The organism is Alteromonas profundi, from assembly GCF_010500865.1.
GTDB classification, from domain to species: Bacteria; Pseudomonadota; Gammaproteobacteria; order Enterobacterales; family Alteromonadaceae; genus Alteromonas; species Alteromonas profundi.
In genome coordinates, this window is sequence record NZ_JAAAWN010000004.1 from 1 (window position 1) to 57,671 (window position 57,671).

Genomic DNA, 57,671 nt, shown 5'->3' on the forward strand with positions numbered 1-57,671 from the left:
CTTATTATCTTCAATTGGGTATATTTCACCAGCTCAATATGAAACAGACTACTATGATAATTTAAACGAGTCAGGTAAAGTGGCCTGACTTAAACAAACTGGTCTCCGATGAACTCGGGGCGATTCATTCTTTGAGATATTCAGGATCATTAGCATCATCAAACGCATAGCGATCTAGTCTAAGGCATACTAGTCCAGTATGAGATCCTGTTATAGTCTTTAAGCCTGCTCTGTATTCCTCATCATCCCACCTATCATAACCAATGACGGGAATGGGGTTTAATCCGTTGCTTTTCAAAGATTCATATAGATATGAAAGATGGTGTTCTCCAGTTTCCGTTCGGTCTCCAGGAGTTTGCCAATGATAAGAATCGAACATTAATGGCATACTGCTCCATACATCTTTTATAGCTACGCTTAACTCATCAAGAAAAGTTGCTTTGGGGTGTGGGCTACCCTGATATCGTTTTAATTCTGGATTAAACTTAGGGATATCAAACAAAGGAATCATTGTTTTTTTAACAATGTCTTTTGCTTCACTTAATGCTTTAAATTCAGCGTCCTTAGCTTTTAAGATTGGGAAGTATGCTGGTGTCATATCAGGCCTCAATTTTTTCGGATAAAACAAAGAGTTTTCTAACAAGATTCTGCCCGACCATATCGGCGAACTGGCTGTAGTTGCCAGTTTCCTTTCGAATCCTCCCTGACACAATTGCAGGATGTATTTTCAAATCTTTGGCAAATCTTTCAATTGTATCTTTACTAGGGTTATTAAAAGCATCGCTTCTACGCCAAAGAACTCGTGGTATCAAAGCTTCTGTTGCCAAACGATTCGCCTCAGCTTCCTTACGATCTTCTGAAGAAGAATCAAGGTCATCTAAAAAAGCTTCATTACTATCCACATGCTTCCATATATGAACCAACTCATGGAGCAATGTAAACCAAAAATGGTCAATTCTATCGTATCTAAGTGTTAGTCCAATAATTGGCGTACCGTCCAAATCCTTTAATGCTGCACCGTCCAATAACGTGCCTTTTAGGGCAGGTTCAATGATTACCACAATTCCCATTAGTTCAAGTTGCTCGATTGCTAACAGAGGACCTGATTCAAATCTGCTCAATCGCGCTAATTCTTTCAGAGCACTGGTGGATAAAGCCTCTGGCATAAATTTCCCAACGTTGCTCTTTTTCTTCCTAGCCCGTTGTATAACTCTTGCCACCCATGCGTAAAGTGCATATTTAGATGTTGGAGTCTCAGCCTCACCATAGAATGTCTTTCTGAAAGATGCTGAGCCAAATTCAATACCTGAATCAGAAATAAAGCCTTTGACAATTTCCTCTACACTTTCTTTTATATTTTTATTTATGCCTTGAACCCAACCTCTTTTTGACATTTCCTTGATTGGAAATTTAGACCAATCCAATTCGTTACTCTTAGCATTATCAACGGGTGACGATGCACCGACTAAAGTTTCTGCCGATATTCCAAGCCCGATAGTGAGTGCTCTGATCATTTGCACTGTCAATGGTCTTTTTCTATTTAGTACCTCTGAAACCCTACTGCTGGTACCAAAATAAGGTATGAGATCAGCACGTTTTAAACCTTTTTCTTCCATTCGGAATTTTATAGCCTCAATAGGATCTGGGCTTTCTATCGGATATTTTGAATTTTCATAAGCTTCTAAAAGTACAGTTAATAATTCCAATCGCTCACTTTGTATAGAATTGAGCTTTGGACATTCTGATATCAAAACCTGTACCTCATTTAGATAAGCTTCGTATTGTTCTTCTGTACGTATTACTTTAGCTTCCATAATATTTCTAATTCACTTTAAACCAGTAATAACAGCGATTCCTTGAGGGAATGCAATCTGCAAACTGACTTTTTTACTGGAGTCTTTAATTGGAAAAATAAAATGCCCCTGATCAAATTCTGTGGCATTAGGAAATTGTTCACAAACATCAGTAGGATGCTTCCAATTCGCGTCAGACAGCTCAGAAAGCCATGAACGAAGCCAGTTCCCGACAGAATCATCTGCTAGGATAGCTTTATGTAATGTATTTTTTCCTACAAGTCGCATAGCCAATAAAAACTCCCAATTTGGGAGGATAATACCACCTTAAGGATAAAGATCAAGCTCCCAAATTGGGAAATTCATTTATGAGAGGATATTTGGAATATACTTTAGAAATAAATAAGAACTTTAAATGCAAAAAAGCCCCGACCATTTCTGATCAGGGCTTCTGTATGAATGGTGCCTCGACCCGGGATCGAACCAGGGACACGCGGATTTTCAATCCGCTGCTCTACCAACTGAGCTATCGAGGCACATAAAACTGTGCAATGTAAGCTTTAATTTTTCTTTGCAAAACTTTGCAAGCCAAATCGAAGTGCTTACTAACTTTATATCTCTTATCCTAACAGCTTAGCTTGGTAAATTCGACCGATAAAGCTTGCACTTTTCAATCCGCTGCTCTACCAACTGAGCTATCGAGGCGAAACTCGTTGCGTTAAGGCGTTAACTGCCTGTCTCGCTGTGGGTGCGTATTAAACGGATTTCGGGCTAACAAGTCAACCGTTTTTATAGGTTTTTTTTCGCTTTCATTACCGTTTGCACATAGTTTAAACAAAAAAGCCGTTTTTGCTTACTTTTCAGGCGGCACATAGCCTTCTATTGTAGGTTCAACGCCATCAAATAAATAGGCCACCATTTTTTCTTCAAGAAAAGCGCGGGCAGTAGGCTCCATCATGTTTAACTTATTTTCATTAATTAGCATGGTTTGCTTTTTCTGCCAATCTGCCCATGCTTCTTTTGAAATATTGTCAAAAATACGTTTACCTATCTCACCGGGGTAAAGCTGAAAATCCAGTCCTTCGGCATCTTTTTGAAGCCGCTGACAAAATACTGTTCTACTCATAATTACGTCCATTACTTGTGCAACATGCTTATCTGCTGTGCTGCATACCATAATCTTACTAGAGCATATGCTCTAACCGTTGAATGATTTTCTTCGTTGGTGCCGCCAAACCTACTTCTATGGGTTCATCAAACACAAACCACTGAGCGTTTGTTTCTGCCACCTGTAACCTTTGTGCAGAGTTTACCACGGCTAACACAGGGGTTATATCTAAATGAAAGTGACTAAAGGTATGACGAAACTCTGCGTGTTTTGTGAACGTCCCTGCTGCAATACCCCGCTTAGCTAACTCAGATTTTGCCGCTTTTATATCACTCGCTTCAACAAAACCGTACAAGCCTCCCCATAACCCGCTTTGTGGGCGCTGTTCTAAATAAACTTGTTTGTTAAACACAGGTACGATTAGTAAGGTTTGTTTCTCAGGAAGTGTTTTTTTTGGTTTTTTACCCGGGTACTTACTCTGCTCGCCCTGCGCATACGCAATACAATCTTGTTGTAAGGGGCATTCATCACACTTTGGCTTAGTACGGGTACATATCATGGCCCCTAAGTCCATCATCACTTGCGTGTAGTGATGGCAGCGCTGCGCAGGGGTGTTTTTCTCTGCCACGGTCCATAACGCATTTTCCACCGTCTTTTTACCGGGCCAACCGTCAATAGCGTAATAGCGCGCCAATACACGTTTAACATTCCCGTCTAAGATGGCATGTTTTTGATGGCAAGCTATCGATAATATGGCGCCGGCCGTAGACCGTCCTATACCCGGCAGTGCTACAACATCTTCAATAGATGTGGGGAATTCTTTATTGTGAACACTGACAATCTGTTTCGCAGCTTTATGTAAATTTCGTGCGCGAGCGTAGTAGCCTAAGCCTGTCCAATGATGCAAAACCTCATCTTGAGGCGCATTTGCTAGTGCTTCTACGTTAGGGAACGACTGCATAAAACGTTCAAAATACGGAATTACCGTGGCCACTTGGGTTTGTTGTAGCATAATTTCAGACACCCATACTTTGTATGGAGTAATATCTTGTTGCCACGGAAGATGCTTACGGCCATGTTCGTCATACCATTGAAGAACACGCTGGGCGAATGTAGGTGGCGTCACTGAATTAGTCATAAATACTACGCATTAATATCACAAGGCTAGTGTATGCCTGCAAACCCCATGAGTTGGGTTATTAGGCTTTATTTTATCGTTAGCGCAATATGTTACCATGGCAACAATTTATTGTATTAATAGGATTGCCTGTGAGCGCTACGCACCCTGTTTTGTTTTTGCCCGGCACTTTATGTGACGAACGCGTGTTTCTTCCACTATGGCGACAGCTATCGATAGCTCAGCGTCGATATGTGCCTCTGCAGTGGGCATCTACGTTAGACGACATGATGGCACTTACCGGCGATCGTGTATTAGGTGATGAGAAAGTGCATCTTGTAGGGTACTCGATGGGCGGCTTTATTGCTGCCAAATGGGCCTGTGAGCACATACACAATGTCGCCTCTATTACGCTTATTGGCTATGATGCCAGTGGTTTGTCAAAAGACGAGCTTATACGGCGCAAACAATTGGTGTCTGCCCTTACTTCAGGTAAGTTTAATCTTTCTGATGAGCACTATCTCAACAGATTTATCCACCCTAACTATCGGCATGAAGACAGCGTTTCTAATACCGTGCAGGCCATGGCTAACGATTTAGGTAAAAATACCTTGCTAGCACACACGCAAGCCACTACGCCACGGGAAAACCTGCTCCCTGCCCTTGCCAAAAGTAAGGTGCCTATTAGTATTATTGCCGCTAGCGACGATAACATTGCTCCGCTTGCCAAGCTACGCGCAATGGCCACCGCGCTACCAAGCGCCTCGCTAAACGTCATAGAAGAGTCGGGACATATGCTACCTATAGAACAACCTTGCAAGGTTGCCGCTATTATCAGCAAAACCATTGGCGCTTAAAAAAACATCATTTTTATTCATTAGGGCGTTGCATATCAGGCCGCTAAGTGGATAATGCGCCACCAGTAAATTTGGGTTAGTAAGGCATTGCAAATGAGGCAATTCAAAAGTCAGGCGGAAGCAGAAGCCGCTGGTGTTTACGTAAGTAAGGTAAAAAGTTTTGTTAAGCGCGAAGGCAGGCTAACGAAAGCCCAAACCCGCGCCATAGAAACCTATTGGCCAACTATGGGGGTCGATTATCAAGATTCGCCGTTAGATTTAACCGCATGCTTTGGGCGTAGCGCCCCTGTGGTGCTTGAAATAGGCTTTGGCATGGGCAAATCTCTTGTAGAAATGGCTGCATCAGCGCCAGATAAGAACTTCTTTGGCATAGAAGTTCACCGTCCAGGCGTGGGTGCATGTTTAGCAGAAGCCGGCGAGCAATCGCTTTCTAACTTGCGTTTGATGGAACACGATGCGGTTGAAGTGCTAAAGAATATGATCCCTGACGCTAGCCTTTCTCGCCTTCAACTATTTTTCCCCGACCCTTGGCATAAAAAGCGTCATCACAAGCGTCGTATTGTGCAAACCGAATTTGCTGAACTGGTACGCAGCAAACTTGCCATTGGCGGGCATTTTCATATGGCAACCGATTGGGAGCCCTACGCTGAACATATGGCCGATGTGATGAATGGCATTGAAGGTTACACAAGTACTGCCGAAGAGGGCAGCTATGTACCTCGCCCTGATTACCGCCCTATTACTAAGTTTGAAACTCGCGGTCAAAAGCTTGGCCACGGTGTTTGGGATCTTATATTCGAGCGTACCCAATAATGATTTTAACGCCGCAAAGCCAATTACTTGAACGCAATATCGGACTTTTCGATAACGGCGACTGGGTATTTATTAACCCGTCAGACGCGTACTTTCTTGACGAATTAAAACATAAGCCTTTAACGGTAATGCACCAGTACTTCGACGTATTTGCTGAGTGTGTGAAAGTTGTTCCTGCGATTACGTTTGATAGTAGGGACATTACTGAAACTGGCTTTAGTGTTGAACAAAAAGCTGGGCTGCATACCCATTACTTCACGCCTTTTATTACCTCTGTAAAATCTCATACCGACGCTATGATTTATTTACCTAAGGCAAAAAATCACTTTTCTATGCTGCTTCGTATGGCTGCTGGATTAGTAGGTGAAGGGGGGCGAATTCATGTAGTAGGTGAAAACAAAGGTGGAATAAAAAGTGCGGCTAAGCTGATGCAACAATACGGCGCCACACAAAAAGTCGACTCTGCCCGTCATTGCAGCATTATCACTACCGAGGTATCGCAAGACCATATCGCATTTGAGCCGCACGCTTGGGTAGAGCAAGAGCGCTATGTGCTAAACGATGTCGATTGGCAAGTAGTATCTATGCCTGGCGTATTTAGCCACGGTGAACTTGATAAAGGGACGGCGCTACTTCTTGAAAAACACACCAACATATTAAGTGGAACGGTACTGGATTTTGCTTGCGGTGCAGGCGTTATCGCAAGTTATTTAACCAAACGTTATCCCCATCTTTCCATGCAGTTATCGGATGTTAGTGCGCTGGCAATTTATTGTAGCGCTATGACGCTGGCGGCCAACCAACAAGCCGCCACCTTGTTCGCGGCAAATGGCTTAGAAGGTATTAATAGTAAGGTTCAGCATATTGTCACCAATCCCCCTTTTCATACTGGGGTGAAAACCGACTACACGGTAACCAAACGGTTTATTCAAGATGCCAAGAAACTGCTTACTAAGCAGGGAACATTACACATGGTGGCGAACCGATTCCTTCCCTACCCGGGTTTGCTGGCCGAACATTTTCCCAGGGTGCTTACAACCGCACAAACAACTCAGTTTTCACTCTACCAAGCTGCTTTATGATGGTACTTTTTAACTAAAAAGTGCTAACGTAATACTCTGCTTTAAGCGTGTGGGTCATAGTTATGGCTCACCGCGTAATAATTCCCGCGTGACGTTTAAGGGCTAACATGCGCCTAAGTCACACACACGAGGTTTTTGGCGTGAAAATAGTATTTGCGATATCAGAAGTAGAAGAGCTGGTTAAAACAGGTGGATTGGCAGATGTAGGCAAGGCGCTTCCCCTAGCCTTAAACAAAGCGGGCGAAGACGTCGCGATTGTTATGCCCTATTACAAAGAGTTGGCCGAAACCTACAACCTTTCCACTGCGTGCGACACGCAAATATTGTTTTGTGAAGGGAAAGTGTACCACTTTGATATTCGCATGATGGACTGGCACAGTATAAATGTTTACTTCGTCGACTACCCTGATTACTTCATGCGCGATGGACTTTATTCTAACGCTTACGAAGCCTATGCCGATAACGGGGAACGATTTAGCTTTTTTAGCGGTGCGGTACTACAAACCTTAAAAGCGCTTTCTCTAGTGCCCGATGTTATTCACTGTCACGACTGGCATACTGCTGTACTGCCCTACTTGTTAAGCCATGATCAAGGCGGTTTCTTTGAACGTACTCGTTCAGTATTTACTATTCATAACGCTGCATTTCAAGGCGTGCACCAAATACAGCAAATTCCATTTTTACGCCACCATCCCAATATCCAGTCTCAGGTGCATGGCGGTTATATAAATATGCTGCAAATGGGTATTGAGTTTGCCACTAAAGTGACAACCGTAAGCCCCAATTATGCCCAAGAGTTACTTACCGACTTAGGTAGCCATGGATTGCACGAGCGTTTAGTTAAACGCCAAGCTGATTTATCGGGCATATTAAATGGGTGCGACTATACGCAATGGAACCCAGCTACCGATAGCTTCCTGCCCGCCAACTATGACGCAGACAATTTGCATGCTAAGCAAACTTGTAAACAAGGGTTGCAAAAAAAAGCGGGGCTTCCAGTAAATACCACCGTGCCATTAATTGGTATGGTGTGCCGCCTTACCGATCAAAAAGGGTTCGGCTATATATTGCCTATCCTTGATGATTTAGCTAAGCATAATGTTCAAATTGTTATTGTTGGTACGGGCGATCCTAAAGTGTGCATGGACTTAGACGAATTTGCCCAACAGCACCCCAACCAATTCAACTTTATTAATGGGTTTAGTACCGAATATGCCCATCTCGTAGAAGCTGGCGCCGATTTTTTCCTCATGCCCTCTCAGTTTGAGCCCTGTGGTCTTAATCAAATGTACAGCTTAGCCTACGGCACTATCCCAATTGTGCGCGCGGTAGGCGGCCTAAAAGATACCGTAGTAGATAACACCCATAGTGACGCCGCTACAGGCTTTATGTTTACATCTCCTACACCCGAAGCATTGCTTACTTGTATTCGTCGCGCCCTATTATTTTATTACGAGCACCCTAACGAATTTAGAGCAATGCAAAAGCGCGGTATGCACACCCGTTTTACTTGGCAAGCCGCTGCCGAGCAATATCTTTCCCTTTATCAGTCTGCCGTGTAGACATAGCCAGCCGTATTACTGCATTAAGCAGAATACGGCTGGCTAAAGTGGCTTTCTTTTTCTAAGAGAATAAGCCACTATTGATTAAAACAGGACGTAGAAAATAAATAAGAAAATGGCAGAACAAGCACACAAGCTTTCAATTAGAAGCTTATTTTTATGGGCGGTGATGTCAATTGCTACCCTTTCGCTTGTAATCTCCTCAGGCCTATCGATCTACAACCAAGTTAAAATCTACCGAGAAGATCTTGAGACAAATACTATTACCTTAGCAAAGCTAATTGGACAAACGTCTGCCGCCTATCTGTTAGCAAACCAACCGGATTATCTTGACCGGCAATTAGACAACCTATCTCATGCCCCGCGCATCTTAAATGTCCATATCTATAAAAACAGTTATTACCAACAGGCAACGCTCAACGCACCTGAACGGTTTGCTTCCTACAATAGAGAAGGCGAGTATTTGATTACAAGCAAGGTTAACCAACTCGATTCACTTGAAGCCAAGGTAAAGCTATCAGAAGACCGAGATTATCTTGAAATTGCAGAGCGTATCTATGATGTAGAGACGGGTTCGACCGTAGGGTGGGTATATCTGCGCATGTCCACAAAAAGCTTCAACGAACGTGTGGGCGCATCTTTACTTCTAAACGTTACAGTAATGCTGGTGCTGCTAACAATAAGCTTTCTATTAGCTATACGCTTTCAGCGGGTGGTTACAGCGCCAATTAAACATATTGCGGAATTTTTACAGCGCACGTCAAGGCAACGAGATTACTCGGCACGTAGCGATGGCTCTAATGTAAAAGAGCTCGACATATTGGCCGATGCCGTGAATGTGATGTTAATTCGCATTCAAGAATACATGCAAAAGCAAAAGCGCGCAGAAGAACAGCATAATAAGTTAAATACCTCATTAGAAGAAATTGTTAATCAGCGCACACTTGCGCTAAAAGGGGCGAACCAAGAACTAATTCAAACCCTTGAAAAACTTCACCAGTTTCAGCGTCAAATGGTACAAAACGAAAAAATGGCCGCCTTGGGTGATATGGTAGCTGGCGTTGCACATGAGGTAAATACGCCCATAGGGCTTGGCGTTACAGCTTCAACCATGATGCTCGACCGGCTGGCGGTTATTGAAAAAGATTTCAATAACAAAACACTAAAAGCGAGCGCATTGCAGCGGTTTTTAGATGAAAGCAAAGAAAACCTGAACATTATTTATCGTAATTTAAATCGCGCAGCCGAACTAATATCCAGCTTTAAACAGGTAGCCGTAGATCAAACCAGCGAAACTAGTCGATCTTTTTGCTTTGCACAGCTAGTTAATGAGATACTATTATCCTTACAGCCTCGTTTAAAAAAATTACAACACAATATCAACGTAAATTGCGACCCTACCTTATGCGTTGAGATGAAAGCTGGCCCTATTAATCAAATCTTGATTAACCTAATTATGAACTCGGTTATTCACGGATTTGAAAACATAGAAAAAGGCGATATTGAGATATCCGCCGAATTGGTAACTGCCAATAAATTTAAGTTAGTCTATCGCGATAACGGAAAAGGCATTCCAGACGATATTAAAAAACGAATTTTTGATCCGTTTGTAACCACAAAACGTGGCCAAGGCGGGTCTGGATTGGGAATGCACCTTGTCTATAACTTAGTGACTCAGGCGCTAAACGGTTCTATCGTTCTTTCCAATGAAGAGGGGCAAGGCGTAGAATTTGTTATAGTTTTTCCAATAGCTAGTGCGAAAAAAGTTTAAAAAGTGTATAACTTTTGAACTTTACTTGACTTTTGTTGGCTAACCCCAATACCTAAAACATAAAGAATATTATGTATTTGCTTGCAAATGCGCAGACGGATATTAAAATTTAACCAGTAATTGCTTAAACCGATTTTGAAAGAGTGTAGAACACCATGCAGACGCCAAATGTGTTAATTGTAGAAGATGAAGTGGTAACACGTACCACGCTAAAGAGTTTATTTGAAGCGGAAGGGTACAATGTATTTGAGGCTGAGAATGGTGATCAAATGCATGACTTTTTCGAGAATCATGCAATAAATCTCGTTATTATGGATATTAACTTACCAGGTAAGAATGGCCTTATCCTGGCACGTGAAGTACGCGACCGTAAAAATGTAGGGCTTATTTTCCTTACCGGCCGTGACAATGACGTAGATCGTATTCTTGGGCTTGAAATTGGTGCTGATGATTATCTTACTAAACCTTTCAACCCTCGCGAGCTAACTATTCGTGCGCGCAACTTGTTATCACGCACAACGAGTTCAGCAGAAGACGATGATCTGCCTAGTCGCGTTAACTTCAATGGTTGGATCCTTGATGGTGATAGCCGCTCACTTATTTCACCTACCGGTAAAGAGTTTCGCTTACCCCGCAGTGAATTCCGTGCGCTACACTTATTCTTAAGCAATCCAGGTAAGATCCTTACCCGTGAACAGCTAATCATGGAAATGACGGGCCGTGAACTACGTCCGAATGACCGTACAGTAGATGTAACAATTCGTCGTATTCGTAAGCACTTCGAATCCGATCCTTCAGATGAAGAGTTGATTGTTACTATTCACGGTGAAGGTTACCGTTTCTGTGGTTCGGTAGATAGCTAAGCAACGCTAAGCTACTAACTGTAGAAGCACGTTTATACGTGATATAAAAAAGCCGCTTCAAAAGCGGCTTTTTAGTTTTTTTGTTCCCCTTAAAAGCCCACTATTGCGCCTTCAAGGTAAGTTGATAGCGATAATACTTCTCTTCTAGCAAATATTCCTTATGGGTGCTCGGACTCCACGAATCATCGCCCCCAACCCCCATATGTGCATGGTCGATATATACAAAGGTACAATCTTGCGGTACAAGATCACACGTATGCTTAGCGTCATTTAACTGGGCTTGGCTGAACTGACTAATGGAAAAATGATAACGCCCCTGCACCACCAGCTGATTTACGCTTAACCTACAACAATTACTACGCAGCCCATTATCAGAAGGAAAAATATAGGGTGTGTACATATCATTTAGCGAAGCAGTATAGCTGCCAAAACGCGCGGCCGCTCGCCGGTCTGGATAGTTTTCAAACGGTCCTAAGCCCTGCCAGTTAACCTTATTGTTTTGAGGCTGCGGGATAGCAAACTGAACCCCAACGCGTGGCAAGGGCACAAGTGTATCAGCTAGTTTCACTTGTACATCTAAGTGCAGCTCTGCGTTTGGTAAGATGCGGTAACGCCAGTGGGTACTGGCCATAAGCGATCCCTGATATGCATACGTAAAATACGCATCAATTGTTACTTCACTAAGATTTTCACTTACCTCAAAGCCACTACAGGTTTTCTGCCACTGCCCCACTCCAGCGCGCCGCCATCGAGACTCCCATGCATTGGGGTCGGGATTATCTACTTCGCTTACACCAATATCATTATCAAGAGGGGCTCTGAAAAAGTTATCTTCTAGCGGGGCACTAAGCTGTTCTTGGCTATCAACAAGCCATGAAATGAGCGTCCCGGTTTGCGAGTGAAAACTAAACTCGCAACCTGATACTCGTACGGATACCGTTGCCTGTTCGCGGGTTAACACCACGTCGGCAGTTTCAGTTGCCGGGGCAAAGGGTAGCAAGTGCGCCTTGTTCGAGATACTAAACTGCTCAGTATCGGTAACATGTCCCTTTGGTGCCCATGGGCAATCGTGCTTTGTACTTACGTCAATATTAAGGTGGTATTGAGCATTTGCTGAAAAGGCGTGATTTGGCTGTATTGTAATGGCCACCTTGCTTTGTGGCGCTATTACAATATCTTCGCTACCGCTGGCTACACACTTTCCATCTTCAAGCAGCTGCCAGGTAAGTAATTCATTGTCTGTGGTACGAAATAGGTAATCGCTGGACACAGTAATATGATAACACTGCTGGTCTTCTTGTAGGCCAAACTGTAGGTGTTGTTGACAGTATTTAGCCTCATAAAGTGCAGGGTGAGGCGTACGGTCTGGAAAAAGTAACCCGTTGATACAGAACTGGCGATCATTGTCTGTATCGCCAAAGTCGCCGCCATACGCCCAGTAGGGTTCCCCACTATCAGTATGCTTTAACAGCCCTTGGTCTACCCAATCCCAGATAAACCCCCCTTGTAGGCGAGGATATGCCTTAAAGGCCTGCCAGTAATCAGCAAAACTACCAAGACTATTCCCCATGGCATGGGCATACTCACACAAAATTAACGGCCGGGTTTCGCCGGGCAGCGATAGCCATTTTTTTATCGCCCACTTAGGCACAGCGTCATCTTCAATATCGCTATCTACCCTTGCATACATAGGCGCAATAATATCGGTAGCGGTAGTAGCAGAGCCGCCCCCTTCATATTGGACAGGCCTTGAAGGGTCGAAGGATTTTGACCAGGCGTACATTGCATCGTGGGTGGGCCCATGACCACACTCATTGCCCAACGACCAAATAATAATACTGGGGTGGTTTTTGTCTCTTTCTACCATTTGCGTATAACGCGCTAAATACGCTCCTGTCCAGATAGGATCGCGAGACAACCGGCCCATGGGGAACATACCATGGGTTTCAATATTCGCTTCATCTACTAAATATAAACCATAGTGATCGCATAGCTCATACCAGCGGGGATGATTGGGATAGTGGGCGGTACGTACGGCATTGAAGTTATTCTGCTTAAGCAGTTTAATATCTTCAATCATATCCTGTTCGGTTACTGCATGGCCCCGGCTCTCGTGATGCTCATGGCGGTTTACACCACGAATAAGTAAAGGTTTACCATTTATGCATAGCTGCCCGTTAATTAAGCTAATATCTCTAAACCCGATATCGTAAGCTTCAGCATCTACGCACTGGTCGTTGCTATCTAATAAGCTCACCACTAAACGGTATAAGTAGGGTGTTTCTGCTGTCCATTTGTTTGGCGCTTGTACCTTCAGCGATTGAAAAACCACATCGTCCCAGCCGCCTTTTTCATCAATACGACGATTGTTCGGCGTCGAAACCTGAGGCTCGGTAACCGCGTTTTCACCATCGAAGAGTTGTATTGACACCCTGTAGTCGTCAGGGGCTGATAACGAGGTGCGAACGCTCAACGTAGCGTCACGATAGCAAGCATCAAGTTGCGGTGTAGCAAACACATCTTCAATACAATGGGTGGGCTTGCTTAGAAGCACTACATCGCGAAATATTCCACTTAGCCACCACATGTCCTGATCTTCGAGGTAACTGCCGTCAGACCAACGTATAACCATAACCGCCAAGCGATTTTCGCCTTCGTTAAGATAAGGCGTGAGATCAAACTCTGCAGGTAAACGACTGTCTTGCGAGTAACCTACATACCCCCCGTTACACCAAAGATGAAAAGCACTATTTACCCCTTCAAATATAATATGTTGGCGCCGTTTTAATGCTTCTTTGGTCAGGTTGAAGTGGGTACGGTAACAGCCAGTAGAATTGTCATCAGGGACTTTTGGCGGCGTAACAGGAAATGGGTATTTAACGTTGCAGTAAATAGGTTTATCGAAGCCCTCCATTTGCCAGTTCGATGGCACATCGATACCCTGCCATTGAGGCTTTTCCTCCTCTGATAGCGTTTTCGCTAATACGCTTTCAGGCACCTCAAAAGGCGAATCAAATAAACGAAAGTCCCATTTTCCGTTTAGGCTTCGCTTGTTTGCCTGCCTACCTGCTAAGGCGTCATCAACACTAGGGTAGCCGTGTAAAGGGCTGTGCCCGTTTATTCGATTTCGTTGATATACAACAGGGTTTTGCCAATCTTGTTGTGCTACTACGTGTGCAACTGTGTCCATCGCCCGACTCTCTTGTTTGTATTACTTATGTTAAAAGAAATATAGCGAAGATGCGTCAATTCGCTTATGCTTAAACCTCTCCTTTATTTATCCAAAACTATCAAAATTAATGAGAAACGCGATAACCCCTACCCGCTTTCAAGACATAGTCAATATTGGGCCTAACTGTGTAGAACGGTTTATAGATAGCAGTAATGCACCAGAAATAAAGGATCTATCTATAGAACTGGCGGGTTGTTCAAACTTATCAGCCCCTTACCAAGTAGGGCGAATAAATCCACCGAATCATACGCTTTTCTACTCGCTTAAAGGCAGTGGATATATTAATACGCCCCAGGGGCGTTTAGTGGTGGAACAAGGCGGCTTAGCTATTTTGCCTGCTATGCAAAGTTTCGAAGTTAATATACAAAGTAGCGCGTGGGATATTATTTGGCTTAACCTAGCAAACAACGATGTTTGGGCACATTTACGTGCTCAACAGCCAAAGTTAATAGAAGACATACAACTAGAGGGGCTACACCATGCTATGGAGTTGCTTTATTTATCTGATGATAGTGTACACCGCCAACGCTTAATACCAATAATTCAAGCTTATTTAGGGCGCATAGTTAAGCCCGAGACTCCCTCAATACCAAGTCGATTAATGGGGCTGTTTTCGCAGGTGGAGAGGCAGTTGCAGTTTAACTGGAGTGTAGAATTATTAAGTGAGCAGATACACTACTCGCCCCCACATTTGCATCGGCTTTGTTTAAGTCATTTTGGCAGAAGCCCCATGCAACAGGTTATTTTTCTTCGTATGCTACGGGCAAAAACCTTGCTCACTAATACGCAATGGCCGGTGTCATACATTGCTAACTATGTGGGTTACAGCAATGTTTTTACATTTTCTAAGCGATTTAAAAAATCCACGGGGGTGCCGCCCAGCGTTTACCGTGAACGGCAGCAACCCAAACCCAATGCTAATTAACTTCCAGCAATTTTCATCTTATCAATTAAGATAGAACCCGTTTGCACGCTACCGCGTTGGTCTTGCTCACTTCCAATCGCCGCTATTCCAGCAAACATATCGCGCAAGTTACCGGCAATTGTCACTTCGTGAACAGGGTATTGAATTTGGCCATTTTCTACCCAAAATCCTGCTGCACCTCGTGAGTAGTCGCCAGTTACAATGTTAACGCCCTGCCCCATAAGCTCAGTAACCAGTAGTCCCGTACCCATTTCTTTAAGCAGATCTGCATCGCTGTGGCCCGTATCACCAACCAACCAGTTGTGAATACCACCAGCATGGCCGTTCGATTGGGTATTTAACTTACGCGCTGAGTACGTAGTATAAAGATATGTGGCCAATTTACCGCTATCCACTATGGTCATATCTTGGGTAGCTACGCCCTCGTTATCGAAACTTGAACTGGCTAGACCGTTTTTAATAAAGGGGCGTTCTTCAATATTCAGCCACTCTGGAAATACCTGTTTACCAAGGCTATCGAGCAAGAACGACGAACGACGATATAAACTGCCACCACTAATGGCGCCCACATAATGGCCAAACAAGCTAGAGGCGATATCTTTATGGAGGATAATAGGCACATTTGCCGTATTTATTTTACGTGCGCCTAAACGCTCTACCGTAGCACGTGCAGCTTCTTCACCCACCGCTTTAGCGGAATTTAATAACGCAGCGTTGCGATTCACTGTATAGGCGTAGTCGCGCTGCATATCGTCGCTCTGGGAACCAATCACCATACAGCTTAAACTATACCGGCTGCTTGGATAACCCGCGTTAATGCCATGGGTATTGCCATATACGCGCATACCTAAGTTAGCATTATACGAAGCACCATCTGAATTAGTAATGCGCTCATCGTACTCCATTGCAGCAGTTTCAGCTTCAATTGCCGTTTTAATAGCTTGTTCTGTATCTAACGCTTGGGGATGATAAAGGTCAAGGTCAGGAAATTCGGTTGCCATTAAATCGGCGTCTGCAAGCCCAGTGCACGGGTCTTCACTGGTATAGCGGGCAATATCTACGGCTTTTTCAACCGCCAGAGTAAGCGCTACTTTACTTAAATCTGCGGTAGACGCGCTGCCTTTGCGTTTACCTACATAAACACTAATACCTAAGCCACCATCGTTGGTAAACTCAACGTTTTCTACTTCTTGCATACGTGAAGAAACAGCAATGCCCTGTACCTTCGACATGCTTGCTTCGGCTTGTGTAGCGCCTTTTTTTTGGGCTAACTTAAGTACATCATCTACGATATTTTGAATATCGACTAACTGCTGATCAATTTGCATAGTAAGTTTCGCTGTCTTAATCCGACTGTGATAGTTACAATTTAGCTAAAGTGTAACACTTATGGGATAGCAATGAGCGATAGAAAGCCTAATTCATCACAAGAATCTGCGTTTGAAGACGAAGATTTCATTAGTAAAAGCGAACTTAAGCGTCAGGCAAAAGAGCACCAAAAGCTAGGTGAGAGCCTTGTCAATCTAACGCCTGCCCATCTAGCCACTGTGCCGCTAGATGAAGAACTGGCTGATGCAGTTAACGTTGCGCGTAGTGTAAGTCGCAAAAAAGAAGGGTTCCGCCGCCAAATTCAATTTATTGGTAAACTGCTTAGACAACGAGATAATACCGCTATTGAGGAAGCAATGGCGAAGCTGGTTAATCAACACCAAGCAAGTAATGTGGCCTTCCACCGGCTAGAAAAAGCCCGTGAAGCGGTAATCGAACAGGGTGATAGTGCCATTCAAGCACTTATCGAGGAATACCCTGAACTTGATAGACAAAAGTTGCGCCAATTTCACCGCCAAATAAAGAAAGAGCGGGAAAAGAATGCACCGCCAAGAGCGTTTCGTGAACTCTTTCAGTACTTAAAAGATGTGATAAGTGAAGAGTAAGCCCATAAACAATATGGGTGGGGTATAAACGAAAAAAAGCACCGATAAGGTGCTTTTTTGTACGTAGAAATTAGGCTGTGCCGCCCACAGTAAGCTCGTCTATTTTAAGGGTAGGCTGCCCTACACCCACAGGGACGCTTTGGCCGTCTTTACCACACACCCCTACCCCTTTATCAAGGGCGACATCGTTACCAATCATTGAAATTTTTTGCATTACTTCAGGGCCATTGCCAATTAGCGTAGCCCCTTTTACCGGTGCCGTAATTTTGCCATCTTCAATCAAATAGGCTTCAGCACTGGAGAAAACAAATTTACCCGAGGTAATATCTACCTGGCCGCCGGCAAAATTAGGCGCATAAATGCCTTTCTTGATGGTGCTAATAATTTCATTTGGATGGTACTGACCCTCAAGCATATAAGTATTGGTCATACGCGGCATAGGTAAATGAGCATAAGACTCTCTTCGCCCGTTACCAGTAGGTGCAACACCCATTAAGCGCGCATTATGCTTATCTTGCATATAACCTTTAAGTATACCGTCTTCAATCAGTACATTATGCTGCGTTGGCGTACCTTCATCATCTACCGACAATGAACCACGGCGATAAGCTAAGGTGCCATCGTCTACTACCGTTACCCCTTTTGCCGCCACGCGCTGGCCAATTTTACCACTAAAGGTAGATGCTCCTTTGCGGTTAAAGTCGCCCTCAAGCCCGTGACCTACTGCTTCATGAAGTAGCACACCTGGCCATCCGTTACCTAACACCACAGGCATAGCACCCGCTGGCGAGGCCACCGATTGCATATTAACTCTTGCCATATGCAAAGCATCATCCGCTAATTGTTCGTAGAAGGGTTTACCTTCTTCATCGCGGCTAAAAAACGAGTAAGCATAGCGCCCACCAGCTCCAGCACTACCACGCTCACGACGCTCCCCTTGCTCTAGCAATACAGAACAATTTAAACGTACCAGCGGGCGAATGTCGGTGGCCAGTGTACCATCACTTGCCGCCACTAAAACTTCTTCATAAACCCCGCTTAAACTTACTACTACTTGGTCTGCTGAAGGTTCTTGTTGGCGAATATACGCATCAACGGTTCTAAGTAAGCTTATTTTCTCTGCATCTTGCATAGCAAGAATAGGGTTATTCCCCTCATACCTTGCCGTATATGCTTTGTGCCCTAACGAAGCGACCTGCTGGGTACCGCCACTTGGTGCTATGCTTCTCGCTGCGCTACATGCTTTAGTTAATGCTTCTTCGCTAATCTCATCAGAGTAAGCAAAGCCTGTTTTCTCGCCACTTATGGCGCGTACACCAACCCCACGTTCAATGTTATAGCTACCTTCTTTAATAATGCCGTCTTCCAGCACCCAACTTTCGTGCTGGCTAGACTGGAAATACAAGTCGGCATAATCGGTGTCATGACGATGAATGCTTGCTAAGGCCTTCTCTAACGCGGCAACTTCTAGGCCAGCGTCTGCGAGTAAATGGCGTTCTACAGATTTAGACAAAATGACTCCTGAAGCGGTTGTGATCGGCAACCGGCATATTCTGTTTAATGGCTTGTCGTTCATTAATGTCAACGTTAGCTTGAATGAGGCCCTCGCCTTGAGGTAGCTCGGCTAAGGTTTCTCCCCATGGAGAGACAATAATGCTGTGTCCATAGGTTTCACGCCCACTTGCGTGAACACCCGATTGGTTAGCAGCGACCACAAAGGTTTGCTTTTCAATCGCACGTGCTTTTACCAACGTATGCCAATGAGCTTCCCCTGTCTTTTGTGTGAAAGCTGCAGGCAGTACCAAAATATCGATATCGCCCATGGCGGTAAACAAGCCTGGAAAGCGCACATCATAACATACCGCTAGGCCGATGTTGCCTATTGGTGTTTCCACAACCACAACTTCCCGACCTGGCTTTGTAAAGCGAGACTCTTTGTAACTCCCCGTATTGTCGTCAACAGACACATCAAACATATGAATCTTGCGATAATCGGCAAGAGTTTTACCGTCGGGGCCAAACAATAAACAGGCCGCAGAAAATTTCAGCGGGTTTTCGGTTTGCATAGGAAATGTGCCCGACACAATATAGCAATCGTGTAGTGCGGCCAATTCACTTAGTTTGCACTGAATTTTTCCAACATTTTCAGGCTCAGCAACACTCAGTAATGTGCCGTCCTTGGTGCCAAAGCAGGCAAAACATTCGGGCAGTACAACTAGGCTATTTTTAGCCAGTTTACTGTTCGCTAGCGTATGGGAAACCATCGCTAAGTTTTCCTCAACATTTGGGCCAGATGTCATTTGAATTGCTACTAGATTAACCATCGATCACCTCCATTTTAATGCGCCTTACGTCATCCTTTGTAAGGGGTCTGTCGCCTAAAGGTTCAGTTTCTGGCGTGGTTTGTGCCGGTAATGTTATATCTTTGCTGTTTCGCTCAACTTCGTCAAACTGCGGCTCGCTGATGGTACCGGTAACGCGATAATTAACATTTGAAATAACCTTCGCCGATGTTAGCACCTGATCGATGGCTAACGCCGCTAATGCAGTGGGTGGCGTAGCAAGAAAATACACAAGAAATGGTAAGTTACCGGTAACATTCGGCGCAAAAGAAACATTGTAGTTTAGTGCGCCGCTTTCTAAGTTAGTATACCCGTTAATTTCAATTTCGCCTGCACCACCATCAATTTCGGTATCATCAGTAAACGCTCGGCCATCAGCGATACTTAAGGTGCCTTGCATGTCATCGTAGAAAAAGCCTTGTGCAAACACATCCCTAAAGTCTAAGCTTAATTTACGTACTAACGAGTTCAAGCTAAACAAGGTAAAAATACGTGAGCCCTTGTCACTTAACTCTGTTAAATAACCATCAGATAAAGACCAAGCTACATCGCCTTGTACTTTAGCTAAGTTAAAATCTAGCGGCGAAGCTGGCCACGATAAATTGAAATCTACCTCTGCGCTGGAGTCTTTTATTCCCGATGACACCCCAAACTGTTTTAGCATCTGCCCCACATCAGGGGACTCAAGTTTACCGTTTAATTGGGTTAGCGTGCGTTCGCCGTCATGGGCCCAAAGGCCACTCGCATTTATTATTGCCTCATCTGAGCGCGTAGCTAGTTGCCTAACTTTAATTCCGTTGGGGGTCTTTACGGTGTCTAAACGCACTTCACCTAACTCTACACTATACACATTACATTGTTGGCAATAGAAATATACCGGAGGGATGTCGATAGGATCTAACTGAGGCGCTTCATCTGAGGCTGCTGTAGTTTTTTTCGTGTTTTCAGTTTCACTGGCTAACCCATCAACGGGCTTGGTTAGCGAAAAATAATCGGCATTGATGTCTATGCCCTCAGACATAATATCTTGGTTGATACGCACTGTGCCTCGGGCATTTTTAGCATCAATATTCATTAGCCAATCAGCACTTTGTTGGCGCGCCGTTAATGCTACATCGTACAAACTGTGCCCGGCTATTTCTAAGCGCTCGGTGGTCACAAAAATGCGTGAGGGAGAAGGAAAGATGTTGGGTTTCCCTCCCTCTGTTTTAGCGGAAGGCTGCTTGCCCAGTAAGGTTTGAAGCGTAGCAAACCACGCCAGACCATCTGCGTAAGGTAAATTCGCCGCGATACTAAACCCTGTACCCCGATTTGATAACTCTGTTGCCCCAAGCGCAAGGTGGGCCCGGGAAAACTGCATTTCCTGATGGGGCAATACGCCTTCAAAGCGAATATTTTCTCCTAAGCTGGCATCCACAGTAGACACGCTTTTATCACCTGAACTATGCACGTATAGCGGGAGGGCATTGCCAACTAGGCTATCGAATGGTTGCGGCAATAAACTTTGGGTGGCGGCCAAATCGGCAGTAACGGTGGCATCGTATCGAAAGTCTTGTTTATCGATAGTTAATGTCACATCGCTATTCCATTGCGTTTCACCGTCTACATACTCGACAAACTTGGGGTTAATACGTTCGGCTAGGGGATGAACATGCCACAACCCCTGCATATTAAGATTAAGTGTATACGCGTCTTGCTGACGCCCTGTGAATGACAAGGCTACCGGCTGTCCTAGCAAATTGGCAGAAATAGCATCGGCATCAATATTCGCGTTATCAAAGGCTATTTTCCCTTGCGTGTTATCAAACTGCATTTTAGTGCTGCTAACATAGACCTTATTGCCAGTAAGTGTCGCAACGCCCTGCGCTCTTACCTGCTTGCCACTACTTAACGGTATATCGAGTTGTAAATCGGCCGCGAGCGCTCCCTTCACTGTCACATCATTCGACAGTAATTTACCGAGTGAGTCCGCTAAATTTGACTGGTTCATTAGCGCGGTTAGCGATTTACCATCGCCACTGCCCGTTGCGTTAATGGTTAATGTGGATGAGGAATGTAAGCGTGGAATTACTGCGCGCATATCGGTAATAGCCATGTTGCCTAACTGGCCATTAGGGCTATACATGGTAAGTGCATCGTTTTCAAAATAAAGCGATAAGTCTAGCTCTTTTAGCGCAGGCCACTGCCTTGCAAAGGCAAATTCACTTCCTTTGATATCCACATAGGCCTGAAAAACGCCTTGATTATCATTAAAAGGGAAGTCTTGCCCTTTGCCGTGCCATAAAATACGTGCGCGTTCTATTTCACCTTTACCGGTAAACGCACGGGTCAGGTATTCGAAGGTCTTCTTGCTCTTCTCATTAGAAGGAAATAAATCGCTGATCCCATCAAGCGAAAGGGGCGCTACGCTGGCGTAAATATCAGTGTTGCCCGTGGTGAGGTTTACGCTAAACGAGGGCGAAATATCAAGCTTATCAGTATCAAATACAATATCGTTAGCGCTCACCAACCATTGTGTTTCCCCTGCTTGCTGTGTTTGATAGGCATAGACACTGGCAGAGAATTCATTAACGGCTAAGTTTTCACGAATAACCTTGTCGCTAGCTAGCATTGTATTGCTACTTTTAAGGTAAAAAGCACCGCTATTTTTATACCAGTAGATATCAGCATCTAAACCAGACAACCCCGGTATACCACGGGATTGAGACCAAGATAAGTCGAATACTTTAGCGGCTAACTGCACGGAGCGATTGCGCATTTGTAACTGCAATGTGGCCAGTTGCCCTTTCGGGTTGAGACCACGCACTTCATCATCGCCAGTATCGTCCATAAATACAGGGGCCAGCGATAAAAATGGGTTTATTGGTACGGGCTTCACCGTGTTTACCAACACATCTCCATTTTTTTCCACTCGCCCGATAACATCAGCCACCAAAATTTCATCATTCGAACTTACGGTTAGCTGGTCAACCCGAACATTCCAGCCATCTTTATGAGGCAGTGCCTGTACACTCCCGCCTAAAATGCCCGTCATTATAGGAGAGTAATTTTCGCCGCCCCACTCTAATAGGCTACTGTCTAGCTCTGCCTGAACGCTTTCTACGGCATTGTTATTAATATGCGCCCACACTTTAAAATTAGCACGACTTTCAGTAAGAGGGCGTTTGGTGTTTAATAACCCGCTAACCCACGGAGAAATATCTAAGTCTTCTGCTTTAGCATAAAAAACCCCTTGAAACTTCTCTTTGCGCCCGGTGATGTCAATGATAAATGACGCTGAGTTAGAGGCCAGTTCGGTGACTTTCATTTCACCTAGCCCTTGGTGCCTATCGCCGCGGTTATTCCACGATAGCCTTTCGATATCAAAAGCGGTCTCTACTTCTTGATGAGTTATTGACACCACACCCTCTTCGAGCGAGAAACTTTGTAGTTGCTCAAGGAAAAGGCTTTCTAACGCAGCAACAACTGGGAAGTCACTTTTTCCCCCACTGCCTAAACGGTCTGCATCCACGTGCAAAGCTAAACCACGTAGTTCAAACCTAGGTGAAGAAATTAAACGCTGGGTTACCGACTGCCAGAAATCCACCTCAACATATATTTGGCGAATATTTAGTGCAACCGGCGATGCTGAATTTTGGTGGAGGGAAACAGAATTAAGAACAACACTTGGGCCAGCGCGCTGCCATACTGCATGCACACTGCCAATATTGAGGTTTACCCCATAGCGGTCATTAATATAGTTTTCTATCAGGTGTTTGTTATCATCGATATGCGGTAGAGCATAGCGGGCTGCGCTTAGGGTAAGCGCAAACAACACCAGCAGAATAGCAAGCAGCAGCCAGACTTTTTTAACTACGTAAGCGGCTACCGAGGTAAATTTTGACACACTTTGCCTTATAAATCGTTAACGTTACATCATGACGACGTCGTACTTATCCTGATTGTACAAGGTTTCTGTTTGCACTTTTATCTGTTTTGAAACAAAAACTTCAAGCTCTGCAAGCATGTGTGACTCTTCGCCCATAAGGGCATCGACCACTTTCGGAGATGCATAAACAACGAATTTATCGGCATCATAAGCGCGATTAACACGAACAATTTCACGCATAATTTCAAAACAAATAGTTTCGATAGTTTTTACTGTGCCCCGCCCTTTACATACAGGACATTCGCCGCACAGTATATGCTCGATACTCTCTCGGGTTCGCTTACGGGTCATTTCAATTAACCCTAACGCGGTAAACCCATGAATATTTATCTTCGCCCTATCTTTGCTTGTTGCCACCTCTAGACTATGTAAGACACGCCTTTTATGATCAGGTTCAATCATATCGATAAAGTCGATAAGGATCATGCCCCCTAAATTTCTAAGCCTTAGCTGACGAGCAATGGCCTGAGTGGCCTCAGTATTCGTGTTGAAGATGGTTTCTTCTAAGTTTCTATGCCCGACAAAAGCCCCCGTATTAATATCAATGGTGGTCATGGCTTCCGTTTGATCGATAATTAGGTAGCCACCAGACTTCAAATCGACTCTACGCTCTAACGCACGCTGGGCTTCATTTTCCACATCATACAAATCGAATATGGGGCGATCGCCGGTGTAATACTCTAGCTTACCGTTCATTTCAGGCACGTATTCTTTGGTAAACTGAAACAGCTCTTGAAACGAAAGCTTAGAGTCTATCCGTATACGATCTAACTCTGTGCCTACAAAGTCTCTTAACACCCGCCGGGCAAGTGGTAAGTCTTCGTACAAAACATTGGATTTTCGCTTCTTCATCCGCGATTGAATTTTATCCCACAAGCGACGCAAGAATGCGGCGTCTTGTTGCAATTCGTTTTTCCCCACCCCTTCAGCAGCGGTGCGCAAAATGAACCCACCATTTTCGTCGCAAAACTCTTGCACGAGCTGCTTTAATCTATCGCGTTCTGCTTCTTCTTCTATTCGTTGCGACACGCCTACGTGGGTTACGCTTGGCATAAAGACCAAGTAGCGACTGGGAATAGTAATGTCGGTAGTAAGGCGAGCGCCTTTGGTCCCAATAGGGTCTTTTACCACCTGCACCACGATATCTTGCCCATCGCGTACAAGCTCTCTAATATCTTGCTTTTGTATATGACTTGCCGATACTTCTTCAGCAATTTCATTGTGGATTACAATATCTGAGGCATGGAGAAATGCCGCCTTTTCTAACCCAATATCCACAAACGCAGCCTGCATACCTGGCAGTACGCGGCTTACTTTACCGCGGTAGATATTGCCAACCAAGCCTCGTTTCGTATGCCTTTCCACATGAATTTCTTGCAAAATTCCGTTTTCAATAAGGGCCACACGGGACTCAGAGGGTGTTACATTGATTAGTAGCTCTGCACTCACTCTACAACTCCAAATTCACTGAGTAACTGTCTTGTCTCATACAAAGGTAGCCCTACCACCGCACTGGCACTGCCGTTGATGGATTTTACAAACTGACCACCGATGCCTTGAATGGCATAACTTCCCGCTTTATCTGCTGGCTCGCCTGTTTCCCAGTATGCGTCAATTTGGGCATTCGTCAATGAGGCAAAGTTAACTAACGTGGTTATGGTTTTGGTAACGCTGCGCTCAGCGTTCGCCACTGAAATGGCTGTAAGTACTTGATGTTGCTTGCCCGATAACATGGTAAGAATACGTCTCGCGTCTTCTTTATCTGTGGGCTTGCCCAGACTTAAGCCGTTAAAAGCAATAAGTGTATCTGAAGCTAATATAAGCGTACTCGCTGTCAGCTCCCCCGCTTGCCTTAATCGCGTCAAAGCGGCTTGTGCTTTTTCACCGGCTAAGCGTGCCACCTGTGCGTTGGGTGTTTCATCAGGCCATGCCGACTCGTCGATATCTACCGGCATTACTTGGTGGCTTATGCCTAACTGATTAAGGAGCGCGGTGCGCCGTGGCGATGCGGATGCAAGTACTACAGATACGGTCACAGATGTTTAGCCTCGTATTAGGTGATAGATAGCTGACGACGGGTTCTACGTAGCAACCAAAACACCCACGGCCAAATAACCATAGAGGTTAGTACCGGCCATAAATAGTCTAATTGAAAATAGATATCTGTGAGTAGATGCTGCACCCAAAAGGTTAATAGATGATAAAGCGCCGACAATAGGCCTATAACAATGGCCTGCTGCCACACTGAATAGTTACGTAGCCGTTGGTAATTCGCTGCCAATACGTAGACTGAGATAGATAACCCAAAACTGTGGATCCCAAGCGTTGTTCCCATCAACACATCCACTGCGATACCGCAAATAAATGCAATACCCACGTTAACGCGATGAGGAAGTGCCATTGTCCAATAGGCCAACACCACCAATACCCAATCGGGGCGGTATAAATCTACTTGAAATGGCAAAGGAACAATTTGCAGTACCAAGGCAATGATAATACTTATGAAAATAGCGGTATGACGCTTACGAATCATTGCTGTTTTCCTCCTCGGGGATCGCAGGCAGCGACGCCTCAGGCTCAGCCCAAAGCAGCAATAGGTATTTCAATCTATCTAGGTTTGCCATTGGCTGTGCAATTATTCTTGCAAATGGACGGCTTTCATCTCTTATAACAGAGGTAACAGTAGCAACGGGATAACCCTCGGGGAAGATTTTTCCCAACCCTGAAGAAATTAGTACATCCCCTTCTTTTACATCTACGCTGTGCGGTACATGCTCTAAATACAATTCTGATAGCACGCCGCTTCCGGTGGCTATAAATCGGATATTATTGCGCAGGGAACGAACGGGTATGGCATGGGTAACATCCGCAATGAGTAATACACGGCTGTTGGTGGAGCCCACTTCCATGACTTGGCCGATAATCCCTTTTTCATCAAGTACCGGTTGCGATAAGTAAACCCCATCAATCGCGCCTTTGTTGATGACCACCTGTTGGCTATAGGGGTTTTTATCTACCGCCATAAGCTCAGCTACCATCTTTCTCGACTCGGTGCGTACCGGCGCAGACAGTAGCTCTCTTAACTGGGTGTTTTCTTTTTCTAGTACCTCAAATTGCTGGAGCTTTTCACTCATCAACAAAAGTTGATTAGTCAGTTGCGCATTTTCTGCTAGCAAATCTTCATGGGAGGTGAGCCGCTGGGCACTTTCGCTAAGCAATAGGCCAGGCAAATTTGCAAGGTACTGAATAGGACTCATAAGAGAGTTTAGGTAAACGCGGGTAGATTTGAACCCATCGAGTTTATGATCAACAAAAACGAGCAGCACTGACAACACAAGTGCCAATGCTAATCTATTATTTAATGAGGGACCGCGGGTGAAGATAGTATCCATGATACAAAGAAGGCAACCGTGTAGGTTGCCTTGCCCGTTTACTCGTAACTAAACAGGTCGCCACCGTGAAGGTCAATCATGTCGAATGCCTTACCGCCGCCACGTGCTACACAAGTAAGAGGGTCATCTGCAATAACCACTGGAATACCCGTTTCTTCCATTAGCAAACGATCGAGATCTTTTAATAACGCACCACCGCCAGTTAACACCATGCCGCGCTCGGAAATATCAGAGGCAAGCTCTGGCGGAGACTGTTCAAGGGCAACCATAACAGCTGAAACTATGCCGGTAAGCGGCTCTTGTAGTGCCTCTAAAATTTCGTTTGAGTTTAGCGTAAAGCCACGCGGAACCCCTTCTGCCAGGTTTCTACCACGAACTTCAATTTCTCGAACTTCTTCGCCCGGATAGGCAGCACCAATTTCATGCTTAATGCGCTCAGCCGTGGCTTCACCTATAAGCGAGCCAAAGTTACGGCGAATATAATTAATAATGGCTTCGTCAAATTTATCCCCACCAATACGCACTGAAGAGGAATACACTACGCCATTAAGTGAAATAATGGCAACTTCTGTAGTACCGCCACCAATATCTACAACCATTGAGCCTGTTGCTTCTGATACGGGTAAGCCTGCACCTATGGCGGCTGCCATTGGTTCATCAATTAGGTACACCTCACGTGCTCCAGCACCAAGTGCTGACTCTTTAATTGCACGGCGTTCTACTTGCGTAGACCCACAAGGAACACAAACCAATACACGAGGACTTGGGCGCAAGAAGTTATTATCGTGAACCTGTTTAATAAAATGCTGAAGCATCTTTTCGGTTACGTAAAAATCGGCGATAACGCCGTCTTTCATTGGACGAATTGCACGAATATTGCCAGGCGTACGACCTAGCATACGTTTTGCCTCGGCGCCCACGGCAGCCACACTCTTAGGGCCGGCGGCCCGCTCTTGGCGAATAGCAACAACGGAGGGTTCGTTAAGAACAATACCTTGGTCTTTAACGTAAATCAGCGTATTAGCTGTTCCGAGGTCGATGGACAGATCATTAGAGAACATGCCTCGAAGCTTTTTAAACATGAAAAGTGTATTCCTGTTAATGTGTTAACGCGTGTTAGCAAGGGTGAGATGACGACGCTTTAACGTGAAGTCGATATTTATCCGCACACTTTAACAATGGGGGCATATTTGGGCAAGTAATGCATGAGTATAGTCTTTAAATAATACTCAAATAAAATGCAAACCCACAATTGTAAAGATTGCGTATTGCCTAGGGTGACAACACTCATGAGAATTAGTTCACTAGATTACTCATTTTATTGTGAATAAATTTTCTATTTGGCGATGAAGCCTGCGCTTATATTCAACGGTATTTGGCAGCATTTTGGGTCGTTAGCCCCGTGACTAGCATCTAATTTACAAGGTAATTGGGTTAGTGGTGCCCGTTGCAGGGAAATAATCGAAATACGCCCCTGAACTTAAACTGTATCGACACCAATAGTTACTTTGGTCTTTAGCAGTGGTTTCATCATAAAGCCGTGGAATAACTTTGAAACCATCTACTCGCATGGGGCGGGCGAGTAACGCATCCCAAATGTCCTTACACCCATCAGCGGTAAACTCACCTGTAGGCCAGCCATTGGCATTTATCTTTACCGGGCTTCGGTTAACTTCTTTACCGCTTTTGTCGTAGTGAATAAGCATTATCATTGACGTATGCTGGCCTGCACGCCATTTCCAATGTGCTGATGATACATGCTCGCGGAAAACGTTAGCTAACACCGTGAACTGTTCGCTAGTTTGGTCTTCTTCGGGCGTATTTATATTGTTGATCACAAAAATTAAGGAGCCCGCAAAGACAATAACAATAACCACGCGCAATAGGTTACTAAGAACACTTGAAGTGTCTTTTTGTTTCGGTGACTTTTTCATAATCCGTGTTCATAATCAGTGCCTTGTACTATTTGTATAGCACACTTTTAATAGAACATCGGTAAGATTTTTACGCAAGGCGTGGGGGATAAATGTGGCACGTAAGGCGCCTATCTTTCGCCCTACGTCCCCATGTTATTATGCGGTTTTAGGAATACTTACTGGGTCTGTATCAGCGTTATTGTTTACCTTAGTATTCAATGTCACCTCAGCCTGCTGCTTAGCTAAAATATAGTTTTCTAAATGCTGCTGTTGGGCGTTGGATAAACGTAAACCTTGCTTAGTTCTCCGCCAAATAACATCTTCAAGAGACATCGCCCATTCATACTCAATAAGGTAGTCGACTTCGGCTTGGTATAAATTAGCGCCGAAATTCTCACCCAAAGCATCAATACTTTGTTTTCCTTCTAGGAATTTATGACATAGCAGGCCGTATTGGCGCACGTAGCGGCGCGTAATGTCGCTCGGTAGCCAAGGATATTGCTGTGACAAACTGTCAAATAGTGCCTCTTTTCCTTCAAACGCGCCGCCAGGTAGTGGAACGTCCCTTGTCCAAGCTTTGCCTGCACGGGGAAACTGTGCAGCCAGTTTATCTACTGCATGTTCAGCGAGTTTTCGGTAAGTGGTTATCTTGCCGCCGAAGATATTAAGGAGCATAGGCGTATTCTTCTCGCCAATTAATTCTACTTTATAGTCGCGCGTAAGCTCCTGGGCCGATGCATTAGCTTCTTCAAGCAATGGCCGCACACCGCTATAACTATGTACCACGCTATCTCGGTTAATTTTAGTTTTAAAGTAGGTATTAACGATATCAATTAAATAATCAGTTTCTGCCTCTGAAATCGCCGCCGCAGAAGGGTTTCCAGTGTAATTTTCATCTGTCGTACCCACCAAAGAAAAGTCTTCTTCGTAGGGGATAACAAAAACAATCCGGCCATCCTTGTTTTGCAAAATGTACGCTTCATCAGTGTCATAAAGCTTAGGCACAATAAAATGGCTACCTTTAACAAGACGCATGGCGTTAGGGTTTTTTATATCAGCCAGTCTATCTAAGAAAGACACTGCCCACGGCCCCGCAGCGTTAACTATGGATTTCGCCTCTACTGTAAACGTTTTCCCATTGGCCGATTTTAACGTAACACTCCACTTATCATTAAGCTTTTCTGCATGAACGCATTCGGTACGCGCGAAAATTTGCGCCCCTTGATCTTGTGCGGCCAAGGCGTTTAGAACAACTAATCTGGCGTCATCAACCCAGCCGTCTGAATATTCAAAACACGTGCTTATATCACTTACTAAGGGGCCTTGCGCAGACGTAGATAGCTTCTTAGAACGGGGGAGCATGTTCCGCTTAGCCAATGAGTCGTACAAAAACAATCCAATTCTTATCATCCACGCGGGCCGAAGATGCTTTTGGTGCGGTAAACGAAAACGCAAAGGCCACATTATGTGCGGCGCTTTACTTAACAGTACTTCGCGCTCCGCCAGTGCTTCTTTAACCAAACGAAATTCGTAATGTTCTAAATAGCGCAAGCCACCATGAATCAATTTACTACTTGATGAAGAGGTAGCACCGCCAAGATCGCCTTTTTCACATAGCGCTACGCTTAAACCCCGTCCTGCGGCATCAAGTGCCACACCAACGCCGTTTACTCCCCCGCCTACGACTAAAACGTCGACGCTCGTCGTTACATTGTTGTTGTAATTGGTCATGATCATGCCCCTAGTGGCTTGGCTAACTTTCATGCTATTTGACGATCAAAATGAAAACATGTCAACACAAAACGAACATTAACGAACATAAATGAGCGTGATGGCCTTCGGTCAGTTACACTAAACACGCGCACGAAGTGCTAGTGTTTGGCAAACACAATAGTGAGTATAGGTTACGCTTGAATGAAGGTGATGTTGTTTTCAGCGATAATTTCACTGATAGCAGGGGGTGGGGTTTTATCGCAAACAAGGCAGTCAACCTGCGAAATATGCCCCTGTTCAACCATGGCCTTACGTTCGAACTTGCTATAGTCTGCGGCCAGTATCACATGCTGAGTATGCGATAGAATTGCTTGAGATACCTTTACTTCACGGAAGTCGAAATCAAGAAGCGCACCATCAGCACTAATACCACTTATACCGATAATGCCATAATCCATTCGAAACTGGCTAATGAAATCACAGGTAGCTTCACCAATTATACCGCCATCTCGATAGCGAACTTCACCTGCAGCTATGATCACAGAAAAATCCTCTTTCGCTGATAATATAGTGGCTACATGGATATTGTTCGTCACTACGTGCAAGTTTTTATGATTAAGTAGTTTGCTGGCAATAAGCTCGGTTGTCGTACCTATGTTGATAAATAATGAAGCGCCATTGGGGATCATGCTTGCTACCGCTTCAGCAATACGTTCTTTGACTTCACGGTTTTGGGTTTTTCGCTCTTGGTATGGCGTATTTTCCCAGCTTCTATTTAATCCTGCACCACCATGATACCTACTCAATACGCCGGTCTCAGCCAACTGATTTAAATCGCGACGAATGGTTTGTGGCGTAACCGCACACTGAGTAACCAAATCATCAATGGACATAAAACCGTTTTGCTTGATAAGACTCACTATTTTTTCATGTCGTTGGGTTTGGTTCATGGCTTACTCCTACATAGTCATAGGCTAAGTATACGTACTTCCGCCTCCACTGCCTATGACAAAAAGAACATAGAAATGTTCGTTTTCGAAAATTCAGCGTTGTTAATTCGCTGTAAATAATGCAAACTCTTTACAAACTACGTTCAGCAGAGGTGTTCATGGGACAATATATTCTTGCCATCGACCAAGGTACAACAAGCTCTCGCAGCATTATTTTTGCCGCTGACGGCACTATCACAGCCATCGCGCAACAAGAGTTTTCACAGAAATACCCCCAAGATGGTTGGGTTGAACACGATCCTGAAGAAATCTGGGAAAGCGTTACCGCTACCATGAAGAATGTCTTTGAGAAGTGTGCTGTGTCGCCGTCTGACATAGCGTCAATTGGTATCACCAACCAACGGGAAACTACCTTGGTGTGGAATAAGGGCACAGGCAAGCCCATTTACCCTGCCATCGTTTGGCAAGATAGACGCACGAGTGCAAAGTGCCGCGAATTAAATGACGACGATAGCTTGGTCTCTTATATTACAGACACTACAGGCTTGCTGCTTGACCCTTATTTTTCTGCTACTAAATTAGCCTGGATTCTAGATAACGTAGAGGGCGCACGAGAACAAGCAGAAGCGGGCGAACTGCTCTTCGGCACCGTAGACAGCTTTTTAATTTGGCGCCTAACAGGGGGTCAGTCACATAAAACAGACGCCACAAACGCCTCTCGAACTATGCTGTTTGATATCAACAAACAGTGTTGGGATGAACGCCTACTAGATACCTTCAACATCCCCAAATCTATGCTACCTGAGGTTATGGATTGTGCAGATGAATTTGGAACTATCGACGCTTCTATTATCGGCAACCCCGTTCCTATTCAAGGGGTAGCGGGCGACCAACAAGCTGCGTTAGTTGGCCAAGCATGTTTCGAAAAAGGAATGGCGAAGAGTACTTACGGTACAGGGTGTTTCATGATCCTTAATACCGGCGATACCCCGCTACAGTCTAAAAACCGTTTGCTCACTACTGTAGGCTACCGACTCAATGGCAAAACCACCTATGCGCTTGAAGGCAGTATCTTTATGGCAGGGGCAACGGTTCAATGGTTACGCGACGGTTTAAAACTTATTGATGATGCTGCCGAAAGTGAAGCTTTAGCGCAACGTGCCAGACAAGATAATGGTGTATTTTTGGTTCCCGCATTTACCGGACTCGGCGCTCCCTACTGGGACCCTGACGCCCGTGGCGCTATTTTAGGGTTAACCCGAGATACCGGCATAAGTGAAATTGTGGCCGCGGGTTTACAGTCGGTTTGCTATCAAACTAAAGATCTTCAAAAAGCGATGGAAAGTGATGGCGCACGCCCTACCAACATAAGGGTAGACGGAGGCATGTCGCGTAACGATTGGGTAATGGGCTTTTTAAGTGACATATTAGGCGCAGAAGTTGAACGCCCCGAAATTACTGAAACTACCGCGCTCGGTGCCGCATTCCTTGCCGGGCTGCAAAACGGTTTATTTTCCTCTATCGACACCCTTACCGATTGCTGGAAAAGCGATAGCGTATTTACCCCACGTTTATCGAAAGACGAACGAGACCAAGCCTATGAAGGTTGGAAAAACGCGGTAGCTCGCATTCGCTGCAGCTAATTATTGCTACCTAGCCGCTTTGTTAATAAGGCGTAGTTATCAACTGCGCTTTTTTTATATCAAAATATTTTTATAACATTATCATTACATTGTTATTTTGTGTTAGTATCTCAATCAAGGTAAACGTTTCACCTTTTACCTTAAAAAATAAAATGCTTAAAATTCATATAGATAATAATTAGAAAATTGAATTAAATGCATTCTGCGTGTAAATAATATGTTAAATAACTTGAACCGCACGGCGCTAAAACGTAATTTAAACACAAAGTGCGTCGAAAACAGCCTACTCACGGAGATAACACAGTGACACATAAAATTAACACACCACAATTAGGCCCCATCACGAAACGCTCTCTCGTTGGTGTTGCTATCGCCTCTGCCCTATACGCCCCAATTTCATTGGCGCAGGAGGAAACAAACCCCTCTGACCAACAAGTAGAAGTTATCGAAGTAAAAGGTTTTACCAGCTCATTAAGGGCCTCGATGCTAGACAAGAAGGCATCTGATGTTGTTTATGATGGTATTACCGCTGAAGACTTAGGTAAGTTCCCTGACCAGAACGTTGCTGAGTCTTTACAACGTATTACAGGTGTAGCAATAGACCGTTCTGGCGGTGAAGGCCAATATATTACTGTTCGTGGTTTCGGCCCCGACTTTAACACAGTGTTGGTTAATGGTCGTCAGATAGCGACTGAAAACCAAGGCCGTGCATTCAGTTTTGATACCCTACCTGCGGAACTTATTAGCGGTGCAAAAGTGTATAAGAGCCCATTGGCCTCTATGCAAGAAGGCGGTATTGGCTCTACCGTAGAAGTTACGACGGCGCGCCCCTTTGCTTTCGACGGTTTTAAAGCAGTAGCCAGTGTTAAAGGTATGTATGAGGATATTTCAGAAGAAACTACCCCTCAGCTATCTGGCTTAGTAACGAATACATTTGCTGATGGTAAACTCGGTGTTTTAGCTGCCGCCTCATTCCAGCAGCGTAAACTACAAACCAACATGTTGGAAACGCGCTACTGGCGTCCCGATGTGCCGATTACTGATCGTTCTCAGCTAGACAACCCAGACTATGCAGTTGTATCTCAATATAATAATGTATATATACCGCAAAACTTTGACCAAATTGTAGATTTAGTCGACCGCGAAAGAACCTCAGGTAATTTAGTTGTTCAATATGCGCCAAACGATGATATGACGTTAACGCTAGATGGGTTGTACTCTAAATTTGAAGTTGATTCTGATGCCCACAGTGTTGGCCACTGGTTCACCGACAGCAACTTAGATGACATGACATTTACTGAAAATGGTAGCCTTAGCAGTGTTACCAGTACAGTGGTTGAAGGTGTTGGCGGTGCCACCGACTTTATTCGTCGCCGTTATGGACGTGATGTAGAAATACAAGCTTTTGGTGCTAACTTTGAGTGGTTGGTTAACGACAACCTTACTGCCAATATCGACCTATCAACCTCTACAGCTGAAGACAACAGTGGCGGTGATAACTTCTTTACCGTTTTAGGTTATAACAATGAATATAGCGTTGACTTCTCTGGCGCTACACCTACCTTGGAAGTTGCCGGTGGTGACACAGCATTGCAGGACCCTTCGTTAGCACGTATGCACTACAATGAAAGAAACGGGTTCGATACTGAAGATACAATCTCAGAATATCGTGCCGATTTCTCTTGGGTACCAGATTCAGACAATGCATTTTATAAAGTAGATTTTGGTATTTACTATCAAGATCGTGAAAAAACTAACACCCGTCGTTTCGCTTCAGGCTGTAATGTTTACTGCGGCTATACATTTGACTTCCCAGACGAACTGATCTCTGTATTTACCGCAGATAACTACTTCGATGGCGTACCAAATCAATGGCTTTCTTACGACCCTGAAGATTTCTTCGAGTATGCAACATCAGATGAGGCTGTACAACAGATCGCCGACGCAACAGGCTTATCATTTGATGAGGTTCGCACCACTATTGATGCAACCAATATTGCCGATCCGCAACCGAGTAACGACTCCTTTGTTGTAAGTGAAGAAATTCTAAGTACCTATGCCCAGTTCTACTTCTCAACAGAAGTGTCTGATATGCCGGTAGATATTAACTTTGGTTTTCGTTACAGCGAGACGGATACGTCGGTTGATGGGACAAGCCAAATTGTTAGAGATTTAGAACCTATCCCTAATGACCCGTCAGACTACAACGTGGTGTATGAAACAGATGTAGGCACACCTGTTAATGAGTCGAACAGTTATTCGTCGCTGTTACCTAACGTTAACGTGAAGCTTCAATTAACTGACGATTTGTACCTACGCTACGCGTATGCAGAAACCTTGACGCGTCCTATGATGGACGACCTAGTCCCGGTATTTAATATTACCGTTTCTCGCCCTGGTAACCTACAAGCGCAAGCCGGTAACACTGAGCTTCAGCCTTATAAGGCCACCAGCTGGGATGTATCACTGGAATGGTATTACGATGATACTAGCTACTTTTCTGCCGCAGCATTTAACAAAGAAGTTGAAGACTTTATCTCATCTTCCACAGCAGACGAGTCATTATTCTTAGATAGTGGAGAGTATGTGTTTAACGTACTTCGCCCTCGAAATGGCGACACCCTTGAAGTTGAAGGGGTTGAGATTGCCTGGTTGCATACTCTTGAGAACGGATTTGGTATTCAAGCAAACGCGACTATCGTAAATTCCGATGCTGAGTTTAGTTTGCCTGGCTTAGGTAACTCGCAAAACATTACACTGTTTTATGAAAAAGATGCCTTCCAAGCACGTGTAGCATTGAACAATCGTGAAACCTTTATGCAGGAAGCAGTAAGTACTCTAGGTGGTACTGAACCTCGCTTTACTGAAACCTATACGCAGGTTGATATGAGCGTAAGCTATGATATCAACGAGACGTTAACTGTATTCTTCGAAGGTATTAACGTTACCGATGAAGAACTAACCCGCCGTGGCCGCCTGTCTGAACACTTTGTTCAGCAAGTTGCTGACGGCGCACGCTACGCCGTAGGTGTGCGTGCTAGCTTTTAATTAAGCGCCAAAAATAAAGGGGGCCATTTCGCCCCCTTTTTGTCTTATTTCTGCTGAGGAGTTTTTCGTGTCAGGCAGCTTAACCCAACTCATCGTTTTTATTTTTATTACCGCACTTATCGGGTTACTTACTTATCTTAAGTGCCGTGGTCACGGACATAGTAAAGCCAGTGAAAACAAAGAATATTTCCTCGCTGGCGGCGGCCTTTCTTGGATTTTCGTTGCTGGCTCTATAACGCTTACCAACCTAAGTACCGATCAGCTCGTTGGTATGAATGGTAATCAAATGGCGCTGTTAGCCTGGTGGGAATTTGCTGCGGTAGCGGGGCTTATAATTTTAGCCCGGGTGTTTCTACCTGTGTACTACCACTATCAGTGCACCACCACCACCGAACTGTTGGAAATGCGTTACAACAACAAACATATCCGTGCCCTTATCGGTTTGCTTTTCTTTTTAGGCAGTAGCCTTATTTTCATGCCGGCGGTAATTTATTCGGGCTCGTTGTTTATGATCAATATGTTTAATGTTGATCTTCCTTTAATGTATGTCGCCACCGCTTTTGCGCTTATCGGCGCCTTTTACGCTATTTTCGGAGGCTTGCGTGCAGTAGCTGTTTCTGACACGTATTCAGGGGTACTACTACTTGTTATGGCGATAGTGGTGGTTGTATTAGCTCTGTTTGCTATCGACTTCGATTTTTCAGGTATCCCAGCTGAACGCCTAACCTTAATTGGTGATAATGACTCTCCGCTTCCGTGGCACACTCTGCTTACGGGAATGATCTTCATTCAAACCTTTTATTGGAGCACTAATCAGGTAATTACCCAGCGCGCTATGGCAGCACCTAACCTTAAAGAAGCACAAAAAGGGGTGTATGCCGCCGCCATTATCCGCTTTATTATCGTTCCCACCATCATTGTGGTGCCTGGCATAATTTCATTTAAGCTATATGGTGATATTAACGATGCTGCGTATGGAACCCTCGTCGGTGATGTATTACCAGACTGGTTATCGGGTGTATTTGCCGCCGCCCTTGCTGCGGCAGTATTAACCACTTATAACAGTAACCTTAATTCTGCCACCGCCTTATATGTGTGTGATATTCATGAAGCCTATGTAGATAAAAAGCCTAATGTGGCACGTTTGAGCGGCGTGGTAACCGCGCTTCTAACCGTAGTCTCTTTGGTTATGGTGCCTGTTTATGCGCAAGCTGAAAGTATTATTAATTTGCTTCAACAACTATTTGGCTTATTGAGCATGCCCATACTCTCTATCTTTATCGTGGGCCTATTGTTTAACAACGTAAATGCAAACGCTGGGATTTTCTCTGTCATTTTTGGTGTACTACTGTACGCCTACTTTAGTTTTGTACATGCGCCATTTGGCCTACACTATATCCATCTAATGTTAGTTACGCTAATTTGCTGCATAGCGCTTGCATTAGCCACAAATAGACTCGTGTTTAAACAAAAAGCCCAGTGGCGTGGCCGTTTGATTGACGACGTTCCTGTAAGCGAATAAAGAAATAGACCTCGACATGACCCCAATAAATCGTATTGTTATTGTCGGTGGTGGCACAGCAGGCTGGCTAACCGCTGGTCTGCTTGCCGCCAAACATAGCCAAGCGAATAAGCAAGGGCAATCCGTGTCGATCACCGTTGTCGAGTCTAATTCGGTACATCCTATTGGAGTTGGCGAAGGTACGTGGCCTACCATGCGCCGAACGTTAGCTAAAATTGGGATTAGTGAGCACACCCTTATCACAAAAGCCAGCGCGACATTCAAACAAGCGAGTAAATTTGTTGGCTGGCACCACACTAATAAGATTAACGACGAAAATAAAAATAGCCGTCAAAGCCATTACTATCACCCGTTTAGCGCCCCTCAAGGTTCAGCTACTGCAGATATTACCCCCTACTGGCTAAGCGAAAGAGCGGGCAATTCATATTATGCAGACGACGTTTGCTTTCAGCCTTCCTTATGTGAGGCTGGGCTCGCGCCAAAATTACCAAATCAAGCAAAATCTGCCTTTTGTGCCAACTATGGGTATCATTTAGATGCCGGTGAGTTTATTGCGCTACTAAGAGAACACTGTACACAGCAACTCAACGTACATCATCTCATCGATGACGTAGTAAACGTTGCAACAGGCATACATGGTATTGAAGCACTCACCACCCTCAACAATGGGGAAATTAAAGGCGACCTTTATATTGATTGTTCGGGCTTTAACGCTCTGCTTATAGAAAAAGCACTGGGTGTTGAATTAAAAGATGCGTCTCATCATCTTTTCGCGGATAGCGCTCTTGTTTGCCAAGCGCCTTATGAGCAAGAAAACGCCCCAATTGCTTGTCATACTCTCTCTAGTGCCCAAACGGCAGGATGGATATGGGACATAGGGCTACAACATCGCCGCGGAACGGGGTACGTTCACTCAAGTGCGCACCAAAGCTCTCACGATGCGCTTCATACCTTCACGCAATATTTAGGCTCGGTGGCGCCCTCCTTGGCCGTTGGGGACAAAATAAGAGAGATTAAATTTAAAACCGGTTATCGCCATCAGTTTTGGAAACAAAACTGTATCGCAATAGGCCTTTCAAGTGGTTTTCTAGAACCTCTGGAGGCCTCGTCTCTTATGCTTATTGAGCAAAGCGCCTCGCTTGTGGCTGAGCAACTTCCGGCGCATAGCGGGGTTATGCCCCATGTTGCCAAGCGGGTGAACGCTACTCTCACCTACTTATGGGAGCGCACCATTGAATTTTTAAAACTGCACTATGTATTAAGCAATCGCACGGAAGATTTTTGGCAAGACAACAGAAATGTCGACAGTATACCAGCGCGTTTAGCTGGCTTGTTAGATGAGTGGAAATATCGCCCCGTGCTAGAGAGTGATTTTACTAGCGCAACTGAGGCATTCAGCGCCCAAAGCTACCGCTATATTTTATATGGTATGGTCCATGGCAATAGCCCTTTTTGTGATAGTTACAAATATATGCATACCCCATTGAATGCAAAATTTGCCAGTAAACAGTTACAACTTAATCACGCCTTTACCCGTCAATTACACACACGCCTTCCCTCCCATAGGGGGCTTATTGAAAGCTACTATAGCGCCATACGATAACGAGTACATTATGACTTCACCCACCTACGTGCCGCTAGATAGCACACAACATAAACACTACTCAATTGTTCAAGACAATAGCTACTCTCATGCTAAAGACTTCAACTTAGTTAACGTTGGCTTTAATGAAATAGCAAGCTTAAGCGGCTGCATGCCGTTAGCGGTAGCCGTTGACGATACTGAACACCCACATGCGTTAGTTGCGGTAGTAGGCTGGCCACAATTTGGTAATGTCTTTTGCGGGCAACAGGAATGGTTGGGCCATGCGCTTCCTTTAAGCATTCAAAGTTATCCTTTTAATTACGCATTGGGCGAACAAAAATTTACGGTGCTATTAGACGAATCAGCGCCTTGCGTATCCCCTGACACCTCAGTGGGCGTGGCGCTATTTTCCACCGATGGTCAACCCTCGTCCCTGTTAAAAGCACAGCAAAGCGCACTGTCTAGCTTGGTCGCAGGTCAGCAACAAGCGCAAGCATTTTTGAAAGTACTCAGAGAGCTTGGGTTATTAACCAGGTTGTCGGTATCAATTACTCGGCAAGACGGTGAGGTACACGAAGCGGCAAACCTGCTCTCTATTAATGAAGAAAAGCTAGCGGAACTAAATGCAGATACTCTGTTGCAACTGCATCAACAAGGAATTCTTATGGCGATCAATGCCATGATGCTTTCGTTACGACAATACAACCGGCTAGTGCAACTAACCCGCACTAACGAAAACCCTATTGAAAAAGTAGGCCTAAAGTTAATTAGCGAATAGCGCAGACCAATAGGCGTATTTATCGCTTTTTCAGGTTGCGCTTTTAGCAAGAAAATGTAAACGTTTAACCTCTTGTTAAACGGGTACTCTTCACCTTTATTTGATACATATGGCGCGTTATATTCAGTGACCCACTGGCGTCTACTAACGACGAGGTTTTTATGCCAACACAACCTAATTTCGTAACGTTAAAAAATACGTTCGTACACCTTACTTTTGATTGCCAAGGCGCGATGCCCAAAGTAATTTACTATGGGGCGCCACTTAGTGAAGCAACTACCCCTGAGATGCTAAGCGTATTAAACACACGCCAAGAGGCGAAATGCGCCCCAGTGATAGAGCCACCTATTACACTTGTACCTACCCACGGCGAAGGCTGGACCGGCCAACCAGGGCTGGAAGTTTTTGGTGACTCAGACCAATGGTCGGCGGGCTTTACGTTAGTAGACGTAAGCCAAAGTGCAAATGAGGTTTCTTTTGTAGGCGAAGATACCCATCGCGGCATGCGTCTAACTACCAGGGTATCGCTAGACGAAGGGTCTACCGTGGCTGCATTTGTTTCGCAGATAGAAAATATCGGCGCAACACCACTGAACCTTCATTACCTCAATGCCGCTAGCTTACCGTTACCTACTACAGCAACGAAACTTAAGACGTTTGAAGGGCGCTGGTCAGCTGAATTCCAAACTACCGATCACGATTTATTCTTCGGTAGCTACGTAAGAGAAAATCGCCGTGGTAAAACCTCTCACGATACATTTCCGGGCCTAATTGCATTTCCTGAAGGTACTGGCGAACTAACTGGTGAATGCTTTGGGTATCATTTAGGCGCCTCAGCAAACCACAGACTCAGAGCCGAGCTAATGGCAGACGGTCGAAGCTACGTACAATTTGGCGAGTTACTTTTTCCCGGTGAGGTAACCCTTCAGCCGGGTGATAGCTATACTACACCAACCCTTTATACAGGTTACGGGAAAGCCGGCTTCTCCTCGCTATCTCAACACTTTCATCAATTCATTCGTCGTAATATCTTAAAGCATAGTGCAACGTCTAAACCTAGACCTGTGCACTACAATACGTGGGAAGGCATTTACTTCGACCACAACGAAGACGAGCTTAAAGCCCTTGCTGATAAAGTAGCACCCTTGGGCATTGAGCGATTTGTGTTGGACGATGGTTGGTTTAAAGGCCGTCGCAACGATAAAGCGGGGCTTGGTGATTGGACAGTAGATGAGACAATTTACCCAGCAGGGCTTGATGGACTTATCGACCATGTAACCGGGCTTGGTATGGAATTCGGTATTTGGTTTGAACCTGAAATGGTTAACCCAGATAGCGACCTTTATCGTGCGCATCCAGAATGGGCGCTACAAACTGAAAATAACCCACAGGTGCCATTTAGGAACCAATACGTGTTGGATTTAACCAACCCAGAGGTAGTGGAATACCTGTATAAGGTTATTACCGATGTTTTAAAAGCCTACCCGAAGATCAGCTACATCAAATGGGATATGAACCGCGACGTGAATCACCCAGGCAACCTTCAGGGTAAACCTGCCATGCACGGTCAAATGGCTTCCCTTTATCGTTTGATTGATCGCGTGAAGGCCGCGAAACCCGGTATCGAAATAGAAAGCTGTTGCTCTGGTGGGGGCCGGGTTGATTTAGGCATACTGCCTCATACAGACCGTTTCTGGACCTCAGACTCTAACGATGCATTAGACCGCTTATACATCCAACGTGGCTGCTCTTACTTCTTCCCGTCTGAGGTTATGGGCGCGCATGTAGGCCCACGAGATTGTCATATTACCGGCCGGCATATGCCAATTGAAATGCGTGCCGCGGTTGCGATGTTTGGTCATATGGGGATAGAGATGGACCCCCGTGAACTAACCGAACACGAGAGCAAGACACTTAGTGAAGCTATTTCTCTTTATAAAAAATACCGCCATATTACTCATGGCGGCGATCTCTATCGTATGGATGATGATGGCCTAAATGTTAAATTTGGCTATGTGTCTAAAGATAAAAACGAAGGGATTTTTGCCTACAACAGCGTGACAGAAACCTTACGTACTACGCCAAATCGTTTTTACTTTGCAGGCCTTGCAGCAGAAAAGCAGTATAAATTACAACGCGTTTGGCCTACTACCTTAAAAGAGTATTCGCCGTCTATCTTGCAGCAAACAGAAGGCCAAGTATTTAGTGGCGAAGTGCTTATGCAATACGGCATGCAACTGCCCGTACTGTTCCCTCAAACAGCGCTTGTTTATACACTAACAGCCGTATAACTAAGCCGTTAGCGGATATATAAGCCGTTGCTAACATGAAAACCGCGAGCCTTAAACTAGGCTCGCTTTCTTATTTGCTTCTCAAGTTTGGCCAATAGCTCATCAAGGCGCTTATCTTTTTTGCGCTTAATTTGCGCCAACGCCTCTTTAGCTTCATCGTTTAACTGAGTAATCTCTTCATACATTAATGGTTCTAATGTAGAGACGGCTAAATCGAAATTATCGTCGAGTAAATACATGCTGCCGAGCGAAAAGGTCGAACAATCTATAGAATAAAGATTACAAAATGTACGGGCGTGGATTTTAGAATTGCGCAATTGAAAAAAGGTTCATGAAAATAACATCATGAACCTTTTAAAACCTACACGTTTTTGTTTGGCAGTTTTTAGTCTTTCGACTCCATCTTAAGACCTAATGCCCAACGATTATCAAACCCTTTCCACGCTGGGGGGACTTTGCCTTCTACAGGCGCTTGATCACTGCTGCCTGAAACGGTTAAAAAGTCACAGTAGTCACTCATTTGTTTTACATGGCAGTTCATTAATGCCAGCGCAAAGTGCTCATTTATTGCGTTAAGTTTTTGTTCCTCCCAAGCTGGCTCAAGGTAGGTGCCAATATCAAACTCATTGCCATAAGCCTCTTTAGGCGCTGGGTGGGGTGCGATGTTGTGTCGCGCATTTTTGATAGTTAGCAGCTTAGTATCTTTATTGCCAGTATGCTCAAATAACCAGCGCACACCCTGATAGCCAGAAATATCATCGTTATCCCCTGCCACATATAACATAGGAACATTAATATTTGCTAAAGCGTCAGTATCAAATAATTGGTGTTGCCCCCCCCAAGGCGCTAACGCCATGGCCGCTTTCCACGCCGGTAGTGTCTCATCACCGGAGGCGTTGCCACCCGCGCACGTATTTAGTGCTTGTTTCACGTGTTCAATTACGGCTGGATCTTTACCCCCCGTAAAGGTAGCAGCAGCTTGATCGTTAAAGCTATAGCAGCCGCCTACTGTATTCACTGCACCGTAGCCCCCCATTGAGTAACCGATCAACCCAGCATGCTCACTATCTACGTTGCCTGAAAAAAAGGCGTGACTGGTAACTGCATTTAGGGTTAATACTTGATCCCGCGAACGATTCAGAAGCGTGCTAGGGAAACCTGAATAAGGGTTTTCGGCAAAATTCACATCTTTGTTTGTAGAATCTGTGTGATCAATTGCGGCTACCACGTAACCGTGGGATGCGAGATGTTCACCGAGGTAATACATTAGGGTACGATACCCTGTGTAGCCGTGTGAAATGACGACCACGGGGTATCCCTCTTCGGTGGGGCGCATACTGGCATCTCGGTACGCATCGGCCTGTATTTCAAATACGTTGCCATTACGGGTTTCATCGCTGTATACCGCCAAGTCGGTTTTCTCAGCAGCCGGATACCACACTTCTAGTGTTAGTGAGCGTTCTGTTTGCTTCCCATCCATGGTCATCACAGGGTTGGGGTAATTAGCTGTAATCGTTTTTACGCCTACATTATATTCCCCACTTTCGCTAAGCTCAGGCATTACATCGGCAGGGTAATCTTTATACAGTTTTTGCGCAGCATACGCTGGGGCACCAACTAACAGTGCTGCACTTAGAAAAAGGGATAACGTTTTCATAATTTGCTAATTTTTTGTTAATTAAACACAGAGTTCATATTACCTCGGTTTTTAGAACAAACAAGCCAGCCCATATTGTTTAGATGAATTAATGCTAATAAGGCTATCTTATTTTTAACAAAATACTGATACTTAGGAGGTTAAACGTATAACCAAAGATAGTAATAAGACGCTAAAGTAGGGTATTAAACGGGGCTATAGCAATATGACCGCCCAGGGGGTGTGAAAAAAGGAGTACATCGATAAGTGTGTGGTGGCATGGCTAAACAATGAGTGGTGTGCAAACAAGGCAGCAACAAATAGTTCTATAAAAAAACCCCGCTAATAAGCGAGGCTTTTAAAATTATTTTTCAACATTTGATGTTTTGTCTTTGTCTAGAACGGAATGTCGTCGTCAAAATCAAAATCAGGCTCTGCCATAGGAGGCGTTTTAGGTTGTGACTGATTGCTGCCACCACTTTGGCCTTGTGGAGGGGCTTGATTATAGCCGCCGCCCTGATTACCACCTTGATTTTGGTTGTAACCACCTTGCTGTTGATTTTGCTGCTGATAGCCGGCTTGCTGGTTATTTTGCGGACGTTGATAACCACCGCCTGCGCCGCCACCTTCACCGCCACGGCCGCCTAACATTTGCATTTGGTCAACAATGATTTCTGTTGTGTAACGATCTTGACCTTGTTGGTCTTGCCACTTACGCGTTTGCAGTTTACCTTCAACGTAAATTTGCGAGCCCTTTTTAAGGTATTCACCCGCAATTTCTGCCAAGCGGCGGTACATGGTAAGACGGTGCCATTCAGTACGCTCCTGAACCTGGCCTTGTTGGTCTTTCCAGCTTTCGCTTGTGGCTAGGCTAAGGTTCGCAACGGCGTTTCCGTTCGGCATGTATCTTACTTCAGGATCATTACCAAGGTTTCCTACAAGAATAACCTTGTTCACGCCTTTCGTTGCCATTGATGTCTCCTGTAACGTATGTATTGTCTTGTTGCTTTCAATGGGACAGCAACAAGCGCGAAAGTTCATCGATTTTTAGCCCGATAGTATATCGTATTTTGTTGGGGAAGAACGAAGTTTTTCCCGCAACTTAGCTTTCCTATTAAAAGCTAACAAATTTTTTAACTATCGTCTTGCTGAACTTTCGCCCTGTTTTGCACTATTAAGTTAAGGCCTCTATTAAGCGGCGGTTATTACCACCACGCGCTATAAAAGGCGATAAGTAGTAATACCACTGCAAAAGCAGCGAAGTTGAACCCTTTAGTGGTGCCGAACTCAACCTCATTAACATCAACAGCATTTTCATGTACGCCTTTTTTCTCGGCAAGGGAAATAACCACAGCAAGACCCACACATAACAGAAATACCAGGCCAACTCGGTCGATAAACGGCAATGAGGGCCACAGCATCCAAAATGCAAGGCTTAAGAAGAACGACCCAAGGGCTGCTGCCAAACCACCATTTGCAGTGGTACGCTTCCAAAACATGCCTAAGACGAACAGCGCACAGATACCTGGAGTAAAGAAGCCAGTAAACTCTTGTATATACTGGAATGCTTGATCGAAATTGCCAAGTAAAGGTTTGGCCGCAAGCATAGCGATGATAAGCGCAACAAAGCTGACTATGCGCCCAACTTTTACATAATGATGCTGCGACTCATTGGGGCGCTTATCTTTATATATATCCATGGTAAAAATGGTAGATACACTGTTAGTCATAGAAGCCAGTGAGGAAACAATAGCCGCCACGAGTGCAGCGAAAATCACACCTTTAAGGCCTACTGGCATTAAGGTCATTAGTGAAGGATAGGCTTGATCGGGTTTTGCCAAGTCTGGTACTAATAACACCGCCGCAATGCCAGGAAGTACGACAATAAGGGGCATTAACAGCTTAAGAAAGGCGGCGAAAGCGATACCTTTTTGCGCCTCTTGTAAACTTTTAGCAGCCAGGGTGCGCTGAATAATGTATTGGTTAAAGCCCCAATACGATAAGTTCATTATCCACATGCCCCCAATAAGCACAGATAACCCAGGTAAATCCATATAATGCGGGTTATCTTGCGATAAAATCATATCGAATTTTTCAGGCAACTGATTAGTGAGGTCGATAAAACCTTGAAGCGGCCCATTCCCATCACTTATCAAGTTTAACGCGGTATAGGATAAAAACAGCCCCCCAAATACCAATAGGACAACTTGAATGATATCGGTAAGTGCAACGGCTTTTAACCCCCCGTACAATGAATAAGCAAGGGAAAAGACACCAAGAAAAATCATACCGTACATCATATCAACACCAGAAATTGTGTTGATTGCTAATGCGCCTAGCCACAATACAGCAGTAAGGTTGACGAACACGTAGACCCCAAGCCAAAACACAGCCATTACCTTTCTTACACGGTGGTCGTAGCGCTGCTCTAAGAATTGCGGCATGGTATATATTTTGTGCTTTAAGAAGATGGGAAGGAAGAACTTACCAACAATAATAAGCGTTATGGCTGCCATCCACTCGTAAGAGGCTATGGCCAGTCCAATTTGGTATCCTGACCCAGACATACCAATAATTTGTTCAGCGGAAATATTGGCTGCAATTAACGATGCGCCAATGGCCCACCATGGCAAACTAGAGCCTGCCAAAAAGTAGTCGTTGGTGTCTTTTTCGTGCCCCTGCTTCTCCCGTGAAACCCACCACGCTATTGCAATAAGCGCGACAACGTATATCACGAACAACGTAATATCTAACGATGCTAAATTCATAACTCTTCCCAAATGGTTTATTTTTTTATGTAACTTTGCTGCGTGCAGGGTGCACAGGTGATAGCTGTTTTTATTATTATAATTAACGCGTAACGCACATTATTGTTTCTTTACGCTGCGAAACGTTGACATTAGTAACACATTTTATTTACTTATTTCACCGCTTATTCGTTATTTACGCAAAAAAAAGCCGCATAAAATACTATGCGGCTAAAAAAACATCTCGGCTGGCCTTGATGTATGGGAAAGTGTTCGTGTTAAGCGAAGGCGCCTTGGGTTGCGGTGCACACATATACATCGGCCTGATAGCCAGTAGCAGGGTAATATTTGTCGGCAACACATTGTTTAACTGCTGCAACACTATCTGTAGGTACAAGCGCCACAACACAGCCGCCAAATCCGCCTCCGGTCATACGCACACCGCCAGAAGCACCGATAAGGTCGTTGATAATCTCAACTAAGAAGTCGATAGGAGGAACGGTGATTTCAAAGTCGTCGCGCATTGAAATATGGGATTGCGCCATAGCCTTGCTAACGGTTTCAATATCGCCAGTTTTTAATGCAGCGCTCGCCGCCAATGTTCGGGCGTTTTCAGTAACGATGTGTTTCACCCGCTTGTATACCACTTCAGGCATTGATGGTTTGGCTTCTTCTAGCATAGCCTGCGTTGCCTGGCGTAACGAGGCTACGTTGAGAATAGCTGCTCCTTGTTCACACTGCTCACGACGTAAATTGTATTCACTGTCTACCAAACCCCGTTTAACATTGGAGTTAATAATGACGATTTGATGGGTAGCTGGCAACGGAGAGTGTTCGATAGCGAGCGATTCGCAGTCGAGCAACATGGCATTGCCCTCTTTACCCATGGCAGAGATAAGCTGATCCATAATACCGCATGAACATCCTACGAACGTGTTTTCAGCTTTTTGCCCTAATAGCGCTGCTTGTACTCCATCAAGGGGCAGTCCATATAGGGCACTTAGTGCTTTAAGTACTGCAATTTCAAACGACGCTGAAGAGCTTAAACCTGCGCCCTGAGGGACATTACCGGTAACCAATAAGTTGGCCCCGCCTAACCCGGGCAATGCGTCTTGTAGCACTTTTACTACGCCTCGAACATAATTTGCCCAACCTTGCGATTCATCGTATTCAATGGCATCGAGTGAAAATGAATTAACCTGGTTTCCATAATCCATGGCGGTAATAACCATGGCGTTATCGTCCCTTTTTGAGGCGGCGACCCAGGTACCAAAATTAATCGCGGCAGGGAACACAAAGCCATCGTTATAATCGGTATGTTCACCAATCAGGTTAACTCGGCCAGGGGCGTGGGCAATTAATGCCGGCGTGTGCGCGTAATGTTGGGAAAATTCAGTTGCAAGCGTTTGCTTATCCATGACTGTTCTCACGTTTCTTATAGTGCTCAACAGGCAGGGCTTTAAGTCGCTCAGCCGCCTGTTCAGGCGTTAAATCTCGTTGCGCCTCGGCCATCATTTCGTATCCCACCATAAATTTGCGTACACTTGCAGAGCGCAGCAACGGGGGGAAGAAATGGGCGTGTAGAGTCCACTCGGGGTGCGACTCACTATCAAAAGGTGCACTGTGCCATCCCATTGAGTATGGGAAAGAAGTTTCAAATAAATTGTCGTAGCGTGCCGTAATTTCACCAATAATAGAGGCCAGTGAAGCTGCTTGTGACTCACTGATATTGGCCATCGACTGAACGTCGAAGCGGGGTAGCAACAATGTCTCGAAAGGCCACGCTGCCCAATAAGGCACAACAACAACCCAATCGTCGTTTTGACATACCACTCGCTCTTGTTTGTCTATTTCCTGTTGCGCATAATCAAGAAGCAGCGGGCGTTGATGCGTAGCGAAATACTCTTTCAGTTGAACCAGTTTCTTGGCGGGATCGGTAGGTAAATGCTTTTGCGCCCACACTTGTCCGTGGGGATGCGGGTTAGAACAGCCCATCATTGCGCCTTTATTCTCAAATACCTGTACCCACGTATATTCTTCGCCTAATTCAGCGGTTTGTGCCTTCCAGCAATCCACTACCTCTTTGCGTTCTTCATCGCTAAGTTCTGGGAGCGTTTTACTGTGATCAGGTGAAAAGCAAATTACGCGACTACAGCCTTGCTCAGTTTCAAACTGAAACAAACCTGACTTTTCACTGGTAACTTCGGTATCTTTTTTGAGCGCCGCAAAGTCGTTCTCAAACACAAAGGTACCCGTGTAGGAAGGGTTAACTTCACCATTAACCCGGGTATTGCTTGGACATAAGTAACACGAGGGATCGTAACTGGGCTTTTGGTCGTTCACCGGCTCGTCTGATTGACCTTGCCACGGACGCTTTGCGCGGTGGGGCGAAACAAGCACCCACTCCCCTATTAATGGGTTGTAGCGGCGGTGCGGATCATTAGACGGATCAAAGGGCGTTCCCATAGTCACTCTCACTCGTATTAAGAGGAAAGCGATGGGCTTTCCTCACAAAAGGTTAAACGTTTTCCCTAAATAGTATAGGAAGGCCGTTTGTTTTTCAATTGTGTTAGAAAGAAAAATAATTGTTAATAAAATACGCCAAGCCTATTCTGCACAACCTACAGTGAATCTAAGTAACATTAAACTGATACTTGATGTAGGCGTTAAAAGGCGTATCAGGGGTAATAATACAACAAGGAAAGTGCGGCTGATTCGGCGAATCAGGAAAGTATTGCGGTTCTAAACACAGTGCGCCGAGTTGCTGCGAGGTGCGCAAGTTGCCCGTGTAAAACTGAATACCAGGTAAATTTGTAAATACCTTCATGCTGATACCGGTATCTTCTGCGTAAACTTGCGCTTGTTCCTCGCTATCTTGGCTATCACGGAGCACATAGTTGTGGTCGTAACCGCCTACCATATCAAACAAAGGATGGGTTTTATCTAGCTGAGAGGCAATGGGTGTAAGCGCTGTAAAATCGAAGGGAGTGGCAGCAACTTCTACGAATTTGCCTGTAGGTAATAGCGTGGCGTCAGCGTCGGTTACTTCTCTTGCATTTATTTTCACTTGGGTGTTAACCACACTTGCTTCGCGCGACAAGGTAAAATAAGCATGCTGAGTAAGGCTAATGGGTGTGGCTTTGTCAGTGGTGGCATTGAGACGAAGTGAAAGTTCGTTATCTTGATTTAACGTATACACAGCCTCTACCTGCACATTTCCAGGGAAGCCACTTTCGCCATCAACGCTGAGCAAACTAAAGTGGACAGACGCGGTGTGCGCGGTAGCACTTGTCTTTGCCTGCCACATTTTTTTGTGAAAGCCGGATAAACCGCCATGCAGGTTGTGCTCACCGCCGTTCTTCTCAAGCTGATACTCTATCCCATTAAGGGTAAACGCACCTTGTCCAATTCGGTTGGCATAACGACCGACAATAGCACCATGATAGCCTTCATCGTTTATATAGTGTTGTAAAGAATCTAAAGATTGGACACACCCATGCAATTCCGCGTTTTTATCCGGCACCTTAATATCGTGAATAATGCCACCATAATTTAGCAGGCGTACTTCCATTCCTTTATCGTTGCGCAGCAAAAACTGCGTGACTACCTTGCCATCAATCGTTCCAAAATCCGATTCAACTACTTTCATAACAATAAATTAACCTTTCTGATAACACCCAAACTGTGTCAAAAATTAAGGGCTACAGCCCTTTACGGCTAAGATAGTATACGTTTTCCCTACTTTTTACATCCTAAAGACTTACAACAAGCTTATGAAAATTTGTAAATATACTGTACGCTATGAGCCGAATTCGAGGAGCTTCGATGATCATCGCTTGCTGCGCTGTCGGCCCGATTAAGGGTGGCATATAAGTGAGAAAGCCCCGTACCCATTAACTATTAACACATGTTTTTCTATACCCATGGCAACGATTAAAGATATTGCACAGGCAGCCGGTGTGTCACTGGCCACTGTTTCTCGCGTTATAAATGATGGCCCTAAGGTGGGCAAAGACACCCGTAAACGGGTAAAGAAAATTATGGAAGACATGGGCTACCGGCCCAATGCTAATGCGAGAGCGCTAGTGACTAAACGCAGTGCTTCATTAGGTGTAGTGTTGGCAGAACTTCACGACCCTTTCTTTGCCATGCTAGCCCACGGCGTAGAAAGTGTAACCCGTAAAAGTAACGTTCAAATCTTATTGAGCGCGGGGTCTATTGAAAAAGAAACTGAATTACGTGCTATTGAAATTTTGCTTGAACACCGCGTGGAAGCCATGGTGGTGCATAGTAAGGCGTTAGACGATGCAACGCTTGTTGACTTTGCTCGCCAAATACCCGGTTTTGTACTTATAAACCGTTATATACCCGAAATTGCTAACCGCTGCGTGTGGTTAGACAATGTGACGGGCGGGCGTCTTATGGCCGAATATGCGATTAATCAGGGCCACAAGAAGCTTGCGGTAATAAGCAGTCAATACCGCATTGACGATCCAAACCATAGATTACAGGGTATTCGTGAAGCTACCAAAGCCGCCAATATCGATCTCCCTGAAAGCATGATTGAATACGCCGCCCCCGACCAAGAAGGTGGGGAACTCGCGATGCAGAATTTGCTTGCCACTGGCGCCAAATTTACCGCTGTGTTGGCCTATAACGATGCGATGGCCTCTGGCGCTATGACAATGCTTCAAGATCATAACATCTCGGTGCCCGATGACGTTTCAGTCGTGGGTTATGATGATGTGTTGCTAGCGAAATATTGTCGACCCAAATTAACTACGCTTCGCTACCCTATCGAAATGATGTCAGCGAAAGCGGCGGAACTAGCGCTTAAATATGCTAGCGGCGCTGAACCAGAGGAAGGGTTAACGTTTAAATACACCCCAACTATTGTTAAACGCGACTCCTTAGTACGCCGATAGCAGGCAAATAGGTGACGGAAAGTGAGCGTTAGCAGAGAGGAAATTATTATCAATAATTCCTCCTCTTTTCCTCTTGACAAAAATACTTCATTGATCGTGGCGATATAATGTTTATCCCCAACGCGTTACGTGCCGCGATCTTTCAATAGCTTACGATCATTTTTTTAGGCGATCTTAAAAAATAGCCTTACACCCCTTGATTTACGCGCCTTAACGTGATCTGACCGAGTGGTCAAGAACGATCGTTTAAAAAATATATGAAAGACCTGTTGGAGAGTTAATAACAACTTGATCCACACTTTATCCACAGGCCAAAAAGGCCGTGGATGCCGCTATTTTGCTGATAAAGTGTCGATGAAAATGCGGTATTCAGATAGCGCATAATCGGTAGTAAGCGTGGCGTTGTGAGTGACCTTTGGGATGACAGATATAGATTTTTGTTCACTTGCTGCGGTTTTAAGAAGTTGTTCACTAATCGCTGGGGGGGTCACACTATCTTTCGCGCCTACTATCATCCACAGTGGGCCTTCATAGTGACGCAATATAGGGGCGATTTGCATAAGGTGCACTTCTGGATGCAGTTTCATACTTGTAATTGAGTTTGAAAAACCGGGCACCATATTGGCAATAAGATCGGAAATATTATTAAATGCCCCGTCTAACACTAAAGCATCGATGGGGCGGTTTGCCGCTACATAGCTAGCAAAATAACTTCCCACACCGCGCCCGTGCACTAGCGTAGGTAAACCATTATCAAACGTAGACTCGGCATAATCATAAATGGTCAGCGCATCATTTTTTATGGCATTAATACTCAATTCAGGCGCTTTTTCACTGGCCCCTACGCCTTGGTAATCCATCCATAATATATTAGCGGGTAATTTACCAAGGCGATGCACCACAGCGTTGTTTTCGCTCACCGCCATACGATTATCAGGATAAAAGATAATATTAACTTTTGGCGAAGGGTAAGAAACGGCAATGCCCCGCAGCGTTAACCCTTGCGCATTCTCAATTTCGACACGTGTTATGCCTGCCGAGGTTTCATCTTTAGCGATAGCGCCATGAAGCTTAGTAGTATCTAACTGTTTATTTTGGGTGTCTTGATAAAAAAAAGCATTTGGTGTGACGTTAATCGCGCACCCAGTTAACCATAGCATAGCGAAAAGGAGGGCTAGTTCGCGGGTGATTTTCATTATCTCTATCCTTGATGAATAAGTAATCATTAAAGCAAACTCATAGGACAGACACAAGTTAGCTTTACTTGCGTTGGTGCTTACACAAAGGTTGAGGCTACAGGCTAACCTGTTGGTGAACTTTGTAAAATAGCGGCTCTATACGAACTATATACGTGCCATATACGTGCTATGCGCTATCGATAATCCTGCGTGCTTCATTCGCATCAAAATCGCGATTAACCTTTAAGTACACTGCGCCTTGCTGACTATTTAAGGTAACTTCAAGCACCCCCGAGGCGTTAAGCAGTTTCCCTCGCAAAGCAAGAACTTGGGTATCAATAAATTGCCCACTCATGGTAACCCGTTTTACGCGGCTTACCTCTTTTAAACCACTTAATACATACAACCATATCAGTGTGCTTATCGCGCCTACCATATACGCAACCTCGGCAGACCAAATATCAGTAATCACCCCTGACAGTATGCCCCCTAAAAATGCGCCAAAAAATTGGAAGCTGGCGTAAATTCCCATTGCGGTGCCCTTTTGCCCCGCAGGCGCAATACTTGATACCAGAGCAGGAAAGTTCGCTTCAAGGTAGTTGAAACCAGTGAAAAAAAGCACTACCGCGGCCGTAGTCACCCACCAGCTATGATCTTTTAACGCCAGCGCAAAAAATGCGACACCCATTAATATTGAACCACTAATAAGAAACGACTTAGGGGTTCTACCACGCGCCATCCCCATCATTATTACAAGGCCCACAATAGATAATCCCAATACTGGCAAGTAGACGGACCAATGGCTGTCCAGTGTCATATCGAAATGTACAAGGGTTACGGGTAGCTGCACGAACAGCAAAGTTATGAGCATATGTAGAAGTAAGACACTCACATTAAGTCGCCACAATTGGGAAGAGAATATTAGCTGCGCTAACTGTCCTTTTTGCGGCAGCGTGTCGCCACTACTTACTTTAACGCCCGTGGGCACTATCCACTTAATCACGGGCATACAGGCTATCGCCAAACTACCGGTAATGGCAAAAATACCCGCCAGCCCCCAATTTTTGGCAATCAGAGGGCCAAGAATAACAGCAAGGTAAAATGAAAAACCGATAGCGATACCGATAATAGCCATTACCTTCGCCCGCTGACTTTCTCGGCTAACATCTGTGGCGAGGGCCATGATAGCGCCGGCAATGGCACCGGCCCCCTGCAAAATACGCCCTACTATCATCATACTCATCGTATCTGCGTTAGCGGCAATAAAACTGCCCACTGCGAATACGCTTAGCCCCAGCAGAATAACGGGTTTTCGGCCCCACTTGTCGGACATCATACCCATCGGAATTTGCAAGGCAGCCTGGGTTAGGCCATACCCTCCTACAGCAAGCCCCACCATTAGCGGTGAGTAATCAGGGTAATCCATGGCCGCCACAGCGAGTACAGGCATGACCATAAATAAACCTAACATACGTAAAACGTAAACCAATGCCAGCGCCAAAGCAGCGCGCAATTCCAAAGCGTTCAAACCGACAAAGTCCTCTAATTCAAGATGGGCGCGAAGTGTAGCATATTATGGGCGTCTACCCACGTTTCCAATAATCGATTAATCTAATCTTAAGATGATCTCTTCAAGGTGTGACGAGTATAACTTCAACAAGCATTGTCATATCACTTTAGTTGACACCTATGGCATACTGGTTCTTTTTTCTCATTTAGGCTTCAATGGATAAAATCGAAATACGCGGTGCTCGCACCCACAATTTGAAAAACATCGATTTAACCTTGCCACGGGATAAGCTTGTGGTCATCACCGGTCTGTCTGGCTCGGGTAAATCGTCTCTAGCGTTCGACACTTTGTATGCAGAGGGCCAACGTCGATACGTTGAGTCGCTGTCTGCCTATGCCCGACAGTTTCTTTCGATGATGGAAAAGCCTGATGTTGATCACATTGAAGGCTTGTCACCCGCAATATCTATTGAGCAAAAATCCACGTCGCATAATCCCCGCTCAACCGTGGGTACCATCACCGAAATATATGACTATCTTCGATTGATGTTTGCACGAGTAGGTACGCCGCGCTGCCCTGATCATGATGTTCCGCTTGATGCGCAAACGGTAAGTCAGATGGTGGATAAGGTTCTAGCAATGCCCGAGGGCAGCAAATTAATGTTGCTAGCGCCTATTATCAAAGAGCGAAAAGGTGAGCATGTAAAGACACTGCAGAATCTGTCAGCGCAGGGTTTTATACGTTGCCGTATTGACGGTGAAGTATGCGACCTATCCGATCCACCTGAACTAGATTTACATAAAAAGCACACCATCGAAGTGGTGGTTGATCGCTTTAAAGTACGTGACGATATGGCGCTTCGCTTGTCAGAGTCGTTTGAGACAGCGCTTAGCTTAGCCAACGGGAATGCGCTAGTAGCGGATATGGACGATAAAGACGCTGAAGAAATTGTATTTTCAGCAAATTTCGCCTGCCCTCATTGCGGTTACAGCTTAAGTGAACTAGAGCCACGGTTATTTTCCTTTAATAACCCAGCGGGGGCCTGCCCCACCTGTGACGGCCTTGGAACACGCCAATTTTTCGACCCATCACGGGTGGTAGGAAATACCGAGCTAAGTTTGGCTGGTGGCGCAATCCGCGGATGGGATAAACGCAGCTATTACTATTTTCAGATGCTACAGGCTGTTGCTGATCATTATGGTTTCGATTTGGCCGCGCCGTTTGAAACCCTAAGTCAAGAACATAAAGACATTGTGTTGTATGGCTCGAAAGGCAAGTCGCTTTCATTTAAGTATATTAACGAACGCGGCGATATTATGGAGCGAAAGCATCCATTTGAGGGCATTATCCCGAATATGGAACGCCGATACCGCGAGACGGAATCTAATTCGGTACGCGAAGAGTTAGCTAAGTATTTAAGTCAGCAGCATTGCAGTAGTTGCGACGGTTCTCGATTGCGTACAGAAGCAAGAAACGTGTTTATCCAAGACACTAATTTGCCGGCAATTGCCGAAATGTCTATTGCTGGCGCTTACGATTTCTTTGAAGCGCTCGATTTAGCTGGACAAAAAGCACAGATTGCAGAGAAGATTTTAAAAGAGATCCTCGATCGCCTTCGCTTTTTGGTGAATGTGGGTTTGAATTATCTTTCCCTATCCCGCAGCGCTGATACCCTTTCAGGGGGGGAGGCGCAACGTATTAGGCTGGCAAGTCAAATTGGTGCTGGACTCGTAGGCGTAATGTACGTGCTAGATGAGCCCTCAATTGGTCTTCATCAAAGAGACAACGAGCGCCTACTTAAAACGCTCACCCATCTACGAGACCTAGGGAATACGGTATTGGTGGTTGAACATGACGAAGATGCCATTCGAGAAGCCGATTATGTGGTGGATATTGGCCCTGGTGCGGGTGTGCATGGTGGAGAAATAATTGCTGAGGGCACATTGGAAGATATTGTTAACAGTGAGCATTCACTTACAGGGAAATACCTATCAGGCCGGGAAAAAATTGATATCCCTCCACAACGAACTCCGACACATAAAGATAAATGGTTAACATTAAAGGGGGCGACAGGTAACAACCTGCAGTCGGTGGATTTACGTATTCCTATGGGCGTAATGACCTGTGTAACGGGCGTATCTGGCTCCGGGAAATCTACCCTTATAAACGATACCTTTTATAAAATTGCCCATTGCGCCTTAAATAAGGCTACCACCTCTGAACCTGCCCCCTATGAAAGCATGAGCGGGCTAGATCAGCTAGATAAAGTGGTGGATATTGACCAAAGCCCTATCGGAAGAACGCCTAGGTCCAACCCTGCTACGTATGCGGGTATATTCACGCCAATTCGTGAAATGTTTGCCGGCACCCAAGAAGCACGATCGCGCGGCTACAAACCAGGTAGGTTTAGTTTCAATGTGAAAGGCGGGCGTTGCGAAGCATGTCAGGGCGATGGCGTTATTAAGGTAGAAATGCACTTTCTGCCTGACGTTTATGTACCCTGTGATGTGTGCAAAGGGAAACGCTACAATCGCGAAACGCTAGAAGTTAAGTACAAGGATAAGAATATTCACGAAGTTCTTGAGATGACAGTGGAAGATGCTCATCAGTTCTTCGAAGCTATTCCCGCAATTGCACGTAAACTTCAAACATTAAAAGATGTAGGCTTGTCTTATATTCGCTTAGGCCAAGCTGCCACTACCTTATCGGGCGGTGAAGCACAGCGGGTAAAACTGGCTAAAGAGCTTTCTAAGCGTGATACTGGGCAAACACTATATATTTTGGATGAACCGACGACTGGCTTGCACTTCCATGATATTAAACAATTGCTTGCGGTATTGCATAAGTTACGCGATCACGGCAACACTGTAGTGGTGATTGAACATAATTTGGATGTGATTAAAACTGCCGACTGGATTGTAGACTTAGGCCCTGAAGGGGGCTCTGGCGGTGGCCAAATCATTGCCGAAGGCACCCCTGAAGAGGTTGCAGAGCAAGCAGTGTCTCATACAGGTCGCTTCTTAAAGCCTATGCTTAACCAAAGCTAACGCAAACTAAAAAACGCGCCATACTGGCGCGTTTTCTCTACAAGACACCCACTAGTCCCGAGACATTCATCTACGTTTAAATGCAACCTTGCACACAGGTATGGATGTCATGTTTCGGGAATATGGCTGTCTAATTTAACATGGGTGTCTAAAAGTGCTGTAAAGGAAACTACTACGCTACTGTTTTGCGGCTTGTATCGCTAACCCTTCACAAACTGAATTGAATGCATCATTCTCTAACCGGGGCATTCCGTTCAAAAGCGTTTCATAAAGTGCGTCAATAATTATCGGAGAAAGGCTCATTCCCCCCGTTATCATAACTACTTCAGGTTTAACGGCTGTTTTCTCTAAACATTCAACTACCAAGGCTTTTACTTTGCTAAGCCAAGGTTTTAATGCTTTCTTGAGCGCTTCTTTACTAATGTCTACGTTAAAGTCGTCCTCTACATACTGTAATGGCAAG

Annotated in this window: 44 protein-coding genes and 1 tRNA gene (1 of these 45 running past the window's edge); 16 read left to right on the plus strand and 29 right to left on the minus strand. The window is 44.9% G+C overall.

All coding sequences use genetic code 11. The annotated features are described in order from the left end of the window. Positions 1-124 precede the first annotated feature (124 nt). The 6 genes from GTH32_RS03880 to mutY form a co-directional block, all read right to left on the minus strand. Positions 125-598 (minus strand): beta family protein, encoded by a 474-nt coding sequence (locus GTH32_RS03880; protein WP_163083934.1) that lies wholly within the window; start codon positions 596-598, stop codon positions 125-127. A 1-nt stretch (position 599) separates the two neighbouring features. Then, positions 600-1,814: an ImmA/IrrE family metallo-endopeptidase gene (locus GTH32_RS03885; protein WP_163083935.1), complete on the minus strand. Its 1,215-nt coding sequence runs from the start codon at positions 1,812-1,814 to the stop codon at positions 600-602. Between the two features lie 12 nt (positions 1,815-1,826). Beyond that, complete coding sequence (locus tag GTH32_RS03890) at positions 1,827-2,081, minus strand: type II toxin-antitoxin system HigB family toxin (RefSeq protein ID WP_163083936.1); 255 nt, start codon at positions 2,079-2,081, stop codon at positions 1,827-1,829. Positions 2,082-2,253: 172 nt separating this feature from the next. Next, positions 2,254-2,329, minus strand: a tRNA-Phe gene (locus GTH32_RS03895). Between the two features lie 317 nt (positions 2,330-2,646). After that, positions 2,647-2,919 (minus strand): oxidative damage protection protein, encoded by a 273-nt coding sequence (locus GTH32_RS03900; RefSeq protein WP_163083937.1) that lies wholly within the window; start codon positions 2,917-2,919, stop codon positions 2,647-2,649. 58 nt (positions 2,920-2,977) lie between these two features. Beyond that, the gene (gene mutY, locus GTH32_RS03905; RefSeq protein WP_163083938.1) at positions 2,978-4,039 is read right to left on the minus strand and encodes an A/G-specific adenine glycosylase; all 1,062 of its coding nucleotides are present in this window, start codon (positions 4,037-4,039) and stop codon (positions 2,978-2,980) included. A 131-nt stretch (positions 4,040-4,170) separates the two neighbouring features. Here mutY and GTH32_RS03910 point away from each other — a divergent pair, with 131 nt between their 5' ends. The 6 genes from GTH32_RS03910 to arcA all read left to right on the plus strand — a co-directional run bounded on the left by GTH32_RS03910 (position 4,171) and on the right by arcA (position 10,966). Further along, the gene (locus GTH32_RS03910) at positions 4,171-4,875 is read left to right on the plus strand and encodes an alpha/beta fold hydrolase (RefSeq protein WP_163083939.1); all 705 of its coding nucleotides are present in this window, start codon (positions 4,171-4,173) and stop codon (positions 4,873-4,875) included. A gap of 93 nt (positions 4,876-4,968) precedes the next feature. Further along, complete coding sequence (gene trmB / locus GTH32_RS03915; RefSeq protein ID WP_163083940.1) at positions 4,969-5,688, plus strand: tRNA (guanosine(46)-N7)-methyltransferase TrmB; 720 nt, start codon at positions 4,969-4,971, stop codon at positions 5,686-5,688. Continuing rightward, entirely contained in the window at positions 5,688-6,770 is a 1,083-nt protein-coding gene (locus tag GTH32_RS03920; protein ID WP_163083941.1) for a class I SAM-dependent methyltransferase, read from the plus strand. Before trmB ends, GTH32_RS03920 begins: the two co-directional genes overlap by 1 nt. A gap of 140 nt (positions 6,771-6,910) precedes the next feature. Next, positions 6,911-8,332 carry a glycogen synthase GlgA gene (glgA, locus tag GTH32_RS03925; protein ID WP_163083942.1) on the plus strand — a complete coding sequence of 474 codons (1,422 nt, stop codon included), beginning with the start codon at positions 6,911-6,913 and terminating at the stop codon, positions 8,330-8,332. Between the two features lie 115 nt (positions 8,333-8,447). Next, positions 8,448-10,103 carry a sensor histidine kinase gene (locus GTH32_RS03930; RefSeq protein ID WP_163083943.1) on the plus strand — a complete coding sequence of 552 codons (1,656 nt, stop codon included), beginning with the start codon at positions 8,448-8,450 and terminating at the stop codon, positions 10,101-10,103. Positions 10,104-10,258: 155 nt separating this feature from the next. Next, a complete protein-coding gene (gene arcA, locus GTH32_RS03935; protein WP_163083944.1) occupies positions 10,259-10,966 on the plus strand; it encodes a two-component system response regulator ArcA in 708 nt (235 codons plus the stop codon). A 100-nt stretch (positions 10,967-11,066) separates the two neighbouring features. Here the strand turns inward: arcA and GTH32_RS03940 are convergent, their stop codons facing one another. Beyond that, positions 11,067-14,156 (minus strand): beta-galactosidase, encoded by a 3,090-nt coding sequence (locus GTH32_RS03940; protein WP_163083945.1) that lies wholly within the window; start codon positions 14,154-14,156, stop codon positions 11,067-11,069. A gap of 109 nt (positions 14,157-14,265) precedes the next feature. Here GTH32_RS03940 and GTH32_RS03945 point away from each other — a divergent pair, with 109 nt between their 5' ends. Next, positions 14,266-15,123, plus strand: a complete 858-nt coding sequence (locus GTH32_RS03945) for a helix-turn-helix transcriptional regulator (protein ID WP_163083946.1) — start codon at positions 14,266-14,268, stop codon at positions 15,121-15,123. Here the strand turns inward: GTH32_RS03945 and pmbA are convergent. Beyond that, positions 15,120-16,451, minus strand: a complete 1,332-nt coding sequence (gene pmbA / locus GTH32_RS03950) for a metalloprotease PmbA (protein ID WP_163083947.1) — start codon at positions 16,449-16,451, stop codon at positions 15,120-15,122. The two genes, GTH32_RS03945 and pmbA, sit on opposite strands and share 4 nt — an antisense overlap. A 72-nt stretch (positions 16,452-16,523) precedes the next feature. Between pmbA and yjgA the strand changes: the two genes are divergently transcribed. After that, complete coding sequence (gene yjgA / locus GTH32_RS03955; protein WP_163083948.1) at positions 16,524-17,057, plus strand: ribosome biogenesis factor YjgA; 534 nt, start codon at positions 16,524-16,526, stop codon at positions 17,055-17,057. A 70-nt stretch (positions 17,058-17,127) separates the two neighbouring features. On the opposite strand, the gene tldD is transcribed toward yjgA, so the two are convergent. From tldD to GTH32_RS04010, 11 genes are all read right to left on the minus strand, one after another. Then, positions 17,128-18,570: a metalloprotease TldD gene (gene tldD, locus GTH32_RS03960; protein ID WP_163083949.1), complete on the minus strand. Its 1,443-nt coding sequence runs from the start codon at positions 18,568-18,570 to the stop codon at positions 17,128-17,130. Next, entirely contained in the window at positions 18,563-19,381 is an 819-nt protein-coding gene (locus GTH32_RS03965; RefSeq protein ID WP_163083950.1) for a carbon-nitrogen hydrolase family protein, read from the minus strand. Before GTH32_RS03965 ends, tldD begins: the two co-directional genes overlap by 8 nt. Further along, the gene (locus tag GTH32_RS03970) at positions 19,374-23,285 is read right to left on the minus strand and encodes a YhdP family protein (RefSeq protein ID WP_163083951.1); all 3,912 of its coding nucleotides are present in this window, start codon (positions 23,283-23,285) and stop codon (positions 19,374-19,376) included. Before GTH32_RS03970 ends, GTH32_RS03965 begins: the two co-directional genes overlap by 8 nt. A 24-nt stretch (positions 23,286-23,309) precedes the next feature. After that, complete coding sequence (gene rng / locus GTH32_RS03975; RefSeq protein WP_163083952.1) at positions 23,310-24,776, minus strand: ribonuclease G; 1,467 nt, start codon at positions 24,774-24,776, stop codon at positions 23,310-23,312. After that, positions 24,773-25,363, minus strand: coding sequence for a Maf family nucleotide pyrophosphatase (locus GTH32_RS03980; protein WP_163083953.1), 591 nt, complete (start codon positions 25,361-25,363; stop codon positions 24,773-24,775). Before GTH32_RS03980 ends, rng begins: the two co-directional genes overlap by 4 nt. Before the next feature lie 17 nt (positions 25,364-25,380). Further along, positions 25,381-25,857: a rod shape-determining protein MreD gene (mreD, locus tag GTH32_RS03985; protein WP_163084138.1), complete on the minus strand. Its 477-nt coding sequence runs from the start codon at positions 25,855-25,857 to the stop codon at positions 25,381-25,383. Further along, positions 25,850-26,719 carry a rod shape-determining protein MreC gene (gene mreC, locus GTH32_RS03990; protein WP_163083954.1) on the minus strand — a complete coding sequence of 290 codons (870 nt, stop codon included), beginning with the start codon at positions 26,717-26,719 and terminating at the stop codon, positions 25,850-25,852. The genes mreD and mreC overlap by 8 nt, the downstream gene beginning before the upstream one ends. 38 nt (positions 26,720-26,757) lie before the next feature. Continuing rightward, the gene (locus GTH32_RS03995; protein WP_014947909.1) at positions 26,758-27,801 is read right to left on the minus strand and encodes a rod shape-determining protein; all 1,044 of its coding nucleotides are present in this window, start codon (positions 27,799-27,801) and stop codon (positions 26,758-26,760) included. 336 nt (positions 27,802-28,137) lie between these two features. Beyond that, on the minus strand, positions 28,138-28,653 hold the full coding sequence (locus GTH32_RS04000; protein WP_163083955.1) for a hypothetical protein: 516 nt from the start codon (positions 28,651-28,653) through the stop codon (positions 28,138-28,140). 138 nt (positions 28,654-28,791) lie between these two features. Beyond that, entirely contained in the window at positions 28,792-30,366 is a 1,575-nt protein-coding gene (glpD, locus tag GTH32_RS04005; protein ID WP_163083956.1) for a glycerol-3-phosphate dehydrogenase, read from the minus strand. 173 nt (positions 30,367-30,539) lie between these two features. Further along, positions 30,540-31,298, minus strand: coding sequence for a DeoR/GlpR family transcriptional regulator (locus tag GTH32_RS04010; RefSeq protein WP_163083957.1), 759 nt, complete (start codon positions 31,296-31,298; stop codon positions 30,540-30,542). A 158-nt stretch (positions 31,299-31,456) separates the two neighbouring features. Between GTH32_RS04010 and glpK the strand changes: the two genes are divergently transcribed. The 6 genes from glpK (at position 31,457) to GTH32_RS04040 (ending at position 42,165) form a co-directional block, all read left to right on the plus strand. Beyond that, entirely contained in the window at positions 31,457-32,941 is a 1,485-nt protein-coding gene (gene glpK / locus GTH32_RS04015) for a glycerol kinase GlpK (protein ID WP_163083958.1), read from the plus strand. 303 nt (positions 32,942-33,244) lie between these two features. Next, positions 33,245-35,989, plus strand: a complete 2,745-nt coding sequence (locus GTH32_RS04020; RefSeq protein WP_163083959.1) for a TonB-dependent receptor — start codon at positions 33,245-33,247, stop codon at positions 35,987-35,989. A 67-nt stretch (positions 35,990-36,056) separates the two neighbouring features. Next, positions 36,057-37,511 (plus strand): sodium:solute symporter family transporter, encoded by a 1,455-nt coding sequence (locus GTH32_RS04025; RefSeq protein WP_163083960.1) that lies wholly within the window; start codon positions 36,057-36,059, stop codon positions 37,509-37,511. A 16-nt stretch (positions 37,512-37,527) separates the two neighbouring features. Beyond that, positions 37,528-39,114 (plus strand): tryptophan halogenase family protein, encoded by a 1,587-nt coding sequence (locus GTH32_RS04030; protein ID WP_163083961.1) that lies wholly within the window; start codon positions 37,528-37,530, stop codon positions 39,112-39,114. A gap of 10 nt (positions 39,115-39,124) precedes the next feature. Beyond that, positions 39,125-39,874 carry a SapC family protein gene (locus GTH32_RS04035; RefSeq protein WP_163083962.1) on the plus strand — a complete coding sequence of 250 codons (750 nt, stop codon included), beginning with the start codon at positions 39,125-39,127 and terminating at the stop codon, positions 39,872-39,874. 161 nt (positions 39,875-40,035) lie between these two features. Further along, entirely contained in the window at positions 40,036-42,165 is a 2,130-nt protein-coding gene (locus GTH32_RS04040) for an alpha-galactosidase (RefSeq protein ID WP_163083963.1), read from the plus strand. Positions 42,166-42,221: 56 nt separating this feature from the next. Here the strand turns inward: GTH32_RS04040 and GTH32_RS04045 are convergent, their stop codons facing one another. The 7 genes from GTH32_RS04045 to GTH32_RS04075 form a co-directional block, all read right to left on the minus strand. Next, positions 42,222-42,404, minus strand: a complete 183-nt coding sequence (locus GTH32_RS04045; protein ID WP_163083964.1) for a hypothetical protein — start codon at positions 42,402-42,404, stop codon at positions 42,222-42,224. Between the two features lie 146 nt (positions 42,405-42,550). Next, entirely contained in the window at positions 42,551-43,822 is a 1,272-nt protein-coding gene (locus GTH32_RS04050) for an alpha/beta hydrolase family protein (protein WP_163083965.1), read from the minus strand. Between the two features lie 375 nt (positions 43,823-44,197). Beyond that, positions 44,198-44,773 (minus strand): single-stranded DNA-binding protein, encoded by a 576-nt coding sequence (locus GTH32_RS04055; protein ID WP_163083966.1) that lies wholly within the window; start codon positions 44,771-44,773, stop codon positions 44,198-44,200. A 233-nt stretch (positions 44,774-45,006) separates the two neighbouring features. Further along, positions 45,007-46,569, minus strand: coding sequence for a sodium/sugar symporter (locus GTH32_RS04060; RefSeq protein WP_163083967.1), 1,563 nt, complete (start codon positions 46,567-46,569; stop codon positions 45,007-45,009). 257 nt (positions 46,570-46,826) lie between these two features. Next, positions 46,827-47,966 carry a galactokinase gene (gene galK / locus GTH32_RS04065; RefSeq protein WP_163083968.1) on the minus strand — a complete coding sequence of 380 codons (1,140 nt, stop codon included), beginning with the start codon at positions 47,964-47,966 and terminating at the stop codon, positions 46,827-46,829. Then, positions 47,959-49,014, minus strand: a complete 1,056-nt coding sequence (locus GTH32_RS04070) for a UDP-glucose--hexose-1-phosphate uridylyltransferase (protein WP_163083969.1) — start codon at positions 49,012-49,014, stop codon at positions 47,959-47,961. Before GTH32_RS04070 ends, galK begins: the two co-directional genes overlap by 8 nt. A 166-nt stretch (positions 49,015-49,180) precedes the next feature. Beyond that, entirely contained in the window at positions 49,181-50,197 is a 1,017-nt protein-coding gene (locus GTH32_RS04075) for an aldose epimerase family protein (RefSeq protein ID WP_163083970.1), read from the minus strand. A gap of 274 nt (positions 50,198-50,471) precedes the next feature. On the opposite strand from GTH32_RS04075, the gene GTH32_RS04080 reads away from it, so the two are divergent. Next, the gene (locus GTH32_RS04080) at positions 50,472-51,473 is read left to right on the plus strand and encodes a LacI family DNA-binding transcriptional regulator (protein ID WP_163083971.1); all 1,002 of its coding nucleotides are present in this window, start codon (positions 50,472-50,474) and stop codon (positions 51,471-51,473) included. Positions 51,474-51,805: 332 nt separating this feature from the next. Here GTH32_RS04080 and GTH32_RS04085 read toward each other — a convergent pair whose 3' ends face one another. Together GTH32_RS04085 and GTH32_RS04090 are read right to left on the minus strand one after the other, a co-directional pair. After that, entirely contained in the window at positions 51,806-52,669 is an 864-nt protein-coding gene (locus GTH32_RS04085; RefSeq protein WP_163083972.1) for an alpha/beta hydrolase, read from the minus strand. A 169-nt stretch (positions 52,670-52,838) separates the two neighbouring features. Continuing rightward, a complete protein-coding gene (locus GTH32_RS04090; RefSeq protein WP_163083973.1) occupies positions 52,839-54,179 on the minus strand; it encodes an MFS transporter in 1,341 nt (446 codons plus the stop codon). A gap of 197 nt (positions 54,180-54,376) precedes the next feature. On the opposite strand from GTH32_RS04090, the gene uvrA reads away from it, so the two are divergent. Beyond that, complete coding sequence (gene uvrA / locus GTH32_RS04095; protein ID WP_163083974.1) at positions 54,377-57,208, plus strand: excinuclease ABC subunit UvrA; 2,832 nt, start codon at positions 54,377-54,379, stop codon at positions 57,206-57,208. Positions 57,209-57,385: 177 nt separating this feature from the next. On the opposite strand, the gene GTH32_RS04100 is transcribed toward uvrA, so the two are convergent. Next, positions 57,386-57,671, minus strand: the final stretch of a protein-coding gene (locus tag GTH32_RS04100) for an Hsp70 family protein (protein WP_163083975.1). Its footprint extends 1,214 nt past the window's final position; 286 of the gene's 1,500 nt are visible here — the last part of the coding sequence; its start codon lies beyond the right edge, outside the window; the stop codon is at positions 57,386-57,388.

Excerpts from the sequence above, each read along its gene's own strand:
- trmB (WP_163083940.1), top strand. The coding sequence starts at position 4,969 with ATGAGGCAATTCAAAAGTCAGGCGGAAGCAGAAGCCGCTGGTGTTTAC.
- GTH32_RS04030 (WP_163083961.1), top strand. The coding sequence starts at position 37,528 with ATGACCCCAATAAATCGTATTGTTATTGTCGGTGGTGGCACAGCAGGC.
- glpD (WP_163083956.1), bottom strand. The coding sequence starts at position 30,366 with ATGACCAATTACAACAACAATGTAACGACGAGCGTCGACGTTTTAGTC.
- galK (WP_163083968.1), bottom strand. The coding sequence starts at position 47,966 with ATGGATAAGCAAACGCTTGCAACTGAATTTTCCCAACATTACGCGCAC.
- GTH32_RS04010 (WP_163083957.1), bottom strand. The coding sequence starts at position 31,298 with ATGAACCAAACCCAACGACATGAAAAAATAGTGAGTCTTATCAAGCAA.
- pmbA (WP_163083947.1), bottom strand. The coding sequence starts at position 16,451 with ATGCAAATTGATCAGCAGTTAGTCGATATTCAAAATATCGTAGATGAT.
- arcA (WP_163083944.1), top strand. The coding sequence starts at position 10,259 with ATGCAGACGCCAAATGTGTTAATTGTAGAAGATGAAGTGGTAACACGT.
- GTH32_RS03920 (WP_163083941.1), top strand. The coding sequence starts at position 5,688 with ATGATTTTAACGCCGCAAAGCCAATTACTTGAACGCAATATCGGACTT.
- GTH32_RS04060 (WP_163083967.1), bottom strand. The coding sequence starts at position 46,569 with ATGAATTTAGCATCGTTAGATATTACGTTGTTCGTGATATACGTTGTC.
- GTH32_RS03900 (WP_163083937.1), bottom strand. The coding sequence starts at position 2,919 with ATGAGTAGAACAGTATTTTGTCAGCGGCTTCAAAAAGATGCCGAAGGA.
- GTH32_RS04035 (WP_163083962.1), top strand. The coding sequence starts at position 39,125 with ATGACTTCACCCACCTACGTGCCGCTAGATAGCACACAACATAAACAC.
- glpK (WP_163083958.1), top strand. The coding sequence starts at position 31,457 with ATGGGACAATATATTCTTGCCATCGACCAAGGTACAACAAGCTCTCGC.
- GTH32_RS04080 (WP_163083971.1), top strand. The coding sequence starts at position 50,472 with ATGGCAACGATTAAAGATATTGCACAGGCAGCCGGTGTGTCACTGGCC.
- GTH32_RS03940 (WP_163083945.1), bottom strand. The coding sequence starts at position 14,156 with ATGGACACAGTTGCACACGTAGTAGCACAACAAGATTGGCAAAACCCT.
- GTH32_RS03995 (WP_014947909.1), bottom strand. The coding sequence starts at position 27,801 with ATGTTTAAAAAGCTTCGAGGCATGTTCTCTAATGATCTGTCCATCGAC.
- GTH32_RS04085 (WP_163083972.1), bottom strand. The coding sequence starts at position 52,669 with ATGAAAATCACCCGCGAACTAGCCCTCCTTTTCGCTATGCTATGGTTA.
- GTH32_RS04040 (WP_163083963.1), top strand. The coding sequence starts at position 40,036 with ATGCCAACACAACCTAATTTCGTAACGTTAAAAAATACGTTCGTACAC.
- GTH32_RS03945 (WP_163083946.1), top strand. The coding sequence starts at position 14,266 with ATGAGAAACGCGATAACCCCTACCCGCTTTCAAGACATAGTCAATATT.
- GTH32_RS04045 (WP_163083964.1), bottom strand. The coding sequence starts at position 42,404 with ATGTATTTACTCGACGATAATTTCGATTTAGCCGTCTCTACATTAGAA.
- GTH32_RS03880 (WP_163083934.1), bottom strand. The coding sequence starts at position 598 with ATGACACCAGCATACTTCCCAATCTTAAAAGCTAAGGACGCTGAATTT.
- GTH32_RS04075 (WP_163083970.1), bottom strand. The coding sequence starts at position 50,197 with ATGAAAGTAGTTGAATCGGATTTTGGAACGATTGATGGCAAGGTAGTC.
- mutY (WP_163083938.1), bottom strand. The coding sequence starts at position 4,039 with ATGACTAATTCAGTGACGCCACCTACATTCGCCCAGCGTGTTCTTCAA.
- mreC (WP_163083954.1), bottom strand. The coding sequence starts at position 26,719 with ATGGATACTATCTTCACCCGCGGTCCCTCATTAAATAATAGATTAGCA.
- GTH32_RS04000 (WP_163083955.1), bottom strand. The coding sequence starts at position 28,653 with ATGAAAAAGTCACCGAAACAAAAAGACACTTCAAGTGTTCTTAGTAAC.
- yjgA (WP_163083948.1), top strand. The coding sequence starts at position 16,524 with ATGAGCGATAGAAAGCCTAATTCATCACAAGAATCTGCGTTTGAAGAC.
- GTH32_RS04055 (WP_163083966.1), bottom strand. The coding sequence starts at position 44,773 with ATGGCAACGAAAGGCGTGAACAAGGTTATTCTTGTAGGAAACCTTGGT.
- GTH32_RS03890 (WP_163083936.1), bottom strand. The coding sequence starts at position 2,081 with ATGCGACTTGTAGGAAAAAATACATTACATAAAGCTATCCTAGCAGAT.
- GTH32_RS04050 (WP_163083965.1), bottom strand. The coding sequence starts at position 43,822 with ATGAAAACGTTATCCCTTTTTCTAAGTGCAGCACTGTTAGTTGGTGCC.
- GTH32_RS03930 (WP_163083943.1), top strand. The coding sequence starts at position 8,448 with ATGGCAGAACAAGCACACAAGCTTTCAATTAGAAGCTTATTTTTATGG.
- GTH32_RS04070 (WP_163083969.1), bottom strand. The coding sequence starts at position 49,014 with ATGGGAACGCCCTTTGATCCGTCTAATGATCCGCACCGCCGCTACAAC.
- uvrA (WP_163083974.1), top strand. The coding sequence starts at position 54,377 with ATGGATAAAATCGAAATACGCGGTGCTCGCACCCACAATTTGAAAAAC.
- GTH32_RS03965 (WP_163083950.1), bottom strand. The coding sequence starts at position 19,381 with ATGGTTAATCTAGTAGCAATTCAAATGACATCTGGCCCAAATGTTGAG.
- GTH32_RS03885 (WP_163083935.1), bottom strand. The coding sequence starts at position 1,814 with ATGGAAGCTAAAGTAATACGTACAGAAGAACAATACGAAGCTTATCTA.